This window comes from Psychrobacter pygoscelis, assembly GCF_004335015.1.
Classification (GTDB): domain Bacteria; phylum Pseudomonadota; class Gammaproteobacteria; order Pseudomonadales; family Moraxellaceae; genus Psychrobacter; species Psychrobacter pygoscelis.
The window spans coordinates 56,508-114,178 of sequence record NZ_RQRU01000002.1 but is presented as its reverse complement, the minus strand read 5'-3'; the positions used below and the strand labels follow the sequence as shown (position 1 = coordinate 114,178).

49 protein-coding genes, 2 tRNA genes and 2 pseudogenes (1 of these 53 only partly in view) are annotated in these 57,671 nt (G+C 44.6%); 39 read left to right on the top strand and 14 right to left on the bottom strand.

What is annotated here, in order from left to right; genetic code table 11:
• Positions 1-171, bottom strand: the beginning of a protein-coding gene (gene metH, locus EGV92_RS05320) for a methionine synthase (RefSeq protein WP_423227899.1). The gene continues 3,516 nt to the left of window position 1, outside the view; 171 of the gene's 3,687 nt are visible here — the first part of the coding sequence; its start codon is at positions 169-171; its stop codon lies beyond the left edge, outside the window.
• Between the two features lie 639 nt (positions 172-810).
• On the opposite strand from metH, the pseudogene EGV92_RS14175 reads away from it, so the two are divergent.
• Positions 811-1,203, top strand: a pseudogene (locus EGV92_RS14175) (fasciclin domain-containing protein).
• A gap of 105 nt (positions 1,204-1,308) precedes the next feature.
• Here the strand turns inward: EGV92_RS14175 and EGV92_RS05305 are convergent.
• Positions 1,309-2,847 carry an alanine/glycine:cation symporter family protein gene (locus EGV92_RS05305; protein ID WP_207401745.1) on the bottom strand — a complete coding sequence of 513 codons (1,539 nt, stop codon included), beginning with the start codon at positions 2,845-2,847 and terminating at the stop codon, positions 1,309-1,311.
• Between the two features lie 976 nt (positions 2,848-3,823).
• Here EGV92_RS05305 and EGV92_RS05300 point away from each other — a divergent pair.
• From EGV92_RS05300 to EGV92_RS05290, 3 genes are all read left to right on the top strand, one after another.
• Positions 3,824-4,408 carry a LemA family protein gene (locus tag EGV92_RS05300; protein ID WP_131668761.1) on the top strand — a complete coding sequence of 195 codons (585 nt, stop codon included), beginning with the start codon at positions 3,824-3,826 and terminating at the stop codon, positions 4,406-4,408.
• A 288-nt stretch (positions 4,409-4,696) separates the two neighbouring features.
• On the top strand, positions 4,697-5,881 hold the full coding sequence (locus EGV92_RS05295; protein ID WP_131668210.1) for a TPM domain-containing protein: 1,185 nt from the start codon (positions 4,697-4,699) through the stop codon (positions 5,879-5,881).
• Between the two features lie 112 nt (positions 5,882-5,993).
• Positions 5,994-6,524 (top strand): TPM domain-containing protein, encoded by a 531-nt coding sequence (locus EGV92_RS05290; RefSeq protein ID WP_131668209.1) that lies wholly within the window; start codon positions 5,994-5,996, stop codon positions 6,522-6,524.
• 133 nt (positions 6,525-6,657) lie between these two features.
• On the opposite strand, the gene EGV92_RS05285 is transcribed toward EGV92_RS05290, so the two are convergent.
• Entirely contained in the window at positions 6,658-7,425 is a 768-nt protein-coding gene (locus tag EGV92_RS05285; protein WP_131668208.1) for an NAD-dependent deacylase, read from the bottom strand.
• 156 nt (positions 7,426-7,581) lie between these two features.
• Here EGV92_RS05285 and EGV92_RS05280 point away from each other — a divergent pair, with 156 nt between their 5' ends.
• Complete coding sequence (locus EGV92_RS05280) at positions 7,582-7,959, top strand: hypothetical protein (RefSeq protein ID WP_131668207.1); 378 nt, start codon at positions 7,582-7,584, stop codon at positions 7,957-7,959.
• Positions 7,960-8,034: 75 nt separating this feature from the next.
• Here the strand turns inward: EGV92_RS05280 and EGV92_RS05275 are convergent, their stop codons facing one another.
• Together EGV92_RS05275 and EGV92_RS05270 are read right to left on the bottom strand one after the other, a co-directional pair.
• The gene (locus tag EGV92_RS05275) at positions 8,035-8,379 is read right to left on the bottom strand and encodes a DMT family transporter (RefSeq protein WP_131668760.1); all 345 of its coding nucleotides are present in this window, start codon (positions 8,377-8,379) and stop codon (positions 8,035-8,037) included.
• 148 nt (positions 8,380-8,527) lie between these two features.
• Positions 8,528-8,605, bottom strand: a tRNA-Arg gene (locus EGV92_RS05270).
• Between the two features lie 341 nt (positions 8,606-8,946).
• On the opposite strand from EGV92_RS05270, the gene EGV92_RS05265 reads away from it, so the two are divergent.
• The 4 genes from EGV92_RS05265 to queF all read left to right on the top strand — a co-directional run bounded on the left by EGV92_RS05265 (position 8,947) and on the right by queF (position 13,609).
• Positions 8,947-9,621, top strand: a complete 675-nt coding sequence (locus EGV92_RS05265; protein ID WP_242678628.1) for a c-type cytochrome — start codon at positions 8,947-8,949, stop codon at positions 9,619-9,621.
• A gap of 899 nt (positions 9,622-10,520) precedes the next feature.
• On the top strand, positions 10,521-11,483 hold the full coding sequence (locus tag EGV92_RS05260) for an ABC transporter ATP-binding protein (protein WP_131668206.1): 963 nt from the start codon (positions 10,521-10,523) through the stop codon (positions 11,481-11,483).
• Between the two features lie 50 nt (positions 11,484-11,533).
• Positions 11,534-12,328, top strand: a complete 795-nt coding sequence (locus EGV92_RS05255; RefSeq protein ID WP_131668758.1) for an ABC transporter permease — start codon at positions 11,534-11,536, stop codon at positions 12,326-12,328.
• A gap of 414 nt (positions 12,329-12,742) precedes the next feature.
• Positions 12,743-13,609 (top strand): NADPH-dependent 7-cyano-7-deazaguanine reductase QueF, encoded by an 867-nt coding sequence (gene queF, locus EGV92_RS05250; RefSeq protein WP_131668205.1) that lies wholly within the window; start codon positions 12,743-12,745, stop codon positions 13,607-13,609.
• 85 nt (positions 13,610-13,694) lie between these two features.
• On the opposite strand, the gene EGV92_RS05245 is transcribed toward queF, so the two are convergent.
• Positions 13,695-15,410 carry a proline--tRNA ligase gene (locus EGV92_RS05245; RefSeq protein WP_131668204.1) on the bottom strand — a complete coding sequence of 572 codons (1,716 nt, stop codon included), beginning with the start codon at positions 15,408-15,410 and terminating at the stop codon, positions 13,695-13,697.
• A gap of 389 nt (positions 15,411-15,799) precedes the next feature.
• On the opposite strand from EGV92_RS05245, the gene EGV92_RS05240 reads away from it, so the two are divergent.
• The 4 genes from EGV92_RS05240 (at position 15,800) to EGV92_RS05225 (ending at position 20,226) form a co-directional block, all read left to right on the top strand.
• Positions 15,800-16,573, top strand: a complete 774-nt coding sequence (locus EGV92_RS05240) for a DUF4230 domain-containing protein (RefSeq protein WP_131668203.1) — start codon at positions 15,800-15,802, stop codon at positions 16,571-16,573.
• Positions 16,574-17,646: 1,073 nt separating this feature from the next.
• Positions 17,647-19,014 carry a hypothetical protein gene (locus tag EGV92_RS05235; RefSeq protein WP_131668202.1) on the top strand — a complete coding sequence of 456 codons (1,368 nt, stop codon included), beginning with the start codon at positions 17,647-17,649 and terminating at the stop codon, positions 19,012-19,014.
• Positions 19,015-19,100: 86 nt separating this feature from the next.
• On the top strand, positions 19,101-19,628 hold the full coding sequence (locus EGV92_RS05230) for a GTP-binding protein (RefSeq protein WP_131668201.1): 528 nt from the start codon (positions 19,101-19,103) through the stop codon (positions 19,626-19,628).
• A gap of 157 nt (positions 19,629-19,785) precedes the next feature.
• Positions 19,786-20,226 carry a roadblock/LC7 domain-containing protein gene (locus EGV92_RS05225; RefSeq protein WP_131668200.1) on the top strand — a complete coding sequence of 147 codons (441 nt, stop codon included), beginning with the start codon at positions 19,786-19,788 and terminating at the stop codon, positions 20,224-20,226.
• Between the two features lie 246 nt (positions 20,227-20,472).
• On the opposite strand, the gene EGV92_RS05220 is transcribed toward EGV92_RS05225, so the two are convergent.
• On the bottom strand, positions 20,473-22,134 hold the full coding sequence (locus EGV92_RS05220) for a cryptochrome/photolyase family protein (protein ID WP_131668199.1): 1,662 nt from the start codon (positions 22,132-22,134) through the stop codon (positions 20,473-20,475).
• 87 nt (positions 22,135-22,221) lie between these two features.
• Here EGV92_RS05220 and EGV92_RS05215 point away from each other — a divergent pair, with 87 nt between their 5' ends.
• From EGV92_RS05215 to EGV92_RS05180, 8 genes are all read left to right on the top strand, one after another.
• Positions 22,222-22,863 carry a phosphoribosylanthranilate isomerase gene (locus EGV92_RS05215; protein WP_131668198.1) on the top strand — a complete coding sequence of 214 codons (642 nt, stop codon included), beginning with the start codon at positions 22,222-22,224 and terminating at the stop codon, positions 22,861-22,863.
• A gap of 75 nt (positions 22,864-22,938) precedes the next feature.
• The gene (locus EGV92_RS05210) at positions 22,939-23,271 is read left to right on the top strand and encodes a hypothetical protein (RefSeq protein WP_131668197.1); all 333 of its coding nucleotides are present in this window, start codon (positions 22,939-22,941) and stop codon (positions 23,269-23,271) included.
• Positions 23,272-23,541: 270 nt separating this feature from the next.
• Positions 23,542-24,804 (top strand): tryptophan synthase subunit beta, encoded by a 1,263-nt coding sequence (trpB, locus tag EGV92_RS05205; RefSeq protein WP_131668196.1) that lies wholly within the window; start codon positions 23,542-23,544, stop codon positions 24,802-24,804.
• A 395-nt stretch (positions 24,805-25,199) separates the two neighbouring features.
• Positions 25,200-26,027, top strand: coding sequence for a tryptophan synthase subunit alpha (trpA, locus tag EGV92_RS05200; RefSeq protein ID WP_131668195.1), 828 nt, complete (start codon positions 25,200-25,202; stop codon positions 26,025-26,027).
• Positions 26,028-26,201: 174 nt separating this feature from the next.
• Positions 26,202-27,146 carry an acetyl-CoA carboxylase, carboxyltransferase subunit beta gene (gene accD / locus EGV92_RS05195; protein WP_131668194.1) on the top strand — a complete coding sequence of 315 codons (945 nt, stop codon included), beginning with the start codon at positions 26,202-26,204 and terminating at the stop codon, positions 27,144-27,146.
• Positions 27,147-27,289: 143 nt separating this feature from the next.
• Entirely contained in the window at positions 27,290-28,687 is a 1,398-nt protein-coding gene (locus EGV92_RS05190; RefSeq protein ID WP_207401744.1) for a bifunctional folylpolyglutamate synthase/dihydrofolate synthase, read from the top strand.
• A gap of 411 nt (positions 28,688-29,098) precedes the next feature.
• Positions 29,099-30,376 (top strand): SPOR and LysM peptidoglycan-binding domain-containing protein, encoded by a 1,278-nt coding sequence (locus tag EGV92_RS05185; RefSeq protein WP_131668193.1) that lies wholly within the window; start codon positions 29,099-29,101, stop codon positions 30,374-30,376.
• Between the two features lie 352 nt (positions 30,377-30,728).
• Complete coding sequence (locus EGV92_RS05180; RefSeq protein WP_131668192.1) at positions 30,729-31,274, top strand: DUF2726 domain-containing protein; 546 nt, start codon at positions 30,729-30,731, stop codon at positions 31,272-31,274.
• 69 nt (positions 31,275-31,343) lie between these two features.
• On the opposite strand, the gene EGV92_RS05175 is transcribed toward EGV92_RS05180, so the two are convergent.
• From EGV92_RS05175 to EGV92_RS05165, 3 genes are all read right to left on the bottom strand, one after another.
• Positions 31,344-32,282: a DUF1853 family protein gene (locus EGV92_RS05175; RefSeq protein WP_131668191.1), complete on the bottom strand. Its 939-nt coding sequence runs from the start codon at positions 32,280-32,282 to the stop codon at positions 31,344-31,346.
• A 192-nt stretch (positions 32,283-32,474) separates the two neighbouring features.
• A complete protein-coding gene (locus tag EGV92_RS05170) occupies positions 32,475-33,644 on the bottom strand; it encodes a glycosyltransferase (protein WP_131668190.1) in 1,170 nt (389 codons plus the stop codon).
• Positions 33,645-33,815: 171 nt separating this feature from the next.
• Positions 33,816-39,218 (bottom strand): autotransporter outer membrane beta-barrel domain-containing protein, encoded by a 5,403-nt coding sequence (locus EGV92_RS05165; protein ID WP_131668189.1) that lies wholly within the window; start codon positions 39,216-39,218, stop codon positions 33,816-33,818.
• 754 nt (positions 39,219-39,972) lie between these two features.
• Here EGV92_RS05165 and EGV92_RS05160 point away from each other — a divergent pair.
• Positions 39,973-41,082: an AI-2E family transporter gene (locus EGV92_RS05160; protein WP_165525567.1), complete on the top strand. Its 1,110-nt coding sequence runs from the start codon at positions 39,973-39,975 to the stop codon at positions 41,080-41,082.
• A gap of 131 nt (positions 41,083-41,213) precedes the next feature.
• Here EGV92_RS05160 and EGV92_RS05155 read toward each other — a convergent pair.
• From EGV92_RS05155 to gatC, 4 genes are all read right to left on the bottom strand, one after another.
• A tRNA-Pro gene (locus EGV92_RS05155) sits at positions 41,214-41,290 on the bottom strand.
• Between the two features lie 321 nt (positions 41,291-41,611).
• Entirely contained in the window at positions 41,612-43,123 is a 1,512-nt protein-coding gene (gatB, locus tag EGV92_RS05150; RefSeq protein WP_131668187.1) for an Asp-tRNA(Asn)/Glu-tRNA(Gln) amidotransferase subunit GatB, read from the bottom strand.
• Positions 43,123-44,619 (bottom strand): Asp-tRNA(Asn)/Glu-tRNA(Gln) amidotransferase subunit GatA, encoded by a 1,497-nt coding sequence (gatA, locus tag EGV92_RS05145; protein ID WP_131668186.1) that lies wholly within the window; start codon positions 44,617-44,619, stop codon positions 43,123-43,125. Before gatA ends, gatB begins: the two co-directional genes overlap by 1 nt.
• Before the next feature lie 85 nt (positions 44,620-44,704).
• Positions 44,705-45,019 (bottom strand): Asp-tRNA(Asn)/Glu-tRNA(Gln) amidotransferase subunit GatC, encoded by a 315-nt coding sequence (gatC, locus tag EGV92_RS05140; RefSeq protein ID WP_131668185.1) that lies wholly within the window; start codon positions 45,017-45,019, stop codon positions 44,705-44,707.
• Between the two features lie 1,015 nt (positions 45,020-46,034).
• Here gatC and EGV92_RS05135 point away from each other — a divergent pair.
• The 17 genes and pseudogenes from EGV92_RS05135 (at position 46,035) to rpsQ (ending at position 57,518) form a co-directional block, all read left to right on the top strand.
• Positions 46,035-47,072 (top strand): rod shape-determining protein, encoded by a 1,038-nt coding sequence (locus tag EGV92_RS05135; protein WP_423227898.1) that lies wholly within the window; start codon positions 46,035-46,037, stop codon positions 47,070-47,072.
• 99 nt (positions 47,073-47,171) lie between these two features.
• Positions 47,172-47,999 (top strand): annotated as a pseudogene (gene mreC / locus EGV92_RS05130) (rod shape-determining protein MreC); the annotation flags it as partial.
• Positions 48,000-48,182: 183 nt separating this feature from the next.
• Entirely contained in the window at positions 48,183-48,668 is a 486-nt protein-coding gene (mreD, locus tag EGV92_RS05125; RefSeq protein ID WP_131668183.1) for a rod shape-determining protein MreD, read from the top strand.
• Between the two features lie 99 nt (positions 48,669-48,767).
• A complete protein-coding gene (locus EGV92_RS05120) occupies positions 48,768-49,481 on the top strand; it encodes a Maf family protein (protein WP_131668182.1) in 714 nt (237 codons plus the stop codon).
• Positions 49,482-49,543: 62 nt separating this feature from the next.
• Positions 49,544-51,280: an Rne/Rng family ribonuclease gene (locus EGV92_RS05115; protein ID WP_131668181.1), complete on the top strand. Its 1,737-nt coding sequence runs from the start codon at positions 49,544-49,546 to the stop codon at positions 51,278-51,280.
• A 168-nt stretch (positions 51,281-51,448) separates the two neighbouring features.
• On the top strand, positions 51,449-51,928 hold the full coding sequence (locus tag EGV92_RS05110) for a DUF4825 domain-containing protein (RefSeq protein ID WP_131668180.1): 480 nt from the start codon (positions 51,449-51,451) through the stop codon (positions 51,926-51,928).
• 536 nt (positions 51,929-52,464) lie between these two features.
• Positions 52,465-52,776, top strand: a complete 312-nt coding sequence (gene rpsJ / locus EGV92_RS05105) for a 30S ribosomal protein S10 (protein WP_010196670.1) — start codon at positions 52,465-52,467, stop codon at positions 52,774-52,776.
• 59 nt (positions 52,777-52,835) lie between these two features.
• The gene (rplC, locus tag EGV92_RS05100; RefSeq protein ID WP_131668179.1) at positions 52,836-53,474 is read left to right on the top strand and encodes a 50S ribosomal protein L3; all 639 of its coding nucleotides are present in this window, start codon (positions 52,836-52,838) and stop codon (positions 53,472-53,474) included.
• A 14-nt stretch (positions 53,475-53,488) separates the two neighbouring features.
• Positions 53,489-54,091 (top strand): 50S ribosomal protein L4, encoded by a 603-nt coding sequence (gene rplD, locus EGV92_RS05095; protein WP_131668178.1) that lies wholly within the window; start codon positions 53,489-53,491, stop codon positions 54,089-54,091.
• On the top strand, positions 54,088-54,438 hold the full coding sequence (gene rplW / locus EGV92_RS05090) for a 50S ribosomal protein L23 (protein ID WP_131668177.1): 351 nt from the start codon (positions 54,088-54,090) through the stop codon (positions 54,436-54,438). The genes rplD and rplW overlap by 4 nt, the downstream gene beginning before the upstream one ends.
• A gap of 11 nt (positions 54,439-54,449) precedes the next feature.
• Complete coding sequence (gene rplB, locus EGV92_RS05085; protein WP_131668176.1) at positions 54,450-55,280, top strand: 50S ribosomal protein L2; 831 nt, start codon at positions 54,450-54,452, stop codon at positions 55,278-55,280.
• A gap of 11 nt (positions 55,281-55,291) precedes the next feature.
• On the top strand, positions 55,292-55,567 hold the full coding sequence (gene rpsS, locus EGV92_RS05080) for a 30S ribosomal protein S19 (protein ID WP_131668175.1): 276 nt from the start codon (positions 55,292-55,294) through the stop codon (positions 55,565-55,567).
• Positions 55,568-55,576: 9 nt separating this feature from the next.
• Positions 55,577-55,906 carry a 50S ribosomal protein L22 gene (rplV, locus tag EGV92_RS05075; RefSeq protein ID WP_131668174.1) on the top strand — a complete coding sequence of 110 codons (330 nt, stop codon included), beginning with the start codon at positions 55,577-55,579 and terminating at the stop codon, positions 55,904-55,906.
• 3 nt (positions 55,907-55,909) lie between these two features.
• Positions 55,910-56,632 (top strand): 30S ribosomal protein S3, encoded by a 723-nt coding sequence (rpsC, locus tag EGV92_RS05070; protein ID WP_131668173.1) that lies wholly within the window; start codon positions 55,910-55,912, stop codon positions 56,630-56,632.
• 3 nt (positions 56,633-56,635) lie between these two features.
• The gene (gene rplP, locus EGV92_RS05065) at positions 56,636-57,049 is read left to right on the top strand and encodes a 50S ribosomal protein L16 (protein ID WP_131668172.1); all 414 of its coding nucleotides are present in this window, start codon (positions 56,636-56,638) and stop codon (positions 57,047-57,049) included.
• Positions 57,049-57,246, top strand: coding sequence for a 50S ribosomal protein L29 (gene rpmC / locus EGV92_RS05060; protein WP_131668171.1), 198 nt, complete (start codon positions 57,049-57,051; stop codon positions 57,244-57,246). The genes rplP and rpmC overlap by 1 nt, the downstream gene beginning before the upstream one ends.
• Positions 57,243-57,518, top strand: a complete 276-nt coding sequence (gene rpsQ / locus EGV92_RS05055) for a 30S ribosomal protein S17 (protein WP_131668170.1) — start codon at positions 57,243-57,245, stop codon at positions 57,516-57,518. The genes rpmC and rpsQ overlap by 4 nt, the downstream gene beginning before the upstream one ends.
• Positions 57,519-57,671: the final 153 nt, after the last annotated feature.

Here is a 57,671-nt window from a genome sequence, read left to right as displayed (position 1 = left end):
AAGTACCAACAAGTCATTATTACCCTGAACGTCTTGCTCAATATCAGCAAAGCGCTCGCCTCGATAGTCAGCCTCTTGTAGTTTGTAAGTCTGAATCTGCGTGCCCATCGCACCATCTAGCATCAGAATGCGCTGAGTTAACTGCTCGATTATGCGCTCGCGGACACTCAGCTGCTTATCTTTAAAGGGAAATACTTTGGGCGGGGTTAAGACAAAGTCGCTAGGATTATAAGAGGTAGAGTCGGCAGGCGTGTCAGTAGATGGCGAGTGAGAGCTAGTGGTCATATGATGTCTTATGCAATTGGATAAATAACAGGTCTAGATAGCGACTTAGTGTAGCATAGCAATAGCTTAGTGCAGTTCACTGGAATGACAAATTACATGACTGATAAGGCGCTAACAATTCTTATTTACACCTCGTTCCATCACTTTGTTTTGTAAAAAATATAAGGAATAAAAATTGGCTTATATAGACTATATGAGGTCTATATGGGCATGTGGTTTAAAATTACCGAACAGTTATTATTATCTAGAGCGTCACAAACTTAACCATTACAAACTGTGGATATTAGCGGATTAAATTAGATTTATTTAATATTAACGGAGGCTTATAAAGTTAAAATTGTTAATCGATAAAATTCACGGAAGGTTAAGGACAAATTTAGGCAGTGTCACGGCTTGTAACAATATTATACCTACAACAACCATGCATCCGGCGACGCCCACGCCTGACTCAAGCTTGCAAAAGTCAACTGTGACTGCGGTGTAGTTGATGCAAAGTAGTCCTGATTTCCCATCTGAGTAGAAGCAATATCGCAAGCTGGACTGGTACAAGCTTTATCCAATCTAGACGCTAAATTTACTGTCTTTGCCTCGACTAATACGGCTTTTGCCAGCTTATTACAACAGACAAGTATCACTAAGGAGCGACTGCTCTCTAATAAGCCACTTTTACAAAAAATACTGGCTTATCATATGCATTAGTAATGCAGCGCCTGACTATGCCAAAGACGTCAAGCTAAAGACGTCAAGGCGGGTGAGGGCATGACCGTGGCGCAGCAGAACTTTACCGTTACGCCGCAATCTACCATTATGGCTGGTAAGGGGCGAGCGGCGAGCATACTTAAGACTGACTTGGTGGCTAGTAATGGAATCGTCCATATCATCGACAAAGCGCTATTGCCCAAGAGCGAACCATTATGATAGTAAGATTCCATTAAACTAATACAGTTAAACATCAAAAACCCGATACTCAGTATCGGGTTTTTGGTGCAAATTAGCTCAGTTATGAGCGGTGCTAATGGAGAATTAGCGCAGAGTGTCTTGCTTAGTAGCCCCTAACTCACGATGACGATCTTCCCAGTACGGTGCATTCTTAATACCGAACTGAGCAGGGTTGAAGGTGTATTCTTTCACTCCTGCTTTATGCTGAGCTTCATAATCCTTAAGGGCGTCAAGAGCAGGACGCGCAATAAAGAAGATGATAAGAATACCGACAATGTTGAGCCAAGCCATCAGACCAACCCCCACGTCACCGATGCCCCAGATATAACCGGCAGTATTAAGTCCACCATAGGCAACCATCACCATAATCAATACCTTAACGATAAAGATACCGGTGTTATGCGCGCCGCGGCTCATAAAGCGTGTTAGATAGTTAACATTTACCTCGGCGATATAGTAATAAGCCAAAATGGTGGTGAAAGCAAAGAAGAATACAGCGACGGCGATAAAGGTATCGCCGAATGTGCCGTATACTGACTCCATCGCCATTTGCGTAAAGGCGGGCGAGTTGATTTCAGTCGTTTTGTCGATGTTTTGAACAATAAATTCACCGTCAGGCTTAGTACCTTGGATATTGTACATGCCTGTCGATAGAATCATAAAAGCAGTGGCCGAGCAGACAAGTAGGGTGTCAACGTAGACTGAGAATGCCTGAACCAAACCTTGCTGAGCAGGGTGCTCAACTTCAGCTGCAGCAGCGGCATGGGGGCCTGTACCTTGACCAGCTTCGTTTGAGTAAACACCGCGTTTAACGCCCCACCCGATAGCCGCACCGAAGCCAGCTTGTGCAGTAAAGGCATCACCGATAATCATCCCAAAGACATCTGGTACCATACTAATGTTGGAGAACATAATGATTAAAGCTAGGACAATATAACCGACTGCCATAAAAGGTACGACAAATTCGGTGAAGTGAGCGATACGTTTGATACCACCAAAGATAATGACTGCCAATACTAGCAAGATACCCGCTAGAGCCGCTAGGCGGATCACCCCAACTTCCATACCCAGGATAGCCATTGTGGAGCCTTCGCCTAAGACTTGCGCCGCAGCGTTAACCACACCATTGGCCTGAACACCGGGTAAGAAAATACCACAGGCGATAATAGAGGCAATAGCAAATAAGATACCGTACCACTTCTGACCTAGCGCACGCTCAAAGTAGTAAGCAGGGCCACCGCGATACTCGCCAGTGACGATATCTTTTTCTTTATATATCTGCGCTAGGGTGGATTCTGTGTAAGCCGTTGAAGCCCCTAAAAAGGCCACAACCCACATCCAGAATACCGCACCTGGACCACCAAAGCCGATAGCAGCAGCAACACCAGCGATGTTACCCATACCCACTCGACCGGCCAAGGATACCGCTAGTGCCTGAAATGAGGAAATGCCTTGCCTACTTGATTTGCCACTAAATAGCAGTCGAATCATCTCCCCGAACAGACGTACTTGAACGAAGCGCGTCTGAATTGAATAAAATAGACCAGCGCCCAAGCACAGATAGATCAGTGCAGGGCTCCATATAATTCCGTTTAAAAAACCAACTATTTCTGCCAAACTCATATTAGTATTCCTAAAATTGTCTACTGATAGCTTTTATAAAATAAGAGTAAATAACCGTCCCTGTTTTAAAAAGTAATGTTACAAATAGCTAAGTTACAACGAGTGATGGCTACTTATCACCTCAGTGGTTTGTAAAAGCCATAGGGTTAAGGCATTTAGTAGACTGTATCTATCGGCTAGTCTAATTAGTCTTACGAACCATCACGAAGATAAGTAGCAAGTAAAACAGAATAGACCAGCGGATAAAACAGACGACAACAGATTTCTTATTAAGTGATAGCTTGGGCGAATGTTAAGGAAACTAACACAATGTAACCAAAACGTTTGCCTAAGTAACTGCAATTTGCCACAAAATTTATGTAAATACCAGAATATTTTTGGTATGGAAGATATTTTTGGCGGCAAACTAGACAGGCAGCTCGGCACTTAAGGCGAATAAACTCAGAAGATATATCGAGAAAATAAAGAACAAACAAGGATTAAGGAGTACTTAATAATGATCTGCTATACTGTTTATAGAATTATTAATTAAAGCATTAATTAAAGCATAACTAATGGGATAAAGGCGGCTCTTAAAGAAAGTGCTGATAGAAGTGCTGATAAAGGGACAGATAAGATATGAGCTAAAAATGGCCCTGACCCTGTGTTGATTGTGAGGGCTAATGCTAAAATCACCACAAACACTGTTAGAAACCTAGCTAAGATACGGCATTATCGTCGGTTTAAGCCTCATTTGATGCGATGTTAGCTATCAGTAGTCCTAATATTTGAAGGAGCAAATAGACCCTAGTAAATAACCAACGTAAAGCGTTATTTTTGGTAACGATAAATTGTAATATGACTTAAGTGGTATCATTATTACAGTGATTATAACTTGATAGTACACCGACCTTGTTAGTGTAAAGGTCTATTCTGGAGAAATATTGATATGAAGCATATTGCCAAGCGTAACACCATCCAATCAGTACTTAAGCCGATGCTAATTAGCGCGGTACTTGCCACCTCAACAGTAGGTATGACAGGCTGTGGCTATAACGGTCTTCAAGCGCAAGATGAGCAAGTTACCGCAGCTTGGTCGGAAGTGGTCAACCAATATCAGCGCCGTGATGACTTAGTACCAAACCTTGTGAAAGTCGTCAAACAATATGCTGATCAAGAGCAAGAGGTATTTACCCAAGTCGCTGAAGCACGCTCACGAGCAGGTAGCATGCAAGTGACGCCAGAGGTACTAAATGATCCTGCTGCTATGGAGCGTTATCAAGAAGCTCAAGCGCAAATGGGTAGCGCCTTGTCTCGATTAATGGCGGTCTCTGAGCGCTATCCTGAACTTAAGTCTGATGCGCTATTCCAAGACTTACAGGCGCAGCTTGAGGGAACAGAAAATCGTATCACTGTTGCCCGAAATCGTTATATCCAAGAGGTGCAAAGCTACAATACTACTGTTCGTCAATTCCCAACCAATATTACCGCCAAAGTGTTTGGTATGGACACAAAACCTAACTTTACGGTTGCCAATGAAGCTGAAATTTCAACCGCACCAGACGTTGATTTTGGTGAATAGCTCTAAATTCATCTTACTAATGAGCTATCAAGCTGTAATTTAGCTTGTTAGCTCTTATCAATATTAAGATAGACAATAAAAATAATGAGTCGTATTTAGCTATTATCATTATTTCAAAGCGGGTAATTATGCCGATGGGATATCTGCTGGAATAGACGCTGTAGTGCGTGATTTTCGCCAATATCTGCAAGCTGAGTTCGATATCCACTCCATCAATTGGATAATTAATGTCGGCTGTGTAGCCAGTAGCTTTATAACTTTAAGAAATATCAGGTGGTAGAGATCAACATGCGAAACTTTAAGCCATGTCTAACAGCAATACTCATAGCGTGGGGTACAATGTATGCGCCGATAGGTTTTGCAGCCAATGATGGCAATACGGCTGTCAGTACGCAGCAGCAGAATCTTACGGATCAGAGTATTGATGACTTGGTCGCTATCGCTAAGGCCGGCCAGCAGAACGAAGCGATTAATGATGCGGTATTGGGCAATGAAGCCATCCGTGAGTCACTGCCGAACGCCAGTAGTTTTGATGCTGATTCGGCTACGGCTGAAGCTTCTTCGGCATCAACAAGAAACACCGCAACACCGCGGCAGTCTACTGCTGAAGCCGTGGCTGTTGATAAGCTAATCCTCAATGATCCTGTCGTCGACCAAGCCGGCATTCTCAATCCACAAGAGAAGCAGCGGCTACAGGCTCAGCTTCGCAATATCTATAATCAAGGTCTCGCTCAAGCAGCTGTGGTCATTGTGCCGTCGACCAAAGGAGTGCCGATATTTGACTACTCGCTACAAGCGGCAGAAAGATGGCAATTGGGTGAGGCAGATACAGATGATGGTCTACTCATTCTAGTCGCAGTGAACGATAGAGACATGTATATCCAGTCTGGATACGGCTTAGAGGGGGTGCTCCCTGACGCGGCGCTTAATCGTATTATCCGAGATGATATTACCCCTTATTTTAAACAAGGGCAGTACGGCGAAGGCCTAATTGCAGGGGTTAATCGTATTGAAGAGCGTCTGATAGCAGACCCTGAGGTACTGGCGCAAGCTGACGCTCAAGCTGAAAAAAGAAGTCAGAGCTCTAGCGATATGGGCGATAGTCCCTCGCCAATTTTTCTATTCATTATGGCACTAATCTTTGGTAGCTTTATCACCGCTATTTTTGGTCGTATTTTAGGCTCTATCCTAACGGCAGGCGGCTTCTTTGTCGGGTCACTTGTTCTTGGTGGTGGGTTTTTTATGACCATCATTATGACTATCTTCCTCTGGATGTTCTTAATTGCTAAAGGCGGCGGCGGTGGTGGTCGCGGCGGCCGCGGTGGTGGTGGCGGCGGCATGATCTTCCTTCCTGGTGGCGGTTTCGGCGGTGGATCTAGTGGTGGCGGCTTCGGCGGCGGTGGCTTTGGTGGCGGCGGCTTCGGCGGTGGCGGTGGCGGCTTTGGCGGCGGCGGCGCTGGCGGCTCTTGGTAACCATCCTAGTGACCTGAGCCACGCCGATGCAACTGCTCAGTGTCTAGGCAAATAATTGGTAAATTTAGCGGTTCATTATAAAATCAGATTGTATTATTTTAAGGATTACTCCATGGAATCACTTCGCTCACAGCCTTCCCAGACCAGCTTTGCTCGGTGGTGGCGTCAAGTGATGTTTGTCCCTCTACTGCACAGTAGATGGGTGACACCTGAAGCTCGCCAGCGCCTAACTGATAAGGTAACAGAAGCGGAGAAGGGTCATCGCGGTGAGGTCTATCTAGTGATTGAAAACCACTTGCCCATTAGTAGCGCCTATCATAATGACTGCCGCGACCGTGCCATTGAGCTGTTCAGTAGTTGTAGGGTCTGGGACACCGAAGAAAACACTGGCGTATTGGTTTACGTCAATGTCTGTGAGCATGCCTTAGAGATTGTGGCTGATCGGGGTATCAGTGAGCATGTCAGCCCTACCGTGTGGCAAGCAATGTGCGATAAAGCGCTGTCAGGACTAAAAAACAAAAATGTAGAAGAGAGTCTGGCTGAGCTATTGGATGAGATTGGGCAACTGTTAAGACAGCATTATTATCTAGAGCACGATCCGGCAGGCAATGAGTTATCAGATACGGTGTTATATATTAAATAATACTTAACACTGGTGCGGTAACAGGACTTTGTAGATTAGTATCTGTATATCAGCCGCTTAAAAATCAACATAACTAAAAGCCGAGTGACAGACAGTCTTTCTGCTTTTAGTGGTCTAGGTTGATATCTTTAGATTAGAGACCAAGCTGATTAATAAGTGCGGGCAGAGCTTGCCCAGCAGGATAAGGAATCTGAATATCGACCAAGCCGCTATCGGTAGGGTGAGGGTTAATCTCAATGACAGTCGCGCCGTTTTGTTTGGCCACTTGCGCAAGCCCCGCTGCTGGATAGACGATACTTGAAGTGCCGATACTCATAAATACGTCGCAATTGTCAGCGCTCTGCTGTGCGACTTGCCAAGCTCGCTGTGGTAGCATCTCACCGAACCAGACGATACTGGGTCTGACATAGCCGCCACAAGCATCACATTCTACAAGCTCAGTGCTGCCTGTATCAATATGGGCAATATAGGGCATACCGCAGTCACTACAGTGATTTTTCCAAAGCTCGCCATGAAGGTGGGTAGCACTACTGCCGGCCTGCTCGTGCAAATCATCGACATTTTGAGTGATAAGTGATAACTGCTGTGAGGGCTTATCTGCCTTTACGCTATGCTGTTGCCATTTGGCCAAGGCATGATGAGCGGGGTTAGGGGATTTGTCTTTGACCTCAGCGCGGCGCCACTGATACCATGACCATACCAGCTTTGGATCTCGATTGAAGGCGTCAATACTGGCCAAATCTTCAGCGCGAAAGCTCTTCCAAAGTCCAGATTGCTCATCACGAAAAGTAGGAATACCACTCTCAGCTGAGATACCTGCTCCAGTGAGAATACAGATACGCTGGGCATTTTTTAATACCTGAACAGCTTTGCTTAAATTCGTATCAGTCGACAAGGTCATCAGAGTATCCTTTATTAATTAAGAGTATGTTCTATTATGAGTATTCTTGATTATAAAGTGGGACTAACTAGGCAGCAGGCGCAAGTGGTGAGATTCTAGCGGATAGACAGTATACGGGTAGTTTAGCCTATTAACCATAGCAAAAGAATAGAGGATATGACGATGACATTAAGTGGGGGATGGTGGCTTATCATTGTATTAGTCGTCGCGGGCGTCTTATTTGCTGTAGCATTAAGCCGACGGGATAATAGCCAGTCCAAACAGCGCCCGACCAAGACTACCGTGCAACCCACAGCGGATATCGTCAAGCTCAATCAGATGATTGGCCAGCATTTACCGCAGATGAACACTACCTTAAAGCATAATCGTATCTTGGTACAGGTCGGCCACCATAAGCGGTTGATGCTCACCATGGATAAAAAACTGCAGGCAGGCAGTCGCCAACTGGGTGAGGCAATGGTGGTGAATTTTCACAAATTGCCTAGCGCTGAGGTGCTTAAGCAAACTGTGCAAGCTAGCCTCAAGTCGTCTTAGTCTTGAGTTTTTTTAGTTTTGAGTTAAGCGGATAGTCCATTAGTAGGTAGGTGCAGTCTGAGCTAGAGCTTACTTTTAGTGCGGGACTGTATTAGAAAATACATTTAAGATGACCACGCCCGAAACAATCAGGGCAATCCCTAATATGGCTGGCAGTCCCAAAGACTGTTTAAAGACAAACAGGCCGACGACAGAGGTTAATACAATGCCTAAGCCGCCCCAAATGGCATAAGCAACCCCTAGTAGGATTACCCTTAATGATTTGGCTAAGAAAAACAGCGAGATACCATATAATATTGCCATAACTGTAGTAGGGGCTAGGCGGGTGAATTCTGCAGATTTGGCCATAAAGGTAGTGCCCAGTACTTCACAAATAATAGCAAGACCTAAGTAGCCATAGGCAATCGTCGTAGGGGACATCATGGGCGCATCAGTTAGCTGAGGTGATTAGAGGCAAGTAAAGAGCGAGCTAATAGCTGCGCTATTGTACTAAATTTGCTTAGAGATAGACGTTATTTAGGGGTAGGAGTAGACCTGAAAAAGATCGAGTTATGTGGCTTTTTATGATTGGTGCGCTCGGCGGGAATCGAACCCACGACCCTCGGCTTCGGAGACCGATACTCTAATCCAACTGAGCTACGAGCGCTAGTGTCAGCATGAGTCAACGGCTAATGTAGAGTAATCGCCAACTCAATAGTTACTGATCAATCTGCTGATAGGTAAAATACAAGAAGTATCTTATGCAGATTAGAAGACCGCCTAGTCTAGCAAATAAACAGCCAATTGCCAATAAAATAGCTCATATCGATGACATTTTTACGAAAATCCATTCAGTCATCAATCGAGCATGGTAATTGAGTGCCTTTTTCCCTTATAATACTAGGGAGAATTTATAATTAATTTATGTTCACCGAAGTCCAGTTCGCTCGCTACTACCGCCTGAGTCAGCAGCCAGCCACTGGCTTTCGTAATAAGAGAACGTGACGCATGAAAAAAACAGCCATTAAAACAGCTGCTATGTTATCCGCAGCTGCCCTATTAGCCATGTCGGGTATCGCAGTAAGCCAAGCCGCAGAAGAAGTCGACGCCGTGCAAACCGAAACTGTCGCTGTTGCGGCCGATTCAGAGGCAGCGGCCCCTGAAGCCGCTACTGAGGACCAAGAGACAAGCGATGCCGCTGAAGGCGACGCTGAAACAGCAGCTGACAGTGAAACAGCTGACGAAGCTGCAGGAGCAGAAGAGGCGCCGCCGGCGGCAGCAGCTGAGGAAGAGCCTATTCCTCAAGATACCCCGCAAGTACAGAAGCTTATGGCACTCTATCCTAGATTGATCGCTCGAATTGAGCCGGTAGGAAAGGTTTGCTTTGAAGGCGAAGAGTGTGATGTTACCGTGAGAGCCAGTGGTGGCTCAGCAGATGGCGAACCTCGTGATGGTAAGGCTGTCTATGATGCGGTATGTCATACGTGTCATGCCACAGGATTACTTGGCTCACCAGCATTAGGTGATGCAGGTGCTTGGGGACCTCGCGCTGGTAAAGGTAAAGATACATTATATGATCACGCGATCAACGGTTTTAACGCTATGCCTGCTAAAGGTGGTGCTGACATTCCTGATGAAGAAGTTCAGAATGCAGTAGACTATATGGTGAGTGAGTCTACCTAGTAGCATAAGCCAGTCACTGACCCACTCATATGTCGATGGCTCAATCAGCTGTACTAGAGTAGTTAAGCGTTGTTAATAACTGGTTGAGCTTTCTGAGTGATTGAGCGCTTAGACCTATCAGTGATTTGGATGTTGCCTAGGGTGTGACTAGAGTGTGATACAGCGATTAAACCGCCGTGATTAGACTAGATAATGTAACTGACTTATAAGCGATTAATCGTTATAAGCGAGTCATCCGCAAGCTTTATCTTATCTGCTTAAGATTATCAAGACGCTTATTCTACAGCAGTAGAGTAAGCGTTTCTTATTATCAGTCCTAAAGTTGTTGTGCCACTGTATGCCCACAACTATGGTCATCAGGGCTAACTGTAGGCTAACTTGGGTCTGACTATGGTTTAGCCGTGGGCTAACCCTGCACTGTGTCCCATACAGATAATTGTTTGGTATTGTCAGGTTTGTCGTGAACAAGCGTATCTGCGCTCTTGAAATTTTACTCAGATAGCCTCACACAATGGAGTTACTAGCCTGTGTCTATGGTTATCTACTATCTGTAGCTTGAGGCTCAATAGTGAATCCTATCTAATATTAGCGATTCCGTCTTGTCAGAGGATACTTGCTTATAATGAGATGCTTTGAGGGGGCTAGTTATGCTTGCATTTGCCTGCCTGCTCTTTGAAGCCGTCCCTTATAAGCCTACTTTATTTACTAATCTTATCTGGCTTTACTTGCTTCAGCTTTACCATTTAGCGATTAAAAGTCATCCGCAGTGATTTTTAGTTATTGCTACAAATGCTATCCAGCTAGAATTCTCTTGATCTTTCACTACTTATACAGCTTTTTTCACTGACTGGGCTAGCCCAGATTCTAGTGTTGTTGTTACTCCAAATATAGAGGTTGTCATGACCGATGTCCCGGCACTGCAAATAGAAAATCTATCCAAAACATATGCCAATGGGTTTTCTGCCCTAAAAAATGTTGACTTGACTGTACCGCAAGGTGGGTTCTTTGCGCTTCTGGGTCCTAATGGTGCGGGTAAATCTACCATGATTGGCATAATTAGCTCATTATTTAAGCCATCAACGGGTAAGGTGACTATCTTCGGTATCGATTTATTAGCCAATCCGTCGATTGCCAAGCAGTACCTTGGCGTCGTACCACAGGAGTTTAACTTCAACCAGTTTGAAAAAGTTCAAAATATCTTGATTACGCAGGCAGGTTACTTTGGTATTCCGGCTAAAGAGTCGCGTCCTCGTGCCAAAAAGCTATTAACGGCATTAGGGCTTTGGGACAAGCGTGATAATAAGGCACGGGAGCTGTCGGGTGGTATGAAGCGCCGACTCATGATTGCTAGGGCGCTGATCCATAAGCCTAAGCTACTGATATTGGATGAGCCAACTGCAGGGGTCGATATCGAGCTGCGCCGCTCGATGTGGGAGTTTATGCAGCAGATCAATCGAGAAGAAAACACCACGATTATCTTGACGACGCATTATCTAGAAGAAGCAGAGCAGCTGTGTCGTCGTATCGCCATCTTAGATCATGGTGAGATTCGTATTAATACTGAGATGAAACACTTACTGGGTCAGCTATCCGTTGAAACCTTCGTTTTGGATTTGGCGCAGCCACTGACTCAGACCTTAGCCATTGATAAAGTCACTGAAGTGACACAGCCCGATGAGCTGACAGTAGAGGTGACCTTAAGTAAAGGTGAGTCGCTGAACTGCGTATTTGATCAGCTCAATGATCTTGATATCAAAGTGGCGAGTATGCGCAATAAGGCCAATCGCTTAGAAGAGCTGTTTATGCGCTTGGTGGACAAAAATATATCTGGTAAAGACAGTATGAAGGAGGCGGGACTATGAGCCATAACCCTAGCAATCAAGATGCCATGGATATTGAGTCGACGGCTATGATGTCCCCACAGACGCCGCAGCTCACCTGGCGCAAAAAGTGGATTGCCTTTCAGACCATTGTCTCAAAAGAGGTCCGACGTATCTTGCGAATCTGGCCACAGACCTTATTGCCGCCAGTTATTACCATGACTTTGTATTTTGTCATTTTTGGTAAGATGATAGGCTCGCGTGTTGGAGAGATGGGCGGCGTCCCTTATATGCAGTTCATCGTTCCAGGGCTGATCATGATGTCAGTGATTACCAACAGCTACTCCAATGTCGTCTCTAGCTTTTTTAGTGCCAAGTTCCATGCCAGTATTGAGGAGTTGCTCGTATCACCAGTGTCCAAGCATGCTATCTTACTGGGTTATATTAGCGGTGGTATCTTTCGTGGTTTGGCTATTGCTATCATCGTCTCAATCGTCGCGCTGTTCTTTACACAATTGGGTATGCAGCATTTTTTCGTGACGGTATTCACCGTCATTGGTACCTCGGTGCTGTTCTCACTTGGCGGCTTCATTAATGCTACCTTTGCCCGCTCATTCGACGATATCTCTATTATTCCAAGTTTTGTGTTGACGCCATTAACTTATCTTGGTGGCGTGTTCTATTCGATGGAGAATCTATCCCCCATTTGGCAGAATATATCCTTGCTCAACCCGATCGTCTATATGGTCAACTCTTTTCGTTATGGCATCTTGGGCTATTCTGATGTCAATGTGTGGTATTCGATGGCTGCTATATTTGCATTTTGCGTTGTGTTTTATGTGATTGCCTACCGGTTGCTGTTAGATGGGTCAAGGATTCGCTTGTAGGTTGACCTAGTAGGTGTATTTTAAATCAGGCATCATTTAAGAGTTTGACGGCAGCCAGCTAACCTTCTCTCCAGATTACAAGTCAGTAATGATGTGGTCAAAGTCAGGGGATGGCCACTATCGACTTGATAATATGCAAGTCTAGGCACTGCAAAAAATCCCAAACCGCTTATCCTTTTATAGAGGCGATGAGGTTTATAGGGACGATAAGGGTAGTCCCTTCTTAGATAGCGTTAGCCTAAACTAGCTCACTAATCTACCGTTATTGGTAGACTTTTATTTTAAAATAAGAGATGAAGACTCAGCTGCATATCGGGTCTGGTTTAGTGTCGTCAAACCACATGCGCAAGCCAATGGGCAGATAATTGCTGTAAAATAGGGCGCGTTTCTATTATTCAAGATTAAAGGCTTATTATGAGTATTCATGGCGTATTAGGTGAGACCACCAGCTATCCAAAGAGCTACCATCCCGACGCGCTATACGCAATTCCCCGATCAATAGGTCGCGATGTTATCATTGGGCAGCATCACGCTCGGCAAGTCAATGCGCTGACAGTAGGCGTCGATTGGTGGCACGCTTTTGAAGTGTCGTGGCTCGATGAGCAAGGTATCTCGCAAGTGGCGTTAGCACGGTTTGCTATTCCTGCGACGTCGCCAAACATAGTAGAGTCCAAGTCCCTCAAGCTGTATCTAAACAGTCTCAACTTTACCGAGTTTGCTAGCTGGCAGGCGGTGCTTGAGGTGATTACCAAGGATTTATCCAATTGTGTCGGCGCTCAAGTGACAGTAAGTTTATTTGAGTTATCTCAGGTTGATGCCAATACAGGACTGTTAATTAAGCAGCCGCAAGGCCACTGTATCGATAATGCGCTGTACAGCTCATCTCATAAGCTTGAGCTGACTGAGCATCCTGATGCTGGGCTTTTAGGCGAAAAGAAGGTTACTGGCAATGCTCAGGACTATCAGCTTTATTCTAATCTATTACGCAGCAATTGCCCTGTTACCGATCAGCCTGACTGGGGCACACTAGCGATTGCGATGACGACAGAGGTGGCAGTCGATGATGCCAACTTACTCAAGTATGTGTTAAGTTTTCGTCAGCATAATGGCTTTCATGAGCAGTGCGTCGAGCAGATTTTTGCTGATATTAGTGACTTTTATCAGCCCAGTAAGCTGATGGTGCGAGCGTGGTATACGCGCCGCGGTGGTATCGATATCAATCCATGCCGAGTAAGTGACTTATCACTGTTGCCTAAGCCCAGTCGTTTGGTTCGGCAGTAGCAAAGCAGCTAATAAGATACATTGATATAGTTTAATCAAAAAAAAGAACCTCAATTGAGGTTCTTTTGGCTTTATCACAGTTGAATTAACCGTTAATTTTAGCCAGCAACTCTTCACGGCTTAGTAGCTGCTTTTCACTATCACGGCGATTCACATACTCGTATTTATTTTCAGCCAAATTACGGTCTGAGACGACGATACGATGCGGGATACCTACCAATTCAAGATCAGCGAATTTAACACCAGGACGCTCATTGCGATCATCAAGTAGTACGTTAACACCTTGCGCTTTTAGCTCTTCATACAGTGCTTCAGCCGTCTGCATGACGGTGTCTTCTTTAGACTTCATCGGGACGATAGCCACTTCAAATGGAGCGATAGAGTCACTGACATCTGGGGTAGCTGGCCAGATAATGCCATTGTCATCGTTATTTTGCTCAATAGCCGCGGCGACAATTCGGCTAACGCCAATACCGTAGCAGCCCATCATCAGAGTCACAGGTTTGCCATCTTCGCCCATGACGTTACAGTTAAGCGCTTTAGAGTATTTGTCGCCCAGCTGGAAGATGTGACCGACTTCAATCCCGCGTTTAATCTGAATAGTCCCTTTGCCATCAGGTGACGGATCGCCCTCAATAACATTGCGAATATCGACGACGCGAGTGATGCTAGCGTCACGCTCCCAGTTCATACCAGTTGTATGCTTGTTAGGGACGTTGGCACCGCTGACAAAGTCAGATAATGCGGCAGCAGCGCGGTCGACAAATACTGGCATGTCTAGGTCAACACCGATATAGCCTTTGTGCAGACCCGCGGCGCGAATCTCTTCATCTGATGCCATGGTGAAGGGAACATCGACTTCTTCAATCTTCTCAGCCTTGATGGTATTCAAGGTATGGTCACCACGGATGACCAGCGCCACCAACTGTGGGTTACCCTCGCTATCATGACCATGCGCGATAAGGGTCTTAGCCGTTTGCGCTAGAGGCAGTCCCAAATGCTCAGCCACTTGCTCACAAGTTGGCATATCAACGGTATCGACATCGGTTCGTTCTTGGCTTGGCGCTTGGCGCTCAGTGGTATTGATCGCTTCGGCAAGCTCAATATTGGCGGCAAAATCCGACTCTGATGAGAAGGCAATATCATCTTCACCACTTTCGGCTAGGACATGGAACTCGTGTGAGGCAAAACCTCCGATTGAGCCAGTATCTGCCTGTACAGCGCGAAAATCCAAACCTAACCGAGTAAAGATACGGGTGTAAGCCTCAAACATATCTTGATAAGTCTTGGCCAGCGAAGCTTGATCGACATGAAAGGAGTAGGCGTCTTTCATGGTAAATTCGCGCGCGCGCATCACACCAAAGCGTGGTCGAATCTCATCACGGAATTTGCTTTGAATCTGAAAGAAAGTCATGGGTAGCTGTTTATAGCTGCGCAGCTCACCTTGAGCAAGATTGGTAATGACTTCCTCGTGAGTTGGACCTAAAACAAAGTCGCGATTGTGACGATCTGAGAAGCGCAGTAGCTCAGGACCGTAATCCTCGATACGACCTGTCTTCTCCCAAAGCTCAGCAGGCTGCGTCATCGGCATTAGGATCTCAAGGCTGCCAATTCTGAGCATCTCTTCACGTACAATGCGCTCTACCTGCTGTAATACACGAAGGCCCATAGGGAGCCAAATATACAGTCCAGAAGCGATTTTGCGGATTAGACCCGCTCTCACCATTAACTGGCTTGAGGCGATATCAGCATCGCTAGGGGTTTCTTTTAGTGTGGCGAATAAAAACTGACTGGCTTTCATAAATAACGCGCAACCTTAAATTGTAGCGATTAACTATAGTAAAATATGTAATCTGTCTATGGTAGGTAAACTTCGCTGTAGACGCAATGGTTTTTTGCCATCATGAGATGAAATGTGAAGAAGAATAGTCGGGCGCTAGATTTAGCAATCAGACTAGGCGACAAAAGAACTAACTAAATGGTACTGATAATTTAGCAGATATTGGCTATATTAAAATATAATAAATAGGTTATGGTAAGATTAAATAGCTTTTTCACCCTCTTGTTCAAAGTTGTCATGATTGATTTGATGAAGCCAATGATATATCAGATATACCTGACACATTGTGATAATACCTTCCTAGGTAAACTCCCCACTTAGATCCCGCATGTAGATAGCGAGCAACCATCATGAAGCACGACCCAAAACAGACAGCAAATGAGACAAGCAAGGCAACTACGACGCCTATTAAGAGCCGTAGACAGCGCTCTGGTGGGCTGATGCCTTGGTTGGCCCTGTTAGGGTTTTTGATCGTCTTGGGAATGGGTCTTATGCTATGGCAGATGTTGAGCGCTCCTGCTGAGCCTAGAGTTCAGACAGTGAGTAGGGAAGGGGTCGTCAGTAGGATTCAAAAGCTCAATCGACTCGAAACAGTGGCCTATAATGTCGATGCTGTCATTACCAGTCGCAAGCAAGGCTCATGGCAGCGGCTCTGGCAGGATCAACAAAAAGCACTATTTGTGGCGCGTGGCCGAGTGGTAGCAGGTGTCGATCTTAGCAAGCTGGGTCAAGAGATGGTGCAGGTTAGTGAGCCTAGCGCTGAGCAGATCGAAGCCGCTAAGCAGCAAGCGGCTGCTCAAGGTAATGGTGATGCCCCGATTACTCTTATGCCCAATATTCTCGTGACGCTACCGCCGTCAGAGATCTTCTCGGTCTATCTCGATGATATTGAAGTCTATGACTGGCAAGCTGGGGTATTTGGCATGCTTAAAGCAGATCCTGAGATTTTAAAACAGGCGCAAATTAGCGCCAAGCAAGAAGTGTTAGAGCGGGCCTGTCGAGGTGAGGTTATGGTGCAAGCCGAGCAAAATGCTAAAGCGCAGGTCCAGCAGTTATTCGCGCTGACTGGAGCAGAAGTGATGGTGATGACTCAAGGTGCAGGCGCTTGCCAAGTAGCTGATTAATTTAATATTTAATTCAGTAGTTGATTCAGTAATTCATCGGTACATAATCGGTACTTAATGCGTAACGAACCAGCATTTAGCGAGTGCGAAGCAAGTAGAGAGTTATCATTTTATAGCCGCTGTTAATAGCCATATCGTTCAAGCTTTTATTAAATAGTAAACTATTGCTGATAACAGCAGGGCGTGTTTGAACCCGTTGGTTCTTACAAGTATCGACCTCTATAGGCGGCTATTGATAGGGTATAGAGAGATATAAGCACTATTTAAGCCGATAGCATTCGACATATTGAAGCTTTGTAGCACTTACTAACATAAATAAATAAATGCTTGGTTATTAGCTATGAAGCCCGATATTTATACATCTGCTCTATTCTTACAGTCTTTTTCCCTACCTTTTATAATGCTATGGAATAAACCCACGGCTATACCTAGTTTGACTAGAGTAGACTAATTCACTTAGACTGTACAAGTTTTATATTTTTAGCAATGTTTTCAATGACCTCTTGTCAAATTTATCACATCAATTTTATGAATTTAGACAAAATATGTTTGGAGAGTTAGAAGGCTTACCGCGGGGTAAACTGACTGATATAGCCAATTTATAACCGACGCGCCCGTTACTATTTAAGTTAAATCTATGGTGGAGGTTATAACAGCATATTTATTTGTGATGTCATGTAACTTCAACACAGTGACGCTTCATCAATAAATTTTACTCACTAATAATCCGTTATTGGGTGACTGGCGATGCACTTGAGGTGATTTTCGCTCTATTAGGTCGTTTAACGAATATATTTTGTACATTGTAAGGCATTAACATTCAGGGATATGTTGATAACTCTCTGAATAGTTAGAGAATTATCAACATGATGCTTGGTTAAGTTCATTCTACTGCTACCAGCAGATTAATCTGCCGATAATTCCAAAAGAGTCAGTGTCGATGATTTAATTAGAGCAGTGATAAGCCACCTTGTTGATGGTAACTGGTTTAAATTGTGCATGCTTTCAAAAAAACAGTTTATATCAATCAGTACAATTTTTTGGTACTAAAATAGAGTACTTGGAGAAGGTAGATGAGTAGCCTTGCGGGCAGTAGTCAACATAACTTAAAAAAGGTCTTACGGACGGCGTTAGTTGGAATTAAGCCAGCAGATCAAGTAATACTCAAAGGGTATTTACGAGTATTGCTGCGCCTAGAAGCTGACCTAGATTGGGTGTCGGCGAATCACACGGATGTGGATCTGTTCATGATTAATAATGAGTTTCGTGAAGCTCAAAGTGTCAAGAACTTACTGGCAAAACAGGTCCATAAGCCAGTGTTGTTTGTCTCTCGCAGCGAGACAGGAGAAGGTAAGATTACCGATGAGCAGCTGGTTTTGCCACTTAAAAAGCTTAACGAGCTAAGTGACTGGCTAGCGCGCCATGTTACTGCCTTATCAGACGATATAAAAGCCATCTCAGAAACCAGCGACGCTTCAGAGCAGTCGCAGACCGCGCAAAATCTACAGAGCGCTACTCAGCACTCAGGTACTACTCACACTACTGACCCTCAAGAGAAAAAAGCAACTGAGCTTTTATCCTCTACATCTACTAATGCGACTTCTGACAAACATAGTGTTAATACGGCAACACCAGACATAACACAGGACTATGAGTCGATAATTGAGATAATTAAGCAGCTACATCAGCAGCCACAAGGGCTTTTTGAGCTTAGCGTAGAGGGCCACAAAGCCGCTATTATTGAACCAACATCGGGGCGTATTTGGCCATCGCAGTCCAGCGCTGGGATTGAGAAGTTGTTAGATTGGCGATTAAGTCCTTATCAAGGGCAGACCCCTGAAGCCGAGCAAGCGATAAACCTGAGTCAATGGCTATGGGATATCGCTTGGGCGAATGCCGATACATTAGTACAGCTAATCTCAATCAACCAGTCTTATCAACTGCGCTATTGGATTAAGCCGGATAATAACTCAGATCGACGAGTGTTGCTACGTATCATGACCGTACTTGAGATGTCGCCTCGAACTGTAGCGCAGTTGGCAAGAAATGCCCAGACGTCAAGAGATGTGGCTAAAAAGGCGATAGCAGCGCTGTTGCTATCGGGTAATTTACAAGCAGAAAGCTATGAGACAATAACGGTCAATTCGGATAATGTTGGCGGTCAATCTGGCTCTGCGCTACCAGTTACAGATAACGATGACTCAGCTGCCGCTAACAACGAAGCTGAATCTGCGGCTGCGGCTGAGCTAGATCATGCCAAGCTGTCGCCACTTGAAAGAGTGCTGGCTCGACGTAAAGCCGGTATAGCGGCGCCTACATATGGTAGCGATAGCAGCAATCAAGCAACAAATGCTACGCCTAAGCAAGAGCCTGCTAAGAGCGAGATTCGGCAGACTAAGATGGGCTTCTTAGCCAAGCTGCGCCAAAAGCTTGGGTTGTAGCTGTTATAGATTACGTAGAGTAAGCTGATGCTAATCGGGCGTCACTAACAATGAATACTCTAAAATATTATAGGTAAAAGACCGTTATGCAACGATTAAAGATTGTGTTTGGTGGACCAATGGGGGCGGGTAAAACTCAAGCTATCGCCAGTCTTTCGGACATCCCTGTAGTATCTACTGAAGCATTGAATACTGATCTGGATGCTCATGCTAAGGTGCTGACCACTGTTGGGATGGACTATGGTGAGCTGGCTCTTGATGATGGTACCAGTATCGGACTATATGGCACTCCTGGTCAGGAGCGCTTTAATTTTATTTGGCCGATTCTATCGCAGGGCGCATTAGGGGTTATCTTGTTGATTGATCACTCTGCTGAGGACCCTATCGACGATTTAGAGCGCTATCTTGCAAGCTTTGCTGATATGTATGAAGGCCGAATAGTGATTGGGGTAAGCCAGATTGATAGGCGACCTGAACGGCCCTTTGCCATCTACAGAGATTGGTTAGATAAGAAGGAGCGTATGCTGCCTATCTTTCCTGTAGATATGCGTAAAAAAGAGGACGTATTGCTGCTGGTAGAAAGTATCATTGCCGCACTCGAGCATGAATCATAGTCATGAACCGAGTGTGTATTAATAAATAGGTAGTATCGAGACGGTAGTAGAAAGAATACAATAGCCAAAATCAGTAGATAAGTGGCTAGTGTCAAGATGGTCAAAGCTAAGTAGCGACCAATTTTGACCAATCTGATAACTAATGGAACCATGACAAATGAGTGATAAATTATTTCAAACTGCGACCAACCGAGTAAAGCCTGACGCACTGTATGTCGCTGCGTCTAAAGAAGTTTTGCATGAGTTGGTACATTCAACGAGCGGTATAGATGGGGTGTTATTGGCTTCTACCGATGGCTTTGAAGTCAGCTCGCTCTTTCAAAAGGACTATGACGGCGGTAAGCTGTCAGCTGTTGGTAGCTCTATCCTAGCATTGGTCCAAGCATTATCCAATGAGGCAAAGCTGACGGGCTGCCGCTCTGTCATCTTAGACGCGCAGAACGGTAAGATTATGATTAGCGCGGTACCCAATGAAAATCAGCCCATGATTACGATTGTCGTAACCAAGCAACAAGTACTATTAGGTCAAATCATGCACGGTATGAATAAAGCCATCAATAGACTTATCGAGCTAGATCGCAAATACCACAGCTCTTAAAGTGATGACAGTACCGCAAAAGCTATGTTGATTGCTACTCGCTTACCATTGTCATCATTAACTGTTTAATCACGATGATGGCGAGAGTCAGTTTTGCCTGTATCAATGTACCGCTTAGTACCTTAGTACTTTTAATCAGCTCTGAATCATAGAATAGGTCTGAATAGTTTAAGCCGTCAGTAGATAATACTGACGGTTTTTTGTGGCAATTGTATATGACGCGCTCGATTTTGAGAGACGCCTAGTCTACTCACTCTTGAACTGGGCGATAGCGTTAAGGCGAGCAACCTTATGCTCGACCATCACTACTGGGTAGTCAATAGCCGCAAACGCACCGCCTTTGCCCAAAGCTGTACGCAGTTTATGCTCATCATGCAGTATATTTGCAGGAATATCTTTTAGCTCAGGAAGCCATGTTTTGATAAATGTCGCCTCTTTGTCATGGGTTTTGGCTTGGCTAAATGGGTTCATAATGCGAAAGTAGGGCGCGGCATCGGTGCCGACAGACGCGCTCCATTGCCAACCGCCATTATTAGCGGCAAAGTCACCATCGATCAAGCGCTGCATAAAGTAGCGTTCACCCAGTCGCCAATCTATGAGCAAGTCTTTGGTAAGAAACATCGCCGTCACCATCCGCAGCCGATTATGCATAAAACCTGTGGCATTTAAGCAGCGCATGGCCGCATCGACAAGCGGCACTCCAGTCATCCCTTGGCACCACAGGTCAAAGTCGTCAGAGTTATATGACCAATTAATCTTAGCGTCAGTCTCTTTTTTATAAGCATGACCGCGAACGATATCAGGTCGCGATACGATGACGTGGCGATAAAAGTCGCGCCATGCCAGCTCTGATATCCAGCGCTGAATGTCTGTAGAATGACCTTCGTTACTATCATCAACTTCAGGGTCTTTATTGTCCCCCGCATTTTTAGATGAAAATAAAGCCTCCTGCGCTTGTAAGTAACATAGCCGCGGGCTAATTGCGCCAATGGTTAGATACGCTGAAAGCTGGCTGGTTGCCGCTAGCGCTGGCCGGTCACGCGCAATATCATATTGGCGAATGTCGTCACTGACAAAATCAGTCAGGCGCACGCGGGCGGCGCACTCACCTGCAGGATAAGCCAGCTTGGTGTGTTCTAACAGCGTTTTTTGTCCCTCATCCGTCCTTCGCGCTTCATCAAAGCAGCCTGCAAGCTTTTGATATTTCTCCAGTGCTGTTTGACATAGTTTAGAGATGCTTTTTAGATTAGCGTCTAAAGCTTGATATCTGTCTTGAGGACTAACTTGCTCATTATCCAAGGCACTTATACTAGGCGTTTCATGTAAAAGAGGGGGACTGGCATCGACAATGGCTTGCCACTTTTTATAAAACGGCGTGAAGACTTGGTACATCTTATCGTCGCCAGTAGTGACCGTCTGCGGTGGCAGGATACACTGGTCGTGGTAGCGGTTGAACTCAATTTGATAATTAGCCAGTCTAGATGCTAACGCCGCATCTCGCGTCAATTCATTAACTTCGTATTCATAATTGGCCGCTATATGAGTGATATTTTGTCGTTGGCAAAGCTCGATCAGCGTGTGAGTACAATCGTCAAAGCTTGCTGCCTCAATTACCTGCAATTGGATATTCAGGGTTTGCGCTAAGTCATTGGCTAATACGGGGAGGGTACGACAAATAAAATCAGCTTGGGCAAGCGACATGTCATGTTTATGCCACTGCTCAGGTGTGATAAAAAATACCGCAGATATTTTAGCTTTAGCTTCTGATTTAGTCTGCTGTGCCTGCTCACAAAGAGCCTGTTCACAAATGGCAGTAAGCGCGGTATTGTCATGTAGGCGAAGATCCGTACGAAACCACATGAGATAGTGTGGCGACTTGACTAGTTGAGGCGTGACGGTGGCGCTCATGTGGTATCCTTTTGTTTACGACGCTAAAACTTCGAATAAAGTATGCTAGGATAAGTTTTTTTGTGCAAATCCTATTGAGACCGCCCAATGCAAGTTAAGTTCTGCGGATTGACCCGAGTGTGTGATGTGCAGCAAGCCATTGAGCTTGGTGCTGATGCCCTTGGTCTAGTATTTTATCCACCCAGCCCACGCGCTATCACTGCTGAGCAAGCTTTGCCTCTCATTGCCCATGTTCCTGCTTTTGTCAGTATCGTAGCGTTAGTGGTAAATATACAGGATGATGAGCTGGCACAACTAATAAGTACTGTCCCCATTGATGTCATCCAATTTCATGGTGACGAGTCGCCTGCTGACTGTGAGCGATTGGCAAAAATAGCGAATAAGCGCTGGATTAAGGCGCTGCGCATTGATAAGCAGTCGCACACACCTGACTCGATTAAGGCGCTAATAGCCGACTATGCCAAAGCAGGCGCGAGCAGTATTTTGTTAGATGCCTATCATAAAGAGGCCTACGGTGGGACAGGGGAGCGCTTTGATTGGTCATTAGTCCCTGAGAGTTCCGCGCTACCTATTATACTGGCAGGCGGTCTAACGCCTGAAAATGTTGCAGGTGTTGTAGATTTGCCCATTAGTGCTGTCGACGTTAGCGGTGGTATTGAAGCACAAAAAGGTATCAAAGATATCGATAAAATGTTGGCGTTCATAAAGGCAGTGAAGCGATACCACTAGCGAAGCTGATAACTTATAAAGTTGGTAATTTATAAAGTTGCTAAATAAATTTTGGCTGAGCGTGGGTAATCTGAGATGATAGGTGAAGAGATAGAGTATGACGACGATGCAGTAAAAAGCTTAAAATGGTTTACGTGGTTTTGTAGCTTACTAGCCATTATTGTTTTTAGTTTTTTAGCTTATGTTGGTTTGGTTGAGCAAGAGATATCATTAGGTGGTGGGCTAGGCTCAAATATATCTCACTACTCTGGTAGTAAAGCTGTTGCTTGCGGTTATTTCTTCTTTAGCTGTGCTTTTGCCTGTTTTGCCGCTGGATATTGGTATCATCGATTTAAGTTTTTAATTTGGTTGGTTATAGCCATAATTTGGGGATGTGGCCTGGCCTATATTCATGGTTATGTCACCTGATCGAGTTTGACGGCGCATCTTCTGATACAAGCACTCGTAAAAGCGTTTATCATGGATAAACTTAAACATATTAATGGTTTAATACCAAGATGAATGGTATTAAGACAGCTGATAATAGATGCCATATATGATACTCAAAAGTAAGTTTTGCGAGTCTAAATTTAATTAAGCAAGCACTGGCTTTAAATAGATTTGGACCACAGCTGATAGATAAAAAAAGATTTTGATGATTAATAATTGTATTGACCCTATGAAAAGAGTGAACCTTTTATGAACATATTTAGTAATATTTCGCACAATGATGAAGCAGGTAATGGATCGGCAAGTGAGCTGACAGATTACAATCAATATCCAAACGCTAGTGGTCACTTTGGTGTTCATGGCGGCCGCTTTGTCTCTGAGACGCTAATGGCCGCGCTTGAAGAGCTTGAGACCTTGTACAATCAAGTGAAGCAGGACCCTAAGTTTTGGGAAGAGTACCACAACGATTTGGTCAATTATGTCGGTCGTCCTACACCGTTATATCATGCCAAGCGGCTAAGTAATGAGATTGGCGGTGCGCAGATTTATTTTAAGCGTGAAGACTTAAACCATACTGGCGCGCACAAGGTAAATAACACCATTGGTCAGGCATTACTGGCGAAGATGTGCGGCAAAAAACGTATTATTGCCGAGACTGGCGCTGGTCAACATGGCGTAGCAACCGCGACAATTGCTGCAAGACTAGGTCTTGAATGTATTATTTATATGGGTGCAGAAGACGTTGAGCGCCAAAAGATGAACGTATATCGTATGCGTTTGCTCGGTGCTAAAGTCGTGCCAGTCACTTCAGGTTCACGCACGCTAAAAGACGCGATGAACGAGGCGATGCGCGATTGGGTGACCAATGTCGATACCACCTATTATATTATCGGTACCGTAGCAGGGCCACATCCGTATCCGCTATTGGTACGTGACTTTCAGGCGATTATCGGGAAAGAAGCGCGCATTCAGCATTTAGAGAAGACTGGCAAGCTTCCTGATGCTCTAGTCGCCTGTGTGGGTGGCGGCTCCAATGCGATTGGCCTATTCTTTGACTTTCTAAATGACTCTGAAGTGAAGATGTACGGTGTAGAAGCCACAGGTGATGGTATCGAGACCGGTCGTCATTCTGCGCCGCTCGCTGCAGGTCGGATTGGGGTGTTACATGGCAATCGAACCTACCTCATGGCCGATGATGACGGTCAGATTCTAGAGACGCATTCTATCTCGGCAGGACTTGATTACCCCGGTGTTGGCCCTGAGCATAGCTTCTTAAAAGACATGAAGCGTGTTGAGTACGTCGGCTGTACGGATAAAGAGGCGCTTGAGGGGTTCCATGAAGTCACGCGTAAAGAGGGTATCATTCCAGCCCTTGAGTCTGCTCATGCCGTGGCTTATGCCTTGAAGTTGGCCAAAACCATGCGTCCTGACCAGAGCATTATTGTGAACATGTCGGGCCGTGGTGATAAAGACCTGCACTCGGTCATGCAGGCAGAAGGGATTGAGCTTTAGGTTAAGTGATAGATAATAACCTCTGTGCTCTCAATTGGAAGGATTAAGTTGAGATACCTCGGCGGTATGTTTGCTTTTGAGAGCATAAGTCTGCAAGTAGGGCGATGGCTTGCGAATATGTTGCAGGATTTAGTCGTCCAAGATAATGTGATTTATGATAACAATGCCTTGGACCAAGGTGTTTATTTTTGACAAGCAAATTTTTATAGGCAAATGGTGATTTTGCCGACGGGGTTATTGCCCATCAGGTCAGCCAGTTTAAAAAAGCTGCCAGTCTACTTACCTTTGATAAAAAAGCCCCTGATAAAAAGCTCAAAAAATTGTGAAGTTATTAGCCACTAAGGTTATAAAGCCAGAATAACGTAAAGTCAGTTAATCCAAATTAAGAGATCAAAATGACCAGAATCGAAAGCACATTTAATACCCTAAAACAGCAAAATAAAAAAGCCCTAATCCCTTATGTGATGGCCGGAGATCCAGCGCCAAACATCACTGTCGATCTGCTACATGACTTAGTCGAGCACGGCGCAGATATGATTGAGCTTGGCTTGCCATTTTCTGACCCCATGGCCGATGGCCCGACCATTGCCTTAGCAGGTGAGCGCGCCTTAGCTGGCGGTACGAGTACGCGTCAAGCGATTGAGATGGTCAAAGAGTTTCGCAAGACCAATGCGGACACGCCCATTATCTTAATGGGCTATCTAAATCCCGTTGAGATTATTGGCTATGACCGTTTTATCAGTCTTTGCGAAGACGCGGGCGTTGACGGGATCTTAATGGTGGACTTGCCACCCGCTGAGGCAGGGACTTTTACCGAGCGCTTAGCATCGCACTCGATGAATGAGATATTCCTATTATCGCCGACCACTTTACCTGAGCGCCGCCAGCAAGTGTTAACCCATTGTGGCGGTTATATCTACTATGTCTCGCTTAAAGGTGTGACTGGGTCTGCTAGTCTGGACACTGATGATGTAAAACAGCAAGTTACGGCGATTAAGTCTGAGACTGACTTACCTGTCTGTGTGGGGTTCGGTATCCGTGATGGCGAGTCAGCAAAAGCAGTAGGCGAGTTCGCAGATGGCGTTATCGTTGGTAGTGAGCTGGTCAAGCATTTTGCAGACTTAAGCGGCCATAGTGATGCTGCTGCTATTGCTGCCGCACAAGATAAGATGATGGAGAAGATGGACGAGCTGCGTAGTGCAATTGATTCATTATCAGCTTAGTTCATAGACCACAAGATTGAGATTGTTTGCTACTATTTATCGACTACTTCTGCATTGTTTTTCCGCTAAGTCACTGCGAAGTGAGGTTTGTGTGCAAGGCTTTCATAAAGCACTTTGCGAAATAGGGTTTACAAGTGTAAACTAAAAGCATTTTTGTATAAGTGATTATTAATTATGACTCAATCAACAGATGCCGTTGCCGTCGGCGCAGAAAAAGCAAATTCAGGTGTGGCTAATAGTAATGTTTCTCAAGCGGCGACTTGGCTTGATCGACCAGTTCCTAAAGTTAAACGGCAGACCACGCCGCAACTGACCGCTGTAGAGACCGAGCCGTCTACTCAGTGTCCGCAGTGCCATTCCGTGACCACCAACACAGCGCTTATTTTTAATTGTTATGTTTGTCCGCATTGCGACAACCATTTAGCAATGACTGCCAGAGAGCGGCTGCGATGGTTTTTGAGCCAAGTTGATAGCGAGCTTGGTCAAGAGTTTACGGCAGGCGATCCGCTAAAGTTTGTCGATAGCAAGCCTTACCCCCAGCGAATGGCTGAGGCGCAAGAGAAGACAGGAGAGACAGAGGCGCTCTTAGTTATGAGAGGTAAGTTACAGAACTTATCGGTCGTGGCTTGTGCCTTTGATTTTCGCTTTATGGGCGGCTCTATGGGGTCGGTAGTGGGTGACCGCTTTGTTCAAGCTGCCGAGCAAGCGCTTGAAGATGGCATTCCCTTAATATGCTTTGCGGCCTCCGGTGGGGCGCGAATGCAAGAAGGCCTGCTGTCACTCATGCAGATGGCGCGTACTGCCGCCGCAATTGAGCGTTTAAGACTAGCAGGTATCCCGTATGTGGTGGTATTGACCAACCCTGTTTATGGTGGGGTAACGGCATCTTTGGCGATGATTGGTGATATTCATCTGGCTGAGCCTAAAGCCATGATCGGCTTTGCTGGCAAGCGTGTTATTGAGCAAACTGTTCGTGAGACGCTAGAAGAGCCATTTCAGCGTGCTGAATTTTTGCTTGAGCACGGTGTGATTGATCAAGTCGTGCACCGTCATCAGCTGAATGACACCATATATCGGTTACTCGCTAAGATGACGCATCAAGACAATGTATTGGCCTAGAAGACACTTTAATTAAATTGTAATTTATCTTAAAGTAGTAACATTAGTATTAGCGTCAATATAAGCAATACTGTCGAATAGATACTTTTTTAATAAGCATGTCTAAGGTTAGGCATGCTTAACCTATTTATAGATGGCTATTTATGACCCTCGAAAACTCTCCTGAAGTCCTAAGCTCACCCGATAATTCAAGCTCACTTTCAGAATGGCTCAATTATATGCAGCAGATTCATGTCTCTGCTATAGATTTGGGATTATCACGCGTGATACCAGTGGCTGAGCACCTAGGGCTTATTCAGTCGGCCAAAGATGATGCTTATGTCTTTACGGTCGCCGGCACTAACGGTAAAGGCTCTACTACCGCCGTTATTGCTGAGATTAGTCAGCAAGCTGGATTTAAGACAGCACTTTACCAGTCTCCACATCTGATCGATTTTAACGAGCGGGTACGCATCAATGGTGAAGCAGTAGGCGATAAGACCTTGGTAGAGGCTTTTTTTGCGGTAGAGCAAGCACGATTGGCTTGTGGTCTGACACTGTCGTTTTTTGAGATGACGACACTGGCAGCGATGCTTATCTTTGCTGAGGCGGACTGCGACGTTTGGGTCCTAGAAATTGGTCTAGGCGGCCGTCTCGATGTGGTCAATATTATCGACCCTGATATGGCGATCATAACCAATATCGGTATTGATCATGTTGACTGGCTTGGCGATAGCAAAGAGCAGATTGGTTATGAGAAAGCTGGCATCCTGCGTCAGGGCGGTACGCTAATCTTCGGTGATACTGACATGCCGCAAAGTGTGCAGGATAAAATCACTGAATTAAACGTCAGCTGCTATCAAGCAGGTCAAGACTTTGCCTATTATGAGCCAGAGACTAGTGTGGAGAGTTCGACAGCTGCATCACGGGAAGGAGGGAGCGTTGGGTCACAATGGCAGTTTAGTAGTGCCGCGCTCACTTTACACTTGCCCAAGCCGTCCTTATCACTTAGCAATACTAGCAATGCGATAGCGGCTATATTGGCCAGTTCGCTAACAGTGAGTCATGAGCATATAGCAGCAGCGCTTCGTACGGTGAAGCTTGCCGGACGCTTTGATGGGCGTAAGCTTGAGGGACGGCAGTGGCTATTTGATGTGGCGCACAATGTTGAGGGGATGAATTTCGTTTTACCGCAGCTCATTCCTATGTGGCAACAGCATTTAGCGCAGCATCCTCAAGCGCAGCTGCATATTATATTCTCGATGCTAGCGGATAAGCCCATCGCAAAGGTGGTGCAGTGTCTGACTCAAGCGCCGTTACCGATTAGCCAATGGCATGTGGCCGCTATTGACCATCCACGCGCGGCAGATATTAGCTTGCTATCAGACACGATTCAAGAGCAAGTGGATCCAAACAAGCTATTGACCTATACTGATTTGGCGGCTGCCAGTAAAGGGGTACTAGCCGCGACAGCAGATGATGACTTTGTAGTCGTTTGCGGCTCTTTTCACACCATAGGTGAAGTGCTCATTGCCTTAAAAGCTGAGCTGCCACCTGTATAAGTGCTATTATCCTTTAGAAGCAAACAAATCCTAGTTATTATTATAAATTTTTATTAACTTATTATTTTGGTTAATATTGCTTATTGTATCGTCTGATAGACCAACTAGGTCAACTGATAATTTTTCAAGCGCAGCAGACAAGGTTGTGCAGATGATTTATAATCAAGCTTCCAGAGCTTGTAGCTGGCCGTAGGCGCTAGCACATAATAGCTTAGAAACTGTAGTAGTCAGTAAGATTCACTTTAAGCCACGTCAATTCATAATGCTGCGTAGAGACATTAGTTGCGGCAGACTATAGGATGCAAAGAGCAAGGTGCCTTTAGTCGACAGCCTTGTATTAGCGACTGCTGGGTATTAACAGCAATAACGTCAAACGCCAGTTAATTAATGACCAGATAAGAGACAAAACGGATGAATTTTTCGAGACAAGCCTTATTGGGTGTGGCAATGATGATAGGCGGCAGTGTGGTACTGTTCGCGATGGTACAGCAGATTGGCGCCTCAGAGCAGGTTCAGACTCCTGAGCCTAAAATCATTGAACAACAAGCGGCAACAGGACAGGCAGCTAATGCTGTACAGCCATTGACGACTGATATCGAGACCGAACAACGTATCCTCGCGCAGAAGCAAAAAGAACGAGAAGCCCGAGTTGCTCAACAAGAAAAGCGGACGCAAGAGTTTTTGGCGGAGCAAGAGCGTGCCGAAGCCGAAGCGCTAGCCAAGGCGCGAGCAGAAAATCAGCGTTATATGGATAATGCGGTTGAGCCAGTCGGCGGTGATGCCAATACTGAAGTCGCTGCTCAATCAACAATTGCTAAACCGACGGTGAAGCCCAGAGTCGACATTAGCAATAGTGGCCTTGATAATCAAAGAGAAGTGACAGCCCAAGCACCAGTGACTACTCAAGCGGTCCAGAATCAGACACAGCAAACCGATGACAAAGCAGCTCAACTTGCAGCACAAAAAGCCCAACGTGAAGCCGCTGAGCAAGAAAAACTAGCGGCGCAAAAGCGTGCTGAACGTCAAAGGGCGCAAGCAGAGCAAAAAGAGCGTGAAGCCGAAATAGCGGCCGCTAAAGCCAAGCAAGAACAGCAGCTAAAAGCTGAGCGGCAACAGGCTCAAAAAGAAAAAGAAGAGCAAAGAAGGGCGGCTGAAGAAAAGGCCAAAGCTGCCGAGCGAGCACCAACTAGCCCATCAGACTATATCGTCAAACGTGGTGATGGTCTAATCAGGTTGGCTCGTCAATATAACGTACCGGTTGAGGCTCTAGCCCAAGCGAACAATATAAAGCCGAATGCTAACCTTCATGTGGGTCAAGAGCTAAAAATACCATCACGAAGACAAATTGCTCGATTAGAGCGTGAAGCCGAAGCGGCAAAAAGACGTGCTGAAGCGGCTAAGACAGCTCAGCAGCGACTTGCTGAAGCTCGCCGTGAGGCAGCTCGAGGTGAAGCCAAAGGGACCTTTGGGGTGCAAGTGGCATTGGCGGACAACCAAGCTAAAGCTGATGAGGTCGCTAAAAAAATGCGAGCAGCAGGGTATAAGGTCTCTACTAGTCCGACCAGTCGCGGTGTACGGGTGATTGTTGGTCCCGAGACTGGCAAGCCTGCCGCTTTGGCGCTTAAGGACAAGATCAACGCTGATCCTCGTACAGGGGTCAATAATGCTTGGGTACTATATTGGCGTTAAAGGTTGTAGAAGTCTATAAGCTATAGCATTTGGTTAATTTGAAGCTTAGAAATTTAATATTAGCAATTAGCTAACTTGATATCGTCTTAACTGTCATTATTAAACACGACACTAGCTGTCGTGTTTTTTTATTTCTTACGTTGAGCTTACTAATGTGCTCAGGTAGCATGCGTGGCTAAATAACTGATGCTAGATACAGTAGCACTGTTATCCTACTCATAAAGCGTTAGCACTTTTTTTCGACATTATTTTTACATTTTTAAAGCGCTTTTTTATTTACTCTAAATCGTACTCGCTAATACAGTGACTAAAATAGGTTTGGAAAAATCTGTTTTTATCAAAAGGTCTTTTCATGTTATTTGGCAGTTTATTCTTGCTTGCAGCCTTTGGCTTTGTTTCTTTCATTTTTCTGCTCAAATTCAATCGTCGGCAGCAGCGCCAATCGTCCCAAAGTCATTCTAGTCAACCCGTCCGTGGCGACGAGTTGGCAATCTGGCCATTTGAGCCTATGCCTATCATGACGGATACCGAGGTCATATTCTTTCGTAAGTTACAAAAAGCCATTCCTGAGTATCACATTTTTAGTCAAGTTCAATTGTCTCGGATTATAGAACCTAACGAAGAGGCAGGCACAGATCGCAGCTTTTGGTTCAATCGTATTTGTCGGCAAAGTGTGGATTATGTGTTAGTAGATGTCGATGCGCAAACGACGTTACTGGCCATCGAGCTTGATGACTGGACCCACAATAGTAAATCTAGTCAAAAGGCCGATGCCAAAAAGGACAAGGCACTGGCTAGTGCGGGTATCCCTATATTGCGCTTTCATGCTGAGCGAATGCCGAGTGTTGAGATACTGCGGCACGAGGTATTAAAAGCTATTGAAAATTACTCGATATAGACTGGGCGGCCTCTAAGAGGGTATGGGTGGCCGATTGGCTTATTACCATATTCAGTCTACTTGCAAAACTTATGGTGACTTTATTAACCTCATGTTACTATTAAGTTTATCGCGATAAATGACTAATGGACGATCTGCTTCAAAGTACAGTCCTGACTCAAGGGGTGTGACCGCTGACCATTCGACTGAGTCATCATAAAAACTACGCCTGGTAAACCATTCGACATATCGGGCGCGTCGTAGCATCCTCACATTAAGGGTAGCTAGCTGCGCCTTATTATTACCATCGTACCAGTCATGTATTGGAAAGTTGGGAGTGAGCCAAGCAGGCCGCGCAAATTGAGTGTCACTAACTGGCCGACAAAACCGGCCCTTAATCACGGCAACTCGCTTATCTATTTTTACTCTTTTCACACTCTCCTTAAAGTCCACATCGATCCATACCGCGCCAAATTGCTTACTTTGCATATGGGTCATTTTGCGTTTAAGATTGTCTCTAGAGTTCATACCGACCCAGTTTGCAAAGCCGTATGGCGGCGCGCCTAAGAAAAACTTAATCGCTAATTCCCAGTGCTCAATTTCATCCGTATCATGATTGTGCAGGATATAATCTAGCTCACCAACAGTCTGCTTATCGCGGAATAGCTGAACATTATGCGCCAGCACTTCATAAGCATGGTAGCCATGATCGAAGCCATCAGTGAGCCAGAAGTGCATCAGTCCTTCAAAGTGAAATCCTAACCGATAAGGGCTAGGGCGACTCATCAAAAACCTAGTTAAGCGGCGATAGGCTTTGGTGTTATCTAACATCTCTAAACGCGATTGATATGCCGCAAACTGCTGTTGCCAGAACGCCGCTGAGTGCATGACGACAGTGGGTGTATTCATCAATGGTTCATGGTCTACCCAAGCATTGAGCACTGGCGGACAGGCGAGGGCAAACGCTAAGTCGCGCACAAAGGGACGAGAGTAGCGCTCCCAAGGTGCTAGGGCGTTTAAGTCAATCATGTCAGCTTTTACTCTTATAACAGTTTTTGGCTGTCGCCTTTTATAATATTTTCTTACAGGCTTTAGCGCCGCAAGTGTGCGCTTACCCTACCGTCTTCTTAAGTTAATGTCTAGCACTGCCCGATTGCATTTTTGATGGTCATCACAATATCAACACCTGCTCAGTTATTAAAGGCTAGGGAGTATGTTTACTTAGTTCAATAAGTCTAATCTATTAAGTCGAGTTAGGTTCAATGACAACGCTTTGACTTCAATAAATTTATCTTCTGATATCAGTTCCTTATAGGCAGGAACTTGGTAGGCCAATCTATTAACTAAATCTTGAGGGCAATGATAAGTCATTTTTTTAAATGCGTTATATGATTCTTCTATTTTCCCTATTTTATATGCATTTAAACACAGCTCATAATATAGCCAGTACAAATAGATAGGTTTATTAATAAACAGACGATTACCTTCTGGAATAGCTATCTCACTTGCCTGCTTGGCATAACAATAGGCGAGATCTATTTGGTTATCCCAGCTATGTCTACGTGTTAGGTTATACCAACATTCTGCCCTTTTCGGATCAAATTTAACCCCTTCTTGCCAGTAGTAAATAGCTTCTTTAAAGTCATCTCTTGTTTCATAGAGCAGCCCTAGCTGGTCATAACTACAATATATCTCATCGTACCAACCATTTGCTAATTCACATCTTCTTTTATACCAATCAATGGCCTGATCTATTTTTCCTGCATCTTTATAGGACTGAGCACAATAAAACGCGTAGCGTGGTAGTAGGTCTAACTCTTCACCCGCGTTATAAGCCTTTTCTAAAATAACAGCGTCGTCTAAATATTTATTGTCTTTGCGGTTCCTACTTCCTGTTCGACCAGAGATAATGGCATAATCCCCAGTGACTTCATCGACCCGACCTTCATTATCATTTTCTAAAAACTCATGTAAGACACCACGCCATCTATAATTACCGTTATTTTTTATAATTAGTTTTCTGAGGTATTGAATGGATAGGCTTTCGCTAGTGAATTTAAGAAAGTAGGCGTCTGCTACTAGTTCAGGAAGTTTTATTTCACCCACTACTTTATCATCCGCATCAAAAATTAATACGTAGTCACTCTTGCCTATACAAGCATTGAGTGCTGCATTTCTGTTATAACTAAAATCTTTCCAAGGTTCCGAGTGAATAAAGCCATCAATTCCTTGTAGTTGAAAAAAGTTCTCTATAATCTCTATAGTATTATCTGTCGAACCGGTATCTGATATTACCCAGTAATCAATAGGGAAGTTATCGCAAATATTTTTTAAAGTTTTCTGAATAATGTGACTTTCATTTTTCACGATCATATTAAGACAAAGGGACATATGTCTGACTCTCTAGTAGGTTGATTATTATTCGCATATAAAAAAACCCTGCTAAGCAAGGTTTTTTTATTGAAAGATAGTGACAATTCAGAGTAATAACAGAGATGGAGAAAATTACCTGAAATAATCTTACTTATTAATTAACGCAAAGGTTAAGGTTTAATAAATGGGTTAGAATTTAAACTTCCAACCAATATTCCCGATAACGTTATTATAGTCATCACTACCTTGTTGATAAGAAATACCTACCGACGCTTGACCATATTTAGAAGTTTGACCCTCTAAGCCAACCTTAATCTCGCCGACATTTGAGCTACCGGCTATACCATAGCTGGTATTGTCTAAGCGTAGCTGTTCATCTGCTGTATTGTGTAGCCAGTTTAGCGCGACAAAAGGACGATAGTTTGAGTTTTCAGAGTCTCCTGTTGGTACCTGCATATAGGCCTTGGCCCCTAAACGAGTTTGAATGTTAGCTTTGCCTTCAGTGACGCGAGTTCCCGTTGACTTCTCATCAAAAGAATCTAATTGTACATCTTGGTAAATGATTTGACCTTGTGGCTGAATCCAGTAGCTGACATCTTGTTCCGACTGAGCCAATTTATAACTCGATCCTGCCTCAATAGAAGCAACCACACCGGAAGAATCGTATTTTTCCGATCCAAAGTCTTGTCCAGTTACTTCATTATTAAACTTATTCCACATTGCCCAAACATCGGCATAGGCTCCGGTCTTTTCATTAGGATTTTCGTACCAAGTACCATATAGTCCCATTCCATAACCATCAACCTTTGAGGCTGATTTATAGTTAGTAACAGATGATTGAGAATCGCTTTCAGCGTTGCCGTAGGCAGCCATTAAGCCCACGTTAAGTTCGTTATTCGCACCAAAGTTCGCTAAACCAATACCGCCGTGGACGATATAGCTATGGCCGTCTGTGTCTATTTGACCAGATGCATCTGCAAACTCATGAGCGCCACCTATTGCTCTAATCCACAATTGACCGACGTTCTTGTGATTTTGGTCGACATCTTCACTAGCACTATTTCTAACTTCTAAGCGATGTACAAAAAGGTTGTTAGCCATGTGCGCATTTGTTAAATAACTTCCTACTTCTGGGCGAATGACAGGAAGATGCGTTCCAGAGTTTCCAGTAGCACCAGTAGCACCAGTAGCACCAGTAGCACCAGTAGCACCAGTAGCACCAGTAGCGCCGGTTGCACCAGTAGCACCAGTAGCACCAGTAGCACCAGTAGCACCAGTAGCACCAGTAGCACCAGTAGCGCCGGTTGCACCAGTAGCGCCAGTAGCGCCAGTAGCGCCGGTTAAGCTAAGACTCTCTAAGTACCAATCTCCATCTGTATGTTTATTCAACAGATATTCAAAGCCACCTTTTGCGACACGACGCTGAAGTAAGAATTTACCATTTGAGTCACCTTCAATATCGTATAGCAAAACAGATTCTTCACCAGTTGGGTCTGCGATATTAAGATTGTTAATCCACACCCAATCAATGCCATTGTCTATGACATTACCCTTAATGTTGATGTTATCTGTATAGCTCTTGCCATCGGCCCCTAGGTTACTGCTTTGTCCTAGGCCAGTTAAGTAGGCGTCCATTAACCAAGTATTACCATCAGCGGTGTAATCGCTATTGATAGTTAATTTATCTCCAGCTATACCGTTTGCTAAATTTATTTGAGAGTTTGTGGCAGCCATATTGCCATCTATGGTAACCGTAGATGGAGAGGTAGTTAGCGCTCTTGGTAGGCGACGTGGGGCACTGTTTGCAGATGCAGCTCTATTGGTATTCGTTGGGTTTTGTGACTCACTGCGTGGTGCAATGTTTAAACGCCCATTATTGAGAGCTATATTTTCACTGTTTACAACGCCATTTGTCGCAATATTGAGTGTGCCATGATTGATTGATAACTGTTCATTCTGTATTGAGGCATCTGAATACACGTTGATTGTTGCATCAGTCATTGATGTGTTGCTTCCTAATAAACCTCCTGTAAGGATGTTTACCTCACCACCAGTGACTGCTAAATCACTATTTAATTCACCATTTGAGGCAATATTTAAAATACCATCATTAACAGTAGATGTATTGGTTAGTGTGTTTGTGCCTTTTAGCTCAAGCGTACCTGCATTGAGATCAAAACCAGCAAAGCTATTGTCGCCAGTTAGTGCCAGTGTACCTGTTCCTGATTTGGTTAATTTGCCGTTACCGCTAATATCGTTACGCCATTCGTCATATTTACCAAAACCTGAGATGTCCTTGTTCGCATGATAGTCTTGAGCGACTGACCAGTTACTGTCTAACCGAGAAGGACCGGTATAGGCTTTTGGTAAATCAATCAGCCCCCAGTTATGGTCAGCGACTTTGGCAGCAATAGAGTTTTTGGCATAGGCAGTGCCTGCCAAGGTCTCAAGGCGTTGTTCATTGGTTAAATAAGGGTAGCGAAGACGTAATAGATTGGCAGCTTCTACGGGGATATCGCTCATTTCTACACGGCTATCAGCAGAGGTATCTGTGATCAAACCATAATAGCCAATTTCATTATTATTTTTGGCATATGCGTCCGTAATTGGGTTTTGTTTTTGAAATAAACAGGCTTGTAAGCTTTGTCCATCTTCACAATTAACATCCGCTTCGTCACGGATTTCTTTAGCCATTTCTACAAAGGTTTCAGCTGTGGTATCGTCATCTAAGAGCTTGGCTAAATAGAAGTAATTACCTGCGCGCGCACCGATGGTATCTGTGGGAAAGTGTGCCCCCACAAAAATACGACTTTCACCGTATTGCAATGCTCGTGAAAATATCTCTTGACCACGCTCAGGGAAAATCATGCTCCAAGCGGCTGCTTCTCTATAGCCATTCCATGTATGCCCACTAGGAAATGAGTTACCTTCGATATCTTGAAAATTATCGACATACTCACCAGTATTTTCGTCAAGAACCTTAAATGGTCGACCCCGATGATGAAACTCTTTTAAAAAGGATTCAGCTTGACGTTTTTTGGGTTTTTGAGGGTCACTATCATCAGTGAGATAATGAGCAGCATCTATAATATTAGATAATTTTTTGAAATTGGTATCATTTTTAGAGTCATCTTCAAGTTTAATATTACCTGCTTCTTTTTCATCGCCTAAAGCAGAAACTGCAAATAAGTTAAATCGATAGGGGTACTTTTGCTGCACTTGTTCATAGGCTAGGTCAACACGAGCGTCATCCTCACTATTGACGTATTCAAGAAACTTTAATCTATCTGCTTCTACCAATTTTGTTTCATAATTAGCAGGATTGTTATTTAGAACATTATTTTTTAGTTGTTCATATAGTGGGTTAGACAGACTATCTGAACGATCCAGTGCAGCTTGCAACGCTGCCTCTTCTGGGGATTGTGGAGTAGGGGGAGTAGGATCAGTAGGGGCGGTATTACTTTCTAGATACCAGTCACCATCTGTATGTTTATTTAATAGATATTCATAACCACCTTTTGCCACACGACTTTGTAATGCAAATTTACCATTTGAAGTACCATCGATGTCATACATCAAAATAGATTCTTTGCCAGTCGGATTGGCAATATTTAGGTTATTAACTTGAACGTTATCAACACCATTATCTATAAGGTCACCAGTGATTTTTACGTTATCTGTATAACTTTTGCCATCAGCTCCTAGATTGTCACTTTGTCCCTGACCTGTCAGATATGTATCCATGAGCCAAGTATTATTACCGGTGCTAAAGTTACCATTAATGGTTAATTTGTCTCCTGCTACAGCATTTGCCAGATTTATCTGCGAATTTCTAGCAACGATATTCCCTGTTAAGTTGGTATTAGTCGGTGTTGAAGTGGCAGCTGAGTCATGTGGTGCAATATTGATATGACCATTATCTAGCAGTATCTCATTACTACTGATACTGCTATTTGCTGCGATATTTAACTCGCCACCAGTTACGGATAAATTCTCATTATGTATTGAGGCTTCTGAGTTTACGTTGAGTTTGCCTTGCTGAATTGAGGTATCACCCTCTAGCAAACTGCCAGATAGAAGGTTCGCCTCACCACCATTGACTGACAGCGCACTATTTAATTCGCTACCAGAGGCGATATTTAAAATGCCATTATTAACAGTGGATGTATTGGTTAGTGAGTTTGTGCCTTTTAGCTCGAGCGTACCTGAATTGAGGTCAAAACCAGCAAAACTATTGTCACCTGTTAATACCAGTGTACCTGCTCCTGATTTGGTTAATTTACCGCTACCAGTGATATTGTTACGCCATTCATCATATTGACCAAAGCCTGAAACATCACGTTTTTCATTATAATCTTGTGCTACGTCCCAATCATTATCTAGACGAGTTGGTCCTGTATAGGCTTTTGGTAAATCAATCAACCCCCAGTTTTGGTCTGCAACTTTGGCAGCGATAGAGTTTTTAGGGTAGGCAGTAGCTGCAAGGGTTTGGAGGCGCTGTTCATCGGTTAAATAGGGGTAGCGTATACGTAGTAGATTGGCAGCAATAGGATTTAGGTCGCTGACATTGACACGACTATCGGCTGCTGGGTCGGTGATTAAACCGTAATAGCCAATTGCATTATTATTCTCGGCATAGGCGTCCGTAATGGGGTTTTGCTTTTGTAGTAGACAAGATTGTAAGTTTTGACCATCTGCGCAATTAACATCCGCTTCATCACGGATTTTTTTTGCCATTCTTACAAAAGTTTCGGTGGTGGCATCATCATCTAAGATATTGGCGAGGTAGTAGTAGTTTCCTGCGCGCGAACCGATGGTGTCTGTTGGGAAATGCGCGCCAACGATGGTACGGCTTTCACCATACTGCAGTGCTCGTGAAAATACTTCTTGTCCGCGTTCAGGGAAAATAACACTCCAAACGGCAGCTTCTCGATAGCCATCCCAAGTATGACCACTGGGAAATGAAGAGCCTTCGGTGGTTTTATAGTCATCTTTATATTCTCCATTATCATCGACAACTTGATAAGGGCGACCTCGATGATACAAATCTTTTAGTATAGAATCAGCTCTGCGAGTTTTTTTCTTATTTGGATCACGGGTATATTGAGCATCATGAATGACATCATATAGTTGTTTGTAGTTGGTTTTGTCTTTTTTGGGATAGTAGGCAATGTTTCCGGCTTGCTCTTTATCGCTTAACGCAGAGGTTGCCATTAAGTCAAAGCGATATTGATGGTCTTGACTGATGTTTTCTTTTGCTAATTTTAGACGCTCACCAGTTATTTCCTTTTGCTGATTGCTACCTTCGAGATCTAAATTAGCAACACTGTCATCGGTTACTGGGCTATGATTTAATACCTCTCTTTTTAGCTCTGTAAACCATGAACTAGCTTGTTTGTCAGAGCGATCAAGTGCCGCTTTCATAGCTGAATCTAAGGACTCTTCGGTAGCTTCAGGTGATGGCATGGTACCAGAAGGGGCTTCGGTATTGGGAGCTTCTTCTGCTTTAGCAGATAAAGATAGAAGGCTAATAGAGATGGCTATTACTAATAGCTTGGGTCTAAAACGAACATTTTGATTATACAAAGTCATGAGTTGTTTCTTCTGGTTAAATAATAGGAAAGGTATTAAATAATCAATCTCTTACATAATTTGTTGCTATAAGTTGTCTTATCCATAAAGAATAGTTAACTTATATTCGTAAGGTTTCCTATGATATATAGACTTCATGACAATCATTTGACAAGAGCTATACGCTAGTTGATATCAGTTAAAAATAATGTACTAGTAAGACCGGTATGAGCTGTCTTTTTAACAACCGAAGAGGGACCACAGAGTGACTGAGGTAAAACAAGCACTCTTGTTATTGTGAGCTAAATGTAACGTCGATTAAATATGTTAGAGCATGCCCTCACTGAGCAAAATTAATGCTTAATTGACTTAACATGACTACATTTTCGTCAATTTTGATAAATTTCTCGTCGATTTTTCTAGAGAGTATAGTCATATTAGGAGTAACGATAGGTTCAAGGTGGGTGCAAACTTATACCAGTGACTATTGACTATGCAGCAGACCTTGAGGGAATCGATCATAGTTACCTCTCATGAGTTAACGATGTTTAATCTCGATATGACAAGTATTTTAGTTGTTAGTTTTTGTCGAAATTAGTGAATAATTAAGATTAGCAGATGAAATAAGCTTTTTATCATGTAATCTTGAGCGCCATCTTTTGATGCTAGCCTCACTGTTAGCGTTATCAATAACTTTTACAATTTAATAGGCCCATCATCTATGCCGCCGCAATTTTCTAACCAGAAGAATTTTATATTCATAAGCTTACTGCTCATGGTTTTTATACTGAGTTTATGGCTACTGACAAGAGTGTGGCTACTGGTCTTTGCGGCTATATTAGTCGCTGTTTGTATTCTAAGTCTGATATCTGCGCTACGCCAATTACCATTGGTAGGGCCGTGGCTACAAAAAGCCCCACATGGGGTGATGGTGGCGCTAGTCTTACTGCTAATTGCCTCAGTATTCGCGACATTTGGTGCATTGTTTGGCCAAGAATTGTTTGCGCAGTTGGATGAGATGAAGACGGCGTTACCCGCCGCTATGGAAAAGTTGCAGCAGTATTTAGATCACTCGCCACTGCTGGTGCATATTAATGAATGGTTGACGCAAAACAACACTTATAATCCGATTCAGTCCATGGTTAATAAAGGCCTTGGCTTTATGCCCGGGGTGATCACTGGCCTTATGAATGGTATGACAAATTTCATGATTATCATTCTATTGGGACTATTCTTAGCCATCTCTCCGTCGATCTATGTCAATAGCTTTATCTCATTGATTCCTATAGAGAAGCGCGACAAAGGCCGCTACTTATTTCAACAGTCTTATCAAGCTCTAAAGCAGTGGCTGTTAGGTCAGTTTGTGGTGATGTCTTTCGTTGGGGTGTGTACTACGGTCGCTTTATGGTTTATGGACATTCCCTTTGCTTTAGCGATGGGCTTTATCTCCTTTTTATTAGATTTTATTCCGGTTATTGGCCCTTGGTTAGCTGCCATCCCTATAGTGTTGATTACGTTGTTGGTCGCTCCTGATATGGTCATTTGGGTCGTCCTTGTGATGTTCGTGGTGCAGCAGCTTGAGAGTTATGTCGTTGCTCCCTTGGTCCAGCAAAAGCTGGTGAATCTACCACCAGTAGCATTATTGGTCTCGCAAGTGATTATGGGCTCATTAATGGGATTTTTTGGTGTGGCACTCGCGACACCGTTTGCCGTAACGCTGATTGTTTGGATTCAGATTGTGTATATTAAGTTTACTTTAGGAGATTATAAGGTGCGGGTATTGGGTCAAGATATGCAGGACATGATTGATGATAAGTACGCTAAAGCCCGTAATCTAGATAGCGAAAGTGTGTTTGAAGTACCGTATCCGCAAGACAAGTCGTAGACAGATAATAGTACGGCCTGTAACCTCATAAAAGATAAACATTAGAGGAAAGGGCAAATTTTAGTGAGGAAGTAAGCCATAAAAAAAGCCAATCATTGCTAGCAATGATTGGCTTTTCTATCGAGCTAATTTGGTCGGAACGGCAGGATTTGAACCTGCGACCACTACACCCCCAGTGTAGTGCGCTACCAGACTGCGCTACGCCCCGAAGTCCCACTATTTTACTGATTTTGGTTCAATTTGCAAGGTCTATTTTAAAAGCCTTATATCGTTCTCCAAAACCATAACAAACTTAAAGTAATTCCCAATAGATTTGTCACAGTAATAGACCAGTTGAATGGTCTACGATAGATAGCATGAATGAGCCAAAGAAAACAGTTCAAAAAAACAGCAAGCGGCCCAACTAAAGAGCCATATTCACCTGATAGACTCACCCAATACCTGTCAGTTAAGTAAACGCAAATAGTGATTATGCCCAGACTCATAAGCCAGACAAGTATTGGACATTGATCATAAGTCTGTCTGTTAATCAACTCAACAGCTCTTTTAAGATCTGATTGACCTGCTGTGGGTTGGCCTTACCGCGGCTGGCCTTCATCACTTGACCGACCAGACCATTAAAGGCTTTCTCCTTACCGCCTTTATACTCATCGACCATCGCTTGGTTATTAGCGATGACCTCTTCAACCATCGCTTTAATAGCGCCAGTATCTGTTTCTTGCTTGAGGCCTTTGGCTTCAATGATTTTATCAGCGGCATCGGCAGAGTCGCCACCTTCGCCTTCATACATCGCCGCGAAGACCTTTTTGCCAAGCTTGCCAGACAGCGTATTGTCATTGAGACGTTTGAGCAGGCCAGCCATTTGCTCTGCACTAATAGAGGCGTCATTGATGGTTTTCTCATCTTTGTTCAGTGCGCCCATTAGCTCGCCCATAATCCAGTTGGCAGCCAGCTTGGCGTGTTCTGTGCCAGTAGACTCAAGAACGGCTTCAAAGTAATCGGCAAGTTCACGGCTATCCGTTAAGATTCGTGCGTCATATTCAGACAAGCCCAGATCGGTCTCAAAGCGAGCTCGGCGCTCGACGGGTAGCTCAGGCATCGCAGCGCGAATAGCGTCTACGGTCGCTTGCTCAATCCGGACTGGTAATAGATCAGGGTCTGGGAAGTAGCGATAATCGTTGGCTTCTTCTTTGGTACGCATTGAGCGGGTTTCGTCTTTATCAGGATCATACAAGCGTGTGGCTTGAATAACTTTGCCACCGTCTTCGATGATATCGATTTGCCGCTCGATTTCACGGTTGATAGCACGCTCGATAAAGCGGAATGAGTTTAGGTTTTTCAGCTCAGTTCTAGTGCCAAGCTCGCTGCCAGGCTTTCGTACTGATACGTTACAGTCGCAGCGGAACGAGCCTTCGGCCATAATCGCATCAGAGATACCCAGCCAAGTCACTAGCTGATGGATAGCTTTGATATAAGCCACGGCTTCGTCGGCAGAGCGCATGTCTGGCTCAGAGACAATTTCAATCAGCGGCGTACCCGCACGGTTAAGATCGACACCAGTCATACCATCTACGGCATCATGGACGGACTTGCCGGCATCTTCTTCTAAATGGCCACGGGTAATACCGATGCGCTTGCTGTACTCGTTATCTGTGCCTTCATTGACGACGATATCGATATAGCCCTTACCGACGATAGGGTTGGCCATCTGGGTTATTTGATAGCCTTTAGGCAAGTCAGGGTAGAAGTAGTTTTTACGATCAAAGGTGTTATAAAGACCAAGCTCGGCATTAACGCCAAGACCAAATTTTAAGGCACGCTCGACCACACCTTCGTTAAGGACTGGCAATACGCCTGGCAAGCCAAGGTCAACGATATTAGCCTGTGTGTTTGGCTCGTTACCGAAGTCAGCTGGGGCGCTAGAGAAGATTTTACTGTCAGTATTGAGCTGGCAGTGAATCTCGATACCGATGACCACTTCATAGCCGTCTACTAACAACTCGGTACGAATAGGGGCAGTGTTTTCTAAGGTAGCCGTCATTAGATGCTCTCCTTTGCGATAGCAGATAGCTTGGTGTGGTAGTCAGTATGCTGTTGATACAGATGCGCGGTAGTCAGTAACTTGTCATCATCCCAGTGGTTACCTATGAGTTGCAGACCAACAGGAAGTCCAGCTTCAGTGAAGCCAGCTGGCATACTAATAGCAGGCAGACCAGCAAGATTGACGGCGATGGTATAGACGTCACCCAGATACATGGTGACTGGATCAAGCTCATCGTTCAAGCTATAAGCTGGCGTAGGGGCGGTAGGGCAGGCGATAAGGTCACACTCTTTAAAGGCTTTTTCAAAGTCCTCTAAGATGACACGACGTACTTTTTGCGCTTTGGTATAGTAAGCATCAAAGTAGCCTGCTGATAGGGCATAAGTCCCCATAAGAATACGGCGCTGAACCTCAGGACCAAAGCCTTCAGAGCGTGAGCGAGTATAGAGATCTTCTAGGTTCTTTGGGTTGTCGCAGCGGTAGCCAAAGCGAACACCATCAAAGCGTGACAGGTTGGATGATGCCTCAGCAGGGGCTAGCATATAGTAGGTGGCTAGGGTGACTTTTGGATCAGTGATATGCACCTCAACGATGGTCGCGCCTAAGTCCTCATACTGCTTGAGCGCAGCGCGAACGTGGTTTTCCACTTCGCTGTCTAAGCCCTCACCAAAATACTCTTTGGCCACGCCAATCTTCAGACCAGAAAAAGGCTTGTCGCCAACGTTATTTTTGGCTTCTTTTAATAGCTCGACATAGTTTGGCACAGTACGATTAATAGAAGTGGCGTCTCTTGGGTCATGTCCTGCCATAGGCTGAAGCAGATAGGCACAGTCTTCTGCGGAGCGTCCAAATGTTCCGGCCTGATCAAGACTCGAAGCATAGGCAATCATACCAAAGCGTGATACGCGGCCATAGGTAGGCTTCATACCCGTTAAGCCGCAGAAGGAGGCAGGCTGACGAATAGAGCCACCGGTATCACTACCTGTCGCTACAGGAACGAAGCCTGCCGCAGTTGCTGCTGCTGAGCCACCAGATGAGCCACCAGGCACGCGATCAAGATTCCATGGGTTGTGCACTGCACCGTAATACGAGCTTTCGTTATCCGAGCCCATGGCAAACTCATCCATATTGAGCTTGCCTAAGCTAATGAAGCCAGCTTCACGAATGTTTTTGACGATAGTCGCGTCATAAGGCGAGATGAAGTTGTGCAGCATCTTAGAGCCGCAGGTGGTAAGTACACCCTCGGTACAAAAGATATCTTTGTGCGCCATCGGTACGCCTAGTAGTGCTCGGGTATCACCACTTGCGCGCTGCTCGTCAGCGGCTTTGGCGGCCTTACGAGCATTATCAGCATCGACGGTAATAAAGCTATTAACCTTGCCATCGAGCTTCTCAATTCGATTTAAAAAGTGCTCTGTAAGCTCAGTACTGCTAAATTGCTTATCGCGCAGACCATCGGCCAACTCGGCGACAGATAAGGTATGTAAATCAGACATAAAACGTGTCCATTAATGGTTGTATTAATAGTAATGATGGAAATTTGGCATTAATTAAGCGCCATTGGCAGTGTGAATGAGCGAATTATTCAATGACTTGTGGTACTAGATATAGCCCTTCAGCGACCGCTGGCGCAACTGATTGATTGTGTTCACGGTCGATATCGGCATCTGGACGATCGCTACGCAGCTCTTGACTGGCTTGATGAATATTAGCCAATGGCGCAAGACCTTCTGTATCCACAGTGCTGATGGTCTGCATAATACCGAGAATCTTATCAATGTCATCAGCATAACTGCTAGCGGTGGTCTGATCCACGCCTAAGCGAGCGAGTCTTGCGACTTCTAAAATATCATCGGTACTGACGCTATCATTGGCTGGTGTGGTTTGCTCACTCATAGTGACTCCAAGAAAAAGTGTGGGAACTAGAGCGGTGTAAAATTCAACCATGGCTCAAAGAGAGCCAGCTAGTGAATTTACACAGGCCCTATTATTAATCGGACTACATGTATTATTTCTAGATTGGATTAAGAAGATAAATAACCAATTTCTTAAAAAATAGATTGTACGTATTATAAAGCATCTGCGCTTATTTTTTGACAGTCCTTTACAGAAGCCTATCAGATTACGTAGCCGAGACGCTTTGTTGCTAGAATTAAACGCGATTAATAGGGTAGTTAAGATATGGCTCACGCACCTTGCTAAAATGCATAAAAATTTTAACAAGAAGCGTTTATCTAATGATAACTTTAATAATAACTTTCAAATAAGTACTAAGATTGATAATAAAGTGTAGCAATAAGCGTCCATAATCGAAAAATAATTTAGAATTAGTTATCAATAACCTTGCTATCTTTACCTAGTTATTAAGCCAATATGTTAGACTGAGTTAAACTATCACTGCTTAGGATTGATGATAGTAGCTGATACTATTGCAAATTAGCAGTCTACTAGCTGGTCTAGTAGCTCAACTGCCTAGTTTAGTTCAAGTACATAATGAGCTGAGCCAAAAAATTGTCTCAGTAAAACTTAACTAACAGCGGCATCTAGTAAGATTGCTGCTGCTGTTAATCGTTAGTGAGCAGTTAAACTTGCTTACAATTAAATTTGTGACTGCTCAATAACGTATAAGCGTGATTAACCGGTGATTTTTCGCTATTTAATCGGTATAATTTAGCGCAATTTAGGGGTTAGCCCAAATAATTATAGCTTTTAGCTTGTCGCTAACGCTAACTTTCGTTAGAGTGAGCGCCTAGCTTAGTTATCACTTAGTCATCCCTAAAATTATGACAAAAGTCGAATTAAATCAGCTTGTAAATCTTTATTAGATATCTAATACGTATAAAAGTATATCTAAGAGATGATAAAGCCCCCTACGCCATTTCCCATTCGCCCCATTAGTAAGACGCTGGATATATTAGTCATGAACCCGTTCGGATTTTTATCAAATAATATCGCAATTGATCTTGGTACTGCCAATACCCTTATCTTTATTCCTAACAAAGGTGTGGTGCTCGATGAGCCTACGGTAGTAGCATTACGTAGTAATCGAACCCAGAATCCTACGGTAGCAGCAGTGGGCCTTGATGCCAAGCAAATGCTGGGGCGAACGCCAGCGAACATTACGGCCATTCGCCCGCTAAAAGATGGGGTTATCGCAGATTTTGAAGTAACACAGAAAATGCTCAAGCACTTCATTGCAAAAGTAAAAGCCAAGCGTTTTATGGCGCAGCCTAATGTGGTCGTTTGCGTGCCTTGTAAATCAACCTTAGTAGAGCGTAAAGCCATTCGTGAAGCCGTGTCTTCAGCGGGTGCTAATAAAGTCATGCTATTAGAAGAGCCTATGGCAGCTGCAATTGGCGCGGGCATGCCAGTCCATGAGGCCAGTGGCTCTATGGTTGTGGATATCGGTGGTGGTACTACTGAGATTGCTGTTATTGCTCTATCTGGCTGTGTCTATGCTGAGTCTATTCGCATTGGTGGTGACTTGTTTGATGAAGCAATTATCACCCATGTACGCCGCACTCATGGCTGCGTTATTGGTGAGACGACGGCTGAACGAATCAAGCAAGAAGTCGGCTCTGCGCTTAATGAAGATGTGTCGCTCGAAGTTGAGGTCCGTGGTCGCAGCATGGCAGAAGGTGTGCCCAAGACCTTTACCGTCAATTCAGAAGAGATTCAAAAGGCATTAAGCGATCCGTTAAGTGGCATTATTAGCGCTGTAAAAGCGGCCTTAGAGCAAACGCCGCCAGAGCTGTCTTCAGATATTGCTGAGCGCGGTATTGTACTGACAGGTGGCGGTGCGCTTTTACGCGATCTAGACAAGCTTTTATCTAAAGAGACAGGACTACCTGTCACTGTTGCTGAAGATCCACTAACCTGCGTCAGCCGTGGTGGCGGTATGGCGTTAGACTTTATTAATAACAAAAGTCTTAATATGATTTTTGTTTAATTAAAATATTTTGTAATTGTTATTCTAGATGAGCGGTGAGGTAGATGGGGGCAATATGCTGATAAGAGATCAGATTAAAGTACAGATATTGGGATCGCGATGAATCCAAGTATCTTTGCTCGCCAGCCTCTCTCCTTTCGCAAAACTGCAGTAGTCCTGATCTTGGCGATGATCCTGATGTGGTTTGACAGTAAAAACCCTGACTGGTTTGAGCCGATTCGTAGTACTAGCCATGCAGCGATGCAGCCAATATATGAGTTGTCATTGTTGCCAAGCTACGCAGCGCATTGGTCTAGTGGACGCTTGCAGTCTAAAGAAGCACTGCGCCGTGAGAATGTCCAGCTCAAATCTGAGCTGATTCATGCCCATGCTAAGCTGCAACAGCAAGACTATATCTTGGCGCAGAATGCCCGCCTGCAAGGTATTCTCTCTACCACTAAGCCTGAGCAGTTTGACCTTAAACTGGCTCAGGTTATTGGCACAGACACCAACCCTATTAAGCAAATTGTTGTACTTAATAAAGGCGCTCATGATGGTGTTCAAGTAGGGCAGACCGTGATTGACGAAAAGGGTATCTTGGGTCAGATTATCAACGTCTATCCCAATACTAGCCGGTTACTACTCATTACTGATGAACTGCAATCTGTCGCGGTCGCTATTAAGCGAACAGGTCAGCGTGCCATCGTGACCGGTGAAGGGACGCCTACCTCGTTAAGGCTTGACTACGTATTCAAAACCTCAGATGTGCGGGTCGGTGATGAGCTTATCTCTTCAGGAATGGGTGGACGCATCCCTGCTGGCTATAGTGTCGGTCGGATTCGCTATGTCGACCCAAGCCAAGGTGACAACTTTATGCATATTAAAGTCTCACCATCAGCAAACTTAACAGATAATTCTTACGTGCTCGTCCTGCAAGACAAGTCAGCTACCGCAGCTCAGCTTCAGTCTACGCAAGAGTCTATGCAAAAGGCTATGTTAGGTACTGAGGTTAGTAAGCCGCAAACTGTAGCGTCACAGCCTTATTCTAGCACCCCCACGGACCCTGCTGTCTTGTCTAGCGCTCAAAATGTATTAACCCCAACTTCCTCTGGTCATTAAGGCGCTTGCACTATGTCCAGCTCTGACTCTTCTCATTCCCCCTTTGAGATCGTAGTTGCGATTGTTCTTAGCTATATTTTTGCCTCCTCGCTCAATGTTTATCCATTAAGTTCAAGCTTGGCTGTACTGCGCCCTATGGTTATGATTATGGTGCTGATATTTTGGCTCATTTTTAAACCGCGATATAGCGGATTATTTACAGCATTCACCATTGGTCTGATTGCTGATTTGATTTTAGATACTAGGCTCGGTCAGCAAGCTTTCGCCGCAGTGGTAATGGCATTGGTGGTAAAAGTAGCTAGTATCTATATCAAACAACTAACAACGCTAAGCGCTTGGCTGCTAGCCTGTATTTGTCTACTGGTATTTCAATCGGTATTATGGATTTTACAGCTCATTACTCAGAACATATTTTTACCTGAATTTGGCGGTACATTGCTAATGAGTATGGCCTGCTGGCCCTTTGTTTTACTGTTGCTGCGGCGCTATTCTCGTTAGCTAATTTATTGGTACTAACTAGGTAGCGTTGTTGTCTGATATTTACTGTCTTTGTGTTTTAAAGTCTTCTTAATTCATTACTCAAGATAAATACTCTTTATGAATATTATTTTAGCCTCCAGCTCTCCTAGGCGGCGTCAGTTATTAGCGCAAGCTGGTCTTGATTTTACCGTTATGACGGCAGAGATAGACGAGAGCGTGGTTGAAGGGGAGACTCCGCAGGCTTATATTAGCCGGATGGTAGCGCAAAAAGCCCAAGCAGCACTGGCTGTTTTGAAGACGGCTAATACTCCTAGAGCTGAGGGCGAAACGACTGCCATGCCTAAGCCGCTATTACTACTCACTGCAGATACTATTGGTATCTTACCGGATGGTCAGAGTATCTTGATAAAACCTACTGACCAAGCGCATGCCTTTAGTATGTGGCAGCAGATGTCTGATAATACCCATCAGGTCTGTACCGCGGTACAAGCAACTTTATTGGCTGCTGAATCCACAGCGTCTTCATCAATAACGGCTTCGTCAAGCGCTGCTATGAGCGCGTTAACCGCAGTGTGGCAGGAGCAGATTATGGAGAGTACGCAAGTGACATTTGTGCCACTAGCGATCGATGACATGCAGCGCTATTGGCAGTCGGGGGAGCCTGCTGATAAGGCAGGGGGCTATGCTATTCAAGGCGGTGCTGCAGCTTGGGTTGAGTGTATAAATGGCAGTTATACCAATGTGGTAGGCTTGCCATTAGCACAGACTCTCAGATTGATTGCGCAAGCAAAGAGCGCGCTGTCTGGGCTGAATAACGAGCGTGATGTCTAGGCAGAGCGACTTGGCATTTGTTACACTATGACTCCATAAGTTATATAGATAGAAGAGTGGCTATGTCTGAAGAACTGCTGATTAATATTAGTCCCATGGAGTCCCGGGTGGCAGTCTTAGATAACGGGGTCCTCAGTGAGATATATATTGAGCGCCACCATAAACTCGGATTGGTGGGCAATATTTATTTAGGTACTGTGGTCCGTGTGCTGCCAGGGATGCAAGCAGCATTTGTCGATATTGGCCAGTCTCGAACCGCATTTTTGCATGTTAATGATATGCAGCGGCCCGTTAAGACGAGCGTGGCTAATAATGATGATAAGACTAAGGATAGTACTAACGATAGCAGTGATATCGATGGTCATGACAATGATAACGTTAACAAGCCTTTAAAAGACAGTGCTAACGGTGATAATACACCATCTGTTCACCCAAGTGATGAGCAGACGCAGGCGTGTATAGACACCAAGTCTTCTACCAATGTGCCAACGCAACCTAGCAGCTTACGGATGACGCCGCCGGTTGTGAGCCCCAAGCCGATCATGCCGCGCCAGTATTCTAACCAACCTGCTAAGCAAGACCTCATCCAGCATCGCTTGCATGAGGGCCAGCGTATCTTAGTGCAAGTTACCAAGGATCAGCTGGGCACAAAAGGTGCACGCTTAACTACCAATATTACGCTACCATCACGCTATCTGGTCTATCTGCCCTCAAGTGAGCATATTGGTATCTCGCAGCGGATTGACAATGAAGAAGAGCGCTCGCGCTTAAAAATGGAGCTGACCAGCTTGATGCAGACGGTAAGCCTAAAAGGTGGACTGATTGCACGGACGGCAGCTGAGCGGGTATCTGTACCTAAGTTAGAAGAAGATATCTATTATTTATTGCAGCTTTGGCGTACCATTCAAGCACGGCGCTTAGAGGCCAGTCATTCGCAAAGCTCAATCCTTCTTTATCAAGAGCTATCCTTACCACTACGCTCCATTCGAGATTTGGTGCATGCTGATACAGAAAAAGTCATCGTCGACGATGAAGTCCTCTTTAACCAAGTGCGCCAATTCGCCAAAGAGTTCGTCCCTTTTATCTACCCACGCATTGTCCATTATACGGCTGAGCCTGCGCTCTTTGATGTGCACCGTGTCGAGGACGACCTGCGCGATGCCTTAAAGCGCCGTGTCGATCTAAAGTCTGGCGGTTATTTAATCATCGATCAGACAGAAGCCATGACCACCATCGATGTCAATACTGGCTCATTTGTCGGTGGCCGCTCTTTAGAAGATACGGTTTATAAGACCAATCTTGAGGCGACGCATGCTATTGCACGTCAGCTAAGACTGCGTAATCTTGGCGGTATCATCATTCTTGATTTTATCGATATGCTTGAGCAAGAGCACAAAGATGACGTGCTCGCAAGTCTGCAAGAGCAATTAGCCCAGGACTATGCTAAGACCAACATCACTCAAGTCAGCGAGCTTGGTCTCGTTGAAATGACGCGCAAGCGCACCCGTGAGTCGCTAGAGCAGCAGCTTTGTGAGCCGTGCTCAACCTGTCAGGGCAGGGGCTTTGTGAAGACGGCTGAGACGGTGTGCTTTGAGATATTCCGTGAGATCATGCGCTGCGCCCGAACCTACAACTCTCCCAAAAAGTTTACTGTGGTGGCTCACGCTGCCGTCATTGATTTACTGCTGTCTTCAGAGGCCGATACAGTGGCAGACCTTGAGTATTTGTTAGGTCGAGTTATAACCTTCGAGGTCGAGAATCTGTATACCCAAGAGCAGTACGATATTGTGCTTGACTAGACTGCGAGCTGACGTCACGCAATAGTAATATAACCTAACGAAGTTATGCTATTAGTAGCTTACCTTATAGAATAAACTGCTTGCGTCGCGATGGGATATCGTATCCTGCTCATAGGATAATAGTCGCTAAAACCTAGCTAGTAGTATCAACTTGTATCAAGGTGGCTCATGAAACCAATACTGAAGCTCTCGTCTGTCCTTCTGGCAGCTCTATTAATCGTGAGTGGGTGTAATAGTAAAAGTGTTGACCGAGACTTGTTTGAATATAAAGGCGCGTATGTCGGAGATAATAGTGCCGTAGGGAATATCCTAGGCCGGCTACCGGTAGTAAGTTATTCTAAAAGTTTTGAGCTGGCGACAGTAGAGGAGGCTTATGGTGTTATATTAAATTACGATGGCTCAGAGTCCCTACAAGAGCGTCAGCAAATTGTGGTCTATACGGCAACTTATCTCTTTACTTTAATTCGTAACGCTGACTGGATTCGATATAATTTCGGGGATCAACAAGTTGAAGTGACTAAAGCTGAGCTACAACATTGGTATGGCGATGATGAGGATCTAAGTCGCTTTAAAAGTGAAAAGGAGCTTAATGCTTTTATTGACGCCCATTTAAGCGATGAAAATAAAATAAACGAGCTTTTACAGTAATTATCATTTTTCTTATATATAAGATTAGCCTCTAAACAAGGCACTCTGTAAATCATATTAAGATCCATTAGATTGCTTGTTAATATCTGCTTACTAATCAGGAAGGCTTTGAGACAGGCATCCCGATTAGTTATTTCGCAATAACATGAGTCATAATTAGATAGCAGAGCAGGCTTGCATCAACCTGCCTATGACTTTAGGACAGGTAAGAGTGACTAGACTTTCTCCTGAATGCATCCTTGCAATCTTCTCAAATCTATGTATAATACATACCACTAAATTGTATGAGCGCCACCCCATAACGGCTGTGCGCCATGACAGCTAGAGCATCGATTCTAGCACTGAACAACATATGCCTTAGCTGCCTTCCTAAACAAAAGGAAATGGTCGGCTGGGCTTAAAATTATTTTGCTTTTAGCACGCTGCTACTTCTGATGAAGAATATGGGCCGCTTGAAGTAAATCTTTAACCAAACGGCTTTTGATTACTCTCTGAATGACAGGGATGACAAAGGCACATATTAGGAGCTTGCTGGCATGGCTAACCAGAGAATCCGTATCCGACTAAAATCATTTGATCATCGATTAATTGATCAGTCGGCACAAGAGATTGTCGATACCGCAAAGCGCACTGGTGCGCAAGTTTGTGGTCCTGTACCGTTGCCGACTCGCATTGAGCGATTCAACGTTCTAACCTCGCCACACGTCAATAAAGATGCTCGTGACCAATACGAAATCCGTACCCACAAGCGTATGGTTGATATTGTTCAGCCTACCGATAAAACTGTGGACGCGCTGATGAAGTTAGATTTGGCAGCGGGTGTTGACGTTCAAATTGCTTTGGGTTAATGCACTACTAATTGATAGTAGTAACCCAACCCATTAATTGAATATAGAAGAGGTTAAAAATGGCGATCGGTTTAGTCGGTAAAAAATGCGGCATGACCCGTGTCTTCACTGAGGCAGGTGTCTCAATCCCTGTCACAGTAGTTGAGGTCGATGCAAACCGCATTACTCAAGTAAAAACTACTGATACAGATGGCTATGAAGCCATTCAAATCACCACAGGTGAGCGTCGTGATAGCCGTGTTACGGCTGCCCAAAAGGGTCACTTCGCTAAAGCTGGCGTAAAAGCTGGTCGTGGTGTTTGGGAGTTTCGTGCCGAATCAAGCGATCTTGAAGGTCGTGAGATTGGCGGTGAGATCAAGGCTGATTTATTTGAAGAAGGTCAGCTAGTAGATGTCACTGGACAGAGTAAAGGTAAAGGTTTTCAAGGCGGTGTAAAGCGTCATAATTTTAGTATGCAAGACGCCACTCATGGTAACTCAGTATCGCATCGTGCGCTGGGTTCTACCGGTCAGAACCAAACCCCAGGCCGTGTTTTCAAAGGCAAAAAAATGCCAGGTCAAATGGGTAACAAACAGGTTACTGTCCAAGGTTTAGAAGTGGTTTCTGTAGACGCTGAAAAGGGTCTGCTCGTCATCAAAGGTGCTGTCCCAGGCGCTACTGGTGGTGATGTCATCGTACGTCCGTCAATCAAAGCCTAAGCAAGGGGATTAACGTGAATTTAAAAACAGTTACAGGTGCGGCGGTTGAGCTTTCTGACACGGCCTTTGGTCGTGAATTCAACGAAGCACTAGTGCACCAGGTAGTTACGGCTTATTTGGCCGGCGCTCGCCAAGGTACCCGTGCGCAAAAGACCCGTGCAGAAGTGTCGGGCGGTGGTAAGAAGCCATGGCGCCAAAAAGGGACAGGCCGAGCTCGTGCTGGTTCTATCCGTGGCCCAATCTGGCGTGGTGGTGGTCGTGCATTCGCTGCTAAACCACAAGATTGGTCACAAAAAGTTAACCGTAAGATGTATCGCGGTGCTATGCAGTGCATTTTGGCTGAGCTTGTTCGTCAAGAGCGTTTGGTATTGGTTGAAGAAATGGTTGTTTCTGCACCAAAGACCAAAGAGCTTATCGCTAAGCTTAAAGAGCTAGATGCGCCTAAAGCACTTATCATCACTAACAGTGTTGACGAGAACTTGTACTTAGCTGCTCGCAATATTCCACATGTTAATGTTCTTGGCACTGACGAAGTGGATCCAGTGAGCTTGATTGCTTATGATAAAGTGATCATGTCTGTCGAAGCTGCGAAACAATTTGAGGAAGCACTAGCATGAATAACGCAAGACTATATCAGGTCTTAAAAGGGCCTGTCTTCTCAGAAAAATCTCAAATGCTCGGCGACTCACTTGGTGTGCAAGTATTTAAAGTTGATACCAATGCAACTAAGCGTGAAATCAAAAAAGCAGTTGAGTTGATGTTCGAAGGTGTTGAAGTTACTCGCGTAAACACATTGAATGTTAAAGGTAAGACAAAGCGTTTTGGTAAGAGCATAGGCCGTCGTAATGACTACAAAAAAGCCTACGTTACCTTAAAAGCTGGTCAAGATGTACAAATGGCTGATGCTGGTGAGGAAGTAGCTGATACTACTGCTCCTGCTAGTGAAACAGCGAACAACGAATAAGGATAACACTCATGCCTATCGTAAAAGCAAAGCCAACATCCCCTGGCCGCCGTTTTGTTGAAAAAGTGGTGCACCCACACCTTTATAAAGGTCGTCCTTATGCGCCGCTTGTAGAATCAAGAAGCAAGTCAGGTGGTCGTAATAATAATGGTCGTATCACTACTCGCCACATCGGCGGTGGTCATAAGCAGCATTATCGTATCATCGATTTTAAGCGTACTAAAGATGGTATTCCTGCGACTGTTGAACGTATCGAATACGATCCTAACCGTACTGCACACATTGCTCTACTTAAGTACTCTGACGGTGAGCGTCGTTATATCATCGCACCTAAGAAATTAAGCGTTGGTGACACGGTTATGTCTGGTGAGACTTCACCAATTCGTCCAGGCAACTGCTTACCCCTTAAGAACATCCCAGTGGGTACTGTGGTTCATAACATCGAGCTTAAGATTGGTAAAGGCGCTCAGATGGCTCGATCAGCAGGTGCTGCTGTTCAGTTACTTGGTCGTGATGGTACTTACGCTATTCTACGTTTGCGTTCTGGCGAGACTCGCCGCGTTCATGTAGGCTGCCGTGCTGTTATCGGTGAAGTATCGAATACTGAAAACAACCTAAAATCACTTGGTAAAGCGGGCGCTTCACGCTGGCGCGGTATCCGTCCTACGGTCCGTGGTACAGCGATGAACCCAATCGATCACCCGCATGGTGGTGGTGAAGGTCGTAATATGGGTAAACATCCAACTAGCCCGTGGGGTCAGAAGTCTAAAGGACTTAAAACGCGTCATAATAAGCGTACTGACAATATGATCATCCGTCGCCGTCGCGCCAAGAAGAAATAAAGGAAAATTTCATGCCTCGTTCATTGAAAAAAGGTCCATTCATCGATGCGCATTTGTTTGCCAAAGTTGAAAAAGCTTTAGAGTCCAACTCACGCAAACCGATCAAAACGTGGTCGCGTCGTTCGATGATTTTGCCACAAATGGTTGGCCTAACTATCTCAGTTCATAATGGCCGTACTCACGTACCAGTCATTGTTAATGAACAAATGGTTGGTCACAAACTAGGTGAATTTGCCCCGACTCGTACTTATCGCGGTCACGGCATTGACAAAAAAGCTAAGAAATAGGTGCTCATTATGGAAGTAACTGCAAAACTACGCGGTGCCGCCATTTCGGCACAAAAAGTTAGACTTGTTGCCGATGAAGTTCGTGGCAAATCAATCGAGCGTGCTTTGGATATCTTGACGTTTAGCAATAAAAAAGGCGCAGTGTTTGTTAAGAAATGCCTTAACTCTGCTATCGCCAATGCCGAAAACAATCATGGTCTAGATATTGATGCTCTTAAAGTATCTACTATCTATGTCGATGAAGGCATTACGCTAAAGCGTATCCTACCACGTGCAAAAGGTCGTGCTGATCGCATCAGCAAGCGTACCTGTCACATCACTATCAAGGTAGGAGAATAAGTCATGGGTCAAAAAGTACATCCAATCGGAATTCGTTTAGGCGTTATCAAAAAGCATAATGCCAACTGGTATGCCGATCCAAAACAGTATTCTCAATACCTAATCAATGATATTCAGGTTCGTGAATACTTACGTAAGCGTTTAGATAATGCGATGGTCAGTGGTATTACCATTGAACGTCCTACTGGCGCTGCCAAAATTACTATTGCGACTGCCCGTCCAGGTATCGTTATCGGTAAAAAAGGCGAAGACATTGAGAAGCTTCAAAAAGAGCTGACCAAAATGATGGGCGTTCCTGCTCAGGTCAATATCGAAGAGATTACTTCTCCTGACCTTGATGCACGTCTGGTCGCTGATGGTATCGCCAGCCAGTTAGAGCGCCGTGTAATGTTCCGCCGTGCTATGAAGCGCGCGGTTCAGAACAGCATGCGTTCTGGTGCTCAAGGTATCAAAGTTGAGCTTTCTGGCCGTCTTGGCGGTGCTGAGATTGCTCGAACTGAATGGTATCGTGAAGGCCGTGTACCTTTACATACGCTACGTGCTGATATTGATTATGCGTCAGTCCGTGCCGAGACTACTTACGGTACAATCGGTGTAAAAGTTTGGATCTTCCGTGGGGAAGTCCTTGACGGTATGAACAGTGTTTATAACCCCGTCAACGAAGAGAAGCCTCGTGCGCCAAAACGCCGTGGTCGTGGAAACCGTCGAAACTCAGACAGAGGTTAAACTATGTTACAACCAAAACGTACCAAGTTTCGCAAAATGCATAAGGGGCGTAACACGGGTTTAGCACATCGTGGTAGCACCGTTGCGTTTGGCCAAATTGGTCTAAAATCTCTTGGCCGTGGTCGTATGACTGCTCGTCAAATCGAAGCTGCACGTCGAACCATTACTCGCCGCATTAAGCGTGGTGGTAAAATCTGGATTCGTGTGTTCCCAGACAAGCCTATTACCGAAAAACCTCTTGAAGTACGTATGGGTAAAGGTAAAGGTCCTGTTGAATACTGGGTTTGTGAAATCAAGCCAGGTAAAATGCTATACGAAATCGAAGGGGTTTCAGAAGAGCTTGCTCGTGAAGCACTAACGCTAGCGTCAGCCAAGCTACCCTTCAAAACTACCATTGTTAAGCGGACGATAATGTAATGAAGATCAGTGAATTACGAGACAAATCAGTCGAAGAACTGACCGGCTTACTAGACGAGAAGCAGCTAGACGCTTTTCGCATTCGTATGGCGAAAGCAACTGGTCAGTTGGGTGGCACCCATGAAGTCAAAAGCAATCGTCGTACGATTGCTCAGATCAAGACTTTGATTAACGAGAAACAACGAGGCGACGCATGAGCGAAAACAATCAAACAAGCCAAGATGTTGGCATGGTGACAGGTAGAGTTGTCAGCGATAAGATGGACAAGTCCATCACCGTATTGGTTGAGCGTAAAGTTCGTCACCCTTTGTACGGCAAACAATTGCGCCGCTCTACTAAGATCAAAGCCCATGATGAAGACAACGTTTGCCAGCAAGGCGATCTTGTCCGAATCAAAGAAACTCGGCCAATCTCAAAAACTAAAGCTTGGACTTTAGTAGATGTCTTAGAGACTGCCGTAAAAATTTAAGTAAATTGCATTAAAAGTCAGAAGCTGTTAGAATAGCCGCCTTTTTATACTAAGGTCGCCGGTCTGATACTTGATTGTTCATAGTTATAAAAGTAGTTTTATGACTATGAACTGATGGAGCAGCAGTGGATGGCTTTTTTGCTCACACGTTTG

Coding starts and splice junctions, on each gene's coding strand:
- EGV92_RS05305 (WP_207401745.1), bottom strand. CDS start 2,847: ATGAGTTTGGCAGAAATAGTTGGTTTTTTAAACGGAATTATATGGAGC.
- EGV92_RS05300 (WP_131668761.1), top strand. CDS start 3,824: ATGCTAATTAGCGCGGTACTTGCCACCTCAACAGTAGGTATGACAGGC.
- EGV92_RS05295 (WP_131668210.1), top strand. CDS start 4,697: ATGCGAAACTTTAAGCCATGTCTAACAGCAATACTCATAGCGTGGGGT.
- EGV92_RS05290 (WP_131668209.1), top strand. CDS start 5,994: ATGGAATCACTTCGCTCACAGCCTTCCCAGACCAGCTTTGCTCGGTGG.
- EGV92_RS05285 (WP_131668208.1), bottom strand. CDS start 7,425: ATGACCTTGTCGACTGATACGAATTTAAGCAAAGCTGTTCAGGTATTA.
- EGV92_RS05280 (WP_131668207.1), top strand. CDS start 7,582: ATGACGATGACATTAAGTGGGGGATGGTGGCTTATCATTGTATTAGTC.
- EGV92_RS05275 (WP_131668760.1), bottom strand. CDS start 8,379: ATGTCCCCTACGACGATTGCCTATGGCTACTTAGGTCTTGCTATTATT.
- EGV92_RS05265 (WP_242678628.1), top strand. CDS start 8,947: ATGAAAAAAACAGCCATTAAAACAGCTGCTATGTTATCCGCAGCTGCC.
- EGV92_RS05260 (WP_131668206.1), top strand. CDS start 10,521: ATGACCGATGTCCCGGCACTGCAAATAGAAAATCTATCCAAAACATAT.
- EGV92_RS05255 (WP_131668758.1), top strand. CDS start 11,534: ATGTCCCCACAGACGCCGCAGCTCACCTGGCGCAAAAAGTGGATTGCC.
- queF (WP_131668205.1), top strand. CDS start 12,743: ATGAGTATTCATGGCGTATTAGGTGAGACCACCAGCTATCCAAAGAGC.
- EGV92_RS05245 (WP_131668204.1), bottom strand. CDS start 15,410: ATGAAAGCCAGTCAGTTTTTATTCGCCACACTAAAAGAAACCCCTAGC.
- EGV92_RS05240 (WP_131668203.1), top strand. CDS start 15,800: ATGAAGCACGACCCAAAACAGACAGCAAATGAGACAAGCAAGGCAACT.
- EGV92_RS05235 (WP_131668202.1), top strand. CDS start 17,647: ATGAGTAGCCTTGCGGGCAGTAGTCAACATAACTTAAAAAAGGTCTTA.
- EGV92_RS05230 (WP_131668201.1), top strand. CDS start 19,101: ATGCAACGATTAAAGATTGTGTTTGGTGGACCAATGGGGGCGGGTAAA.
- EGV92_RS05225 (WP_131668200.1), top strand. CDS start 19,786: ATGAGTGATAAATTATTTCAAACTGCGACCAACCGAGTAAAGCCTGAC.
- EGV92_RS05220 (WP_131668199.1), bottom strand. CDS start 22,134: ATGAGCGCCACCGTCACGCCTCAACTAGTCAAGTCGCCACACTATCTC.
- EGV92_RS05215 (WP_131668198.1), top strand. CDS start 22,222: ATGCAAGTTAAGTTCTGCGGATTGACCCGAGTGTGTGATGTGCAGCAA.
- EGV92_RS05210 (WP_131668197.1), top strand. CDS start 22,939: ATGATAGGTGAAGAGATAGAGTATGACGACGATGCAGTAAAAAGCTTA.
- trpB (WP_131668196.1), top strand. CDS start 23,542: ATGAACATATTTAGTAATATTTCGCACAATGATGAAGCAGGTAATGGA.
- trpA (WP_131668195.1), top strand. CDS start 25,200: ATGACCAGAATCGAAAGCACATTTAATACCCTAAAACAGCAAAATAAA.
- accD (WP_131668194.1), top strand. CDS start 26,202: ATGACTCAATCAACAGATGCCGTTGCCGTCGGCGCAGAAAAAGCAAAT.
- EGV92_RS05190 (WP_207401744.1), top strand. CDS start 27,290: ATGACCCTCGAAAACTCTCCTGAAGTCCTAAGCTCACCCGATAATTCA.
- EGV92_RS05185 (WP_131668193.1), top strand. CDS start 29,099: ATGAATTTTTCGAGACAAGCCTTATTGGGTGTGGCAATGATGATAGGC.
- EGV92_RS05180 (WP_131668192.1), top strand. CDS start 30,729: ATGTTATTTGGCAGTTTATTCTTGCTTGCAGCCTTTGGCTTTGTTTCT.
- EGV92_RS05175 (WP_131668191.1), bottom strand. CDS start 32,282: ATGATTGACTTAAACGCCCTAGCACCTTGGGAGCGCTACTCTCGTCCC.
- EGV92_RS05170 (WP_131668190.1), bottom strand. CDS start 33,644: ATGTCCCTTTGTCTTAATATGATCGTGAAAAATGAAAGTCACATTATT.
- EGV92_RS05165 (WP_131668189.1), bottom strand. CDS start 39,218: ATGACTTTGTATAATCAAAATGTTCGTTTTAGACCCAAGCTATTAGTA.
- EGV92_RS05160 (WP_165525567.1), top strand. CDS start 39,973: ATGGTTTTTATACTGAGTTTATGGCTACTGACAAGAGTGTGGCTACTG.
- gatB (WP_131668187.1), bottom strand. CDS start 43,123: ATGACGGCTACCTTAGAAAACACTGCCCCTATTCGTACCGAGTTGTTA.
- gatA (WP_131668186.1), bottom strand. CDS start 44,619: ATGTCTGATTTACATACCTTATCTGTCGCCGAGTTGGCCGATGGTCTG.
- gatC (WP_131668185.1), bottom strand. CDS start 45,019: ATGAGTGAGCAAACCACACCAGCCAATGATAGCGTCAGTACCGATGAT.
- mreD (WP_131668183.1), top strand. CDS start 48,183: ATGTCCAGCTCTGACTCTTCTCATTCCCCCTTTGAGATCGTAGTTGCG.
- EGV92_RS05120 (WP_131668182.1), top strand. CDS start 48,768: ATGAATATTATTTTAGCCTCCAGCTCTCCTAGGCGGCGTCAGTTATTA.
- EGV92_RS05115 (WP_131668181.1), top strand. CDS start 49,544: ATGTCTGAAGAACTGCTGATTAATATTAGTCCCATGGAGTCCCGGGTG.
- EGV92_RS05110 (WP_131668180.1), top strand. CDS start 51,449: ATGAAACCAATACTGAAGCTCTCGTCTGTCCTTCTGGCAGCTCTATTA.
- rpsJ (WP_010196670.1), top strand. CDS start 52,465: ATGGCTAACCAGAGAATCCGTATCCGACTAAAATCATTTGATCATCGA.
- rplC (WP_131668179.1), top strand. CDS start 52,836: ATGGCGATCGGTTTAGTCGGTAAAAAATGCGGCATGACCCGTGTCTTC.
- rplW (WP_131668177.1), top strand. CDS start 54,088: ATGAATAACGCAAGACTATATCAGGTCTTAAAAGGGCCTGTCTTCTCA.
- rplB (WP_131668176.1), top strand. CDS start 54,450: ATGCCTATCGTAAAAGCAAAGCCAACATCCCCTGGCCGCCGTTTTGTT.
- rpsS (WP_131668175.1), top strand. CDS start 55,292: ATGCCTCGTTCATTGAAAAAAGGTCCATTCATCGATGCGCATTTGTTT.
- rplV (WP_131668174.1), top strand. CDS start 55,577: ATGGAAGTAACTGCAAAACTACGCGGTGCCGCCATTTCGGCACAAAAA.
- rpsC (WP_131668173.1), top strand. CDS start 55,910: ATGGGTCAAAAAGTACATCCAATCGGAATTCGTTTAGGCGTTATCAAA.
- rplP (WP_131668172.1), top strand. CDS start 56,636: ATGTTACAACCAAAACGTACCAAGTTTCGCAAAATGCATAAGGGGCGT.
- rpmC (WP_131668171.1), top strand. CDS start 57,049: ATGAAGATCAGTGAATTACGAGACAAATCAGTCGAAGAACTGACCGGC.
- rpsQ (WP_131668170.1), top strand. CDS start 57,243: ATGAGCGAAAACAATCAAACAAGCCAAGATGTTGGCATGGTGACAGGT.